The following is a 57671-nucleotide window of genomic DNA, read 5'->3' as shown; positions in this document are numbered from 1 at the left end:
GGATGATCAACACCAGTTTCCTGATCAGTTATGCCATCATGTTTACGCTTGGCGGTTGGCTGATTGACCGGGTTGGTGGCAAAATCGGGCTGGCGCTTTCTGTTGGAGTATGGTCGGTAGCGAACAGCCTGCATGCAACAATGAGTTCGTTTACGCAACTACTGACCTACCGGTTCTTTCTGGGTATGGGCGAAGGAGGTTGTTTTCCCGGTGCGGCCTGGACAGTATATCGGTGGTTCGGTAAAGAGGAACGGGCCTTGGCCAATGGCATTGCCATTGGTGGATCGGCCATTGGCGCTGTAGTAGCACCCCCATTAACAATCTGGTTATCGGCACATTATGGCTGGAGAGGTGGTTTCCTGATACCCGGACTGATTGGCATTGCCTGGGTCGCAGTCTGGTTAATTATTCCCTGGAAAAACCAGCCGTTAAGCCAGGATGATACACCGGAAGTAACTCAATCGGTGAGTGTATCGTTTCTGGCGTTACTGCAAAACCGAACAACCTGGGTATTTATTGTTATCCGTTTTTTGCTCGACCCAGTGTTTTATTTCATGATGTTCTGGATTCCTAAATACCTTAGCTCGGTTCGGAACGTGCCGTTTGAAGCCATAGGACAGCTTTTCTGGATTCCGTTTCTGGCCTTGGGCGTTGCCAATATACTTGGAGGATGGTTTTCTGGTCAGTTGATGAGCCGTGGTTTTTCGGTTGATAAAGCCCGAAAAACTATAATGGGCATTGCCGCTTTTTTAACGTTGGCAGCACCTGCCATTGAATGGGTTTCGTCCGTCAATATAGCAGTTGCCCTGATGGCCGTATTCATGTTTGCGCATGGGTTCTGGATTACCAACTACATTACATCGATCTCAGATATGTTCGGAAAAAAAGCCACGTCTACAGTAGTAGGGTTATCGGGTACAGCAGGCGCCGTGTCGGGGTTACTCGTCAATCCGCTGATGGGTGTCGTGATTGCCCAGTATTCGTATCGACCACTCTGGATAGCCTCAGGACTCCTCTACCCATTCGCCTTTGGTTTACTCATCCTGCTGATTCCCAGAATAATGCCACTGAACCTGAATTCGTTAACAGAAGCTAAAACGGAACGCATAACCCACTGATTTACAGAATATATCTCAAAAAGTTGCTCAGTGCCAGCCATTGGATATTAGCCTTACAATGTCAGGCCGTTACCCATGCGCTAGTGATGACTAACGGCTAGTTTCTGACATCTTTGGCACTGGATGGTGTGCAGAAAAACGCTCTTTCATCACTAGTTTACTGATTATACACCGTGGTAGAAAAGTATCAGTTTCCGGATAATCCGTGCGCTGTCAGTATGTCGAAAGCAGCTTAGTGCACTAACTAGACTTAACAAAAGCTTAAACTATAATTATGGAAAACTATTCTCCGAACGGCATTTCGCTCTATGAAGCAGGCAGTGTAAAACGAAAAAAAACACGACCTCGAATTGGCGTCTTCGGTGTAGGCTATTTCAAGTATTGGGGCCAGTTCGATGGATTACTGGACGATATGATGAAAAAGAAGGCCGCCTTTATGCAGAAGATAGAAGCCCTCGATTCGGCCGAAATCATTGAATTCGGACTGGTCGACGATGCTACCAAAGCCTATGAACTGGTACCAAAACTTAACGCGGCCAATCTCGATCTGATTTTCTGCGATATGCTCACGTACGCAACATCGAGTACGTTCGGGATTATTATTAAAAGCATTGAAATACCTATTGTGCTGGTTGCGCTCCAGCCCGATAAGGCAATGGATTATAGTCGGGCATCGACCTACATGCAGTTGTATAACGACGACATCTGCTCGTTGCCCGAGTTTGCCGGGGTTGCGGTGCGAATGGGCAAAAAAGTTCCGAATCTGATCATTGGAACCCTGCACGACGATGCAGTAGCCGATGCCGAAATTGAGGAATATTGCCGGATTGCAGCCGTGCTCCACGACCTGAAAACCGCACGAATCGGTCATATAGGGCACCCTATTGAAGCCATGCTCGATATGCATTCCGACTCAACGATGCTGACGGCTCATTTCGGAGCGCATATTGTGCAGTGTGAGGCACACGAAATTGTCTCACACTATCAGAAAGCAACCGAGGCCGAAATTACGGCGGTTAAAGAGCGCATTCTTGCTTTTTTCGATACTCCAGACCCGGTTTCTGACCCAATCTCCGAAAAGCTAAGAGATGCCGACCTGCATACAGCAGCTCAGGCAACGGTTGCGCTCGAACGGTTTATCAAAACAAAAAAGCTGGATGGATTAGCCTACTACTACGACGGGCCCGATGGCAGCGACACGCGCATTGTGATGTCGAACCTGATTGTGGGAAATTCACTGCTTCAGGGGGCTGGTTTTCCCATGTGTGGCGAGTCAGATTTGAAAACCTGTATTGCCATGCTCATTATGGAGCGGCTGGGTATCGGAGGAAGTTTCGCCGAATTCCACCCTGTCGATTTCAAAGAGGGCTTTGTGCTGGTGGGGCATGATGGGCCACATAATATCGCTATTGCCGAAGGTCAGCCGGTGCTTCGGAGCCTGAAGAAATATCACGGCAAACCCGGTTTTGGCGCAGGTGTTGAGTTCAAAATAAAGGAAGGGCCAATCACTATGTTGAGTATCAGCTCGACCTATGAGGGTAAGATCAAATTCATCATCGCCGAGGGCGAATCCATTGCAGGGCCGATTCCTCCCACGGGCAACACCAACACCCGGGGTTTTTTCAAGCCAGACGTTCGAACCTTCCTCAAACGGTGGATCAGTGAGGGCCCAACTCACCACTTTGCGCTGGGTGTTGGGCATCATGCCCAAACAATCCAGAAAATCGCCAGCTACCTCAAAGTCGAATCGGTCATTATTTCCAATGGCTAGTGCAGAATGAAGCGTAAACACTGAAGCAAAAACAGAAAAACGCACTGTAAATCAATTACTTGAACACAAATACTAACTAGACCTGCTTTCCATTCTTCACGTTTCAGGCTTACCTATCAAAACGTCTTAAACCTTAATTCTCTTTACCCATGAACCATTTTTTATTTCATCACCTGAGACTGCTGGTGATTGGCAGTATGTTGAGCGTACTGGGTGTTGCGCATGGATTGATGGCGCAATCGCCCAGGCTGGTAGTGAGTGGTACGATTACCGCGGCCGAAGACAGCGAACCGCTCGTTGGCGCAACTGTAACCGAAAAAGGGACAACAAACGGGACAACCACAGATGCCAGTGGTAATTTCAAACTGAGCGTGTCGACGGGTGCAACCTTGGTCGTTAGCTTTATCGGCTACAGTACTCAGGAACTCGCCGTTGGCAATCGTTCCCGCATGAACGTAGCCCTCAAAACCGATCAGCAGCAATTGCAGGACGTGGTCGTAGTTGGTTACGGCACACAACGCAAAAAAGACCTGACGGGCTCCATCGTCAACTTAACCAGCAAGGATCTTGTGCCCGTTCCCTCTGCCACCAGTGTCGACCAGATGATGCAGGGTAAAGTAGCAGGCGTACAAATCACACAAACCTCAGGTGCGCCGGGAGGGAACGTGAACGTAGTGGTGCGGGGCATCAGTTCCATTACGGGTGGAAATTCTCCTTTGTATGTTGTGGACGGTTATGCCATTGGTACGGGCGGTGGCGGTTCGGACCTTAGCTCCTTTGCGTCGAGTTCCTATTCGGCCAGCGGCATTGCCAGTAGCAGTTCTACGAATCGGATTAATCCACTCAGCATCATCAATCCGGCTGATATTGAATCGATTCAGGTATTGAAAGATGCCTCGGCAACAGCCATTTACGGGTCGCGTGGTGCCAATGGCGTCGTTATCATTACAACCAAACGTGGTAAAATAGGCAAACCAACCATCAGTTTCGAACACTCGACGGGCGTGCAGGAACTGGCAAAAAAACTGAAGTTGCTATCGCCCCGTCAGTATGCCGAATTTGTGGCTGAAGGTCGCGATAATGCCTGGGTTCTGGCGGGCGGCAAAGCCACCGACCCGAACAGTGTGCGCAGTACGGCTACGCAGGTAAAACCCGAATTTCGAACCCCTGAGCAATTTGCCAATCAGGGCTACGGCACCGACTGGCAGGACGTTATTTTCCGAAAAGGCATGGTGCAGAACTACCAGCTTTCGGCCAACGGAACCAGCAAAGATGTCAGCTACTATATATCTGGTGGTTATTATACCAACAAAGGGATTATTATCGGCTCCGATTTCAACAAGTTCACCCTTAGAACCAACATTGATGCGCATCTGACCGAACGGCTCAAAATAGGTGCTTCGTTTTCGGGAGCGTATTCATACGGCAATTTCGCACGGGCCGAAGGGCATCTGCAATACCGGGGGCTGATTTCGGCAGCTCTAGCCAGTGACCCTACCATTCCGGTCTATAACCCCGACGGAACGCCTTATTCTGAATTTTCGAGCCCAACGGGAATTCCGGTCGAAAACCCGGTGGTTATTGCCGCTGAATTTTCTGACAAACGGAATAACTCCAACGTGTTTACCAACAATTATCTGCAATATGAACTGGCTCCCGGTCTGGTACTGAAAACCTCGGTTGGCGTCAATTATTCGAACAATGTAACCCGGCTCTGGAAATCGTCGAAGGTAGGGTTGGCAACCAGCCGGACCGGGCAGGCTACGGCTGGTTCTACTGAAATCAAAAGTCTGAACTGGCTAAACGAGAACACTATCAATTATCGGCATAAGTTTGGCCAGCATGATGTCGATGCGCTGGCAGGGTATACCATTCAGAAAAATTCCGACGAAATTCTCCAGGCAGGGGCAACGGGTTTTTCGACCGATTATGTGCCTTACCTGGCTGCCGGAACGGTGTCGAGCGGAACCAACTATATCAGCCAATGGGCTATGATGTCGTGGCTGGCCCGCGTCAACTACACATACGCGGGAAAATACCTGCTCACAGCTACCATTCGGCAGGATGGCAGTTCACGATTTGGGGCCAAAAATCGCTGGGGCACCTTCCCGTCGGTATCGCTGGCGTATCGCCTGTCGGACGAAGCCTTTCTTAAATCGGCAGGTTTTATCAGCGACCTGAAACTACGGGCCAGTTATGGGATTGCCGGCAATAACCTGATTCCCAACTACGCTACTCAGGGCTTGCTGAGTGTATCCCGTACGGTTGCCAATGGGCAAATTGTACCCGGTATTGTGCCCTCAAGTCTGGCAAACGATATGTTGACCTGGGAATTGTCGAAGCAGACTAACCTTGGATTAGATCTGTCTTTGTTTCAGAATCGGTTGTCGTTCACGTTCGATGCCTATCGGGCTCACAAAAAAGACCTGCTCTTAAACGTAACGCTGCCATCGGCATCGGGCTTTGGCAGTTCGGTTCAGAATATTGGTGAAGTCGAAAACAAAGGGCTTGAGTTAACCATAAACTCACAAAACCTAGTGAAAGGCCCTTTTCAGTGGAGCACCGATTTTAACATCAGCTGGAATCGCAATAAAGTGCTGGCACTCAACTCCGAAGCCGCCCGAATTGTTACCTCCGACTATCAGGTTGCCCAGGTTGGCTATCCAATTTCCAGTTTCCGGCTACTCAATATTCTGGGAATTTTCCAGACCCAGGAAGAAGTCAAAAGTAGCCCAAAGCAAAATCCAAACGTACAGCCCGGCGACTATCGCTTTCAGGATGTGGATGGAAATGGCACAATCAATACCTCCGACAAAACCATTGTTGGCAACCCCTGGCCCAAATTTACGTGGGGGTTGGGTAACCGATTCAGCTACCGAAATTTCAACCTGAGCATTAGTCTGAACGGTACATCCGGTAACCAGATCTACTTCCAGGGCGGAGAGGTATCACTGAACGATGCGGGTGTACAAAACCAACTGGCCCTAATTGCCGACCGCTGGCGTTCGGCCAGCAATCCGGGGGCCGGAGTATACACACGGGCCATTCGCAACGACTATGCCTATGGTTTCAGTGCCGGAACGACCAAATACCTGTTCGATGGCTCCTATACCCGCATTCGGGATGTAAATCTGTCCTACACATTTCCGGCAAAGACGATCGGTAAATTGAAACTACAGGCACTTTCGGTCTATGCCGACGTGACAAACCTATACACGTTCACTCACTATCCGGGCTATGACCCCGAGGGCAGTACTGGTGGCGATAATCTGGCTAAAAGTGGGGTCGATTTTTTCTCTTATCCCAATCCCCGCACCTTTACCCTTGGCCTTCGGATAACTCTATAATCAGTCATTTGTCATCCGTCATGAAAAAGAACCTACTGGCCTTACTTCTTTTTACGGCCACTCTCACATCCTGTCAGGATTTTTTAAACCTGAAGCCCGAATACCAGATTAGCGATCAGAGTTTTTACCAGAATCAGAATGATTTTGAAACAGCTCTGGTGGGTGTATACAGCACATTACGTGGTCTGTATAGCACAAGCAACATTCTGTATCTGACCGAACTCACAACCGATAATACCGAAATACAGTGGTCGTCACCTTCGGCCGATGAAATGCAAATGGACCAGAATGCCATCACTGCAACGAACGCTTATGTTCGGTCGGTCTGGAGCGTGTGCCTGTACACCATTTCGCAGAGTACGACTATTCTGAACAGGATCGATGCGGTGAACTTCGACCAGGCCTCCAAAGACCGAATTAAAGGCGAAGCGCAGTTTCTGCGAGCATTCAGCTATTTTTATCTGGTGCGACTATTCGGAAATGTCCCGATTGCCAACCAGACATTTACCAGTCCGGCTCAGGTAGCGGCTGCCGATTTAACGCTCAAATCCAGTGAAGAGGCTTATCAACTCATTCTGTCGGATCTGACCAGTGCCGAAACCCTGCTCCCTACCGCACTCAACACAACCAAAACGCGGGTTTCGCAGATGACCGCCAAAACCCTGTTAGGAAAGGTTTATCTGACCCGGAAAAACTACGATCTGGCGGCCGCCAAGCTGAAAGAAGTGATCGACTCAAAACAGTATTCGCTCCTTGCCGATTACAAAACTCTGGTAACAAACGGGAATATCAATCTGACCGAAACGGTTCTGGAAGTAGATTATCTGTCGGGGCAATCGCTGGGAAACAATTATTCGGCGTTGTTTACCCCAGCCATTACGAGTATGGCCATCTTTCCGAACAATTTGCAGGGAGCAGGGCGCATTGTTCCAACCCTGGACTTAATCAACTCCTATGAACCGGGGGATGCCCGAAAAGCCATATCGGTCAATGATTCTGTTACGCTGATTGGTGGAAAAAAATCGTATAGTCGCTACGGTCTGAAATTTGTCGATTTCAAAGCGACAGATTTGAGCGATGGTTCCGTAACGTTCACCATTCTTCGCTTTGCCGATGTTTTATTAATGTATGCCGAAGTTTTGAACGAACAGGGTAAAACCAGCGAGGCCTTGCCTTATTTGAATCAAATTCGTCAACGGGCCAAGCTGGCGGCATTATCAGCACTCTCGCAGACCGATATGCGGCTGGCACTGGAACGCGAACGACGAATCGAGTTTCTGTATGAAGGCCATCGCTGGTTCGATCTGGTGCGTACCGGGCGGGCACAAACGGTATTGAACGCTCATTTTGCCAGTCAGAAGCTTAACTTTTCGGTACAGGAATTCGAATTACTTTTCCCGATTCCACAAACGGAAATCGATCTGAATCCGGCATTGAAGCAGAATCCAGGCTATTAGCTATGTATAAACGAGCACCGCACAGCAACCCCAACGGATTTTTATGATCTGTCGGCCTATTCGCCAGCCGTTACGTATGCTGTGGCAATGGCTAACGGCTGGCATCTGAAGTCTTTTGCCCAGTACTGAGTAAAATCAGCATTCCATATAAGCCAGTTTCCCATGCGAAGACCGATCTTATTTGTTGCCCTTATACTTATTCTAAGTGCTTTCTGTGGACTGGTTTCGGCGCAGCAAGCAACCGACGCGTTTGAATTGAAATTGGGCGACCGGGTAGTCTTTCTGGGAAATTCGCTGTTTGAAGATGATGTACAATTCGGTTATCTGGAATTGGCCCTAACCACCCGCTGGCCCGACCGGAAGGTGACGTATCGAAACATTGGCTGGTCGGGCGACAATGTTTTTGGCGATGCACGAAGCTACGTAACAACGCCACCAACACCCTATGAACTGCTCATTCAGCAACTCACCAATGCCAAACCAACGGTGGTGTTTGTGGCCTATGGAGGCATTGAGGCTCAGGAAGGAGAATCGGGGCTGGCACATTTCAAACAGGGATTAAATCAGTTACTGGATACGATAGATCGGCTTGGCGCAAAAACGATTCTGGTATCGCCAATTCCGGTTCTGTTGGCTCCATCGGATAAAACAACACAATGGAATACTGCACTGGATAGCTATGCCTCAACTATTGCCCAGACCGCAACGGCCCGAAAAATACGATACATCGATGTATTGAGGCCAATTCAGGAGAAAAGTAAGCAGGCTGTACTGACTGAAGACGGTATCCATCTGAACGAAACGGGCTACTATTTTCTGGCAACTGTTTTTGAAAAAGCGTTGGGACTGCCCTCCCGCAAGGGCGATATTACTATTGACGTGGCCAAACAATCCGTGGCGTCGGCTTTGCCAGCCAAATGGCTTTCTGGCGACAAATCGGCTCTACGTTTTGTGGTCAATGACCCCTATTTGCCTTTGCCGTCGCCAGAACAGGACGGAAAAATGATAGCTGTCGATAACGGACAAATGCTCACAATAACCGGTTTGAAAAAAGGATTCTACACCCTGACTGTCGATAACGATAATGTCGTCACGGCTTCGTCGAAACAGTGGGCCGACGGAGTCCTGATTCGGCAGGGCCCGGCATTTACCCGATCGGCAGCATTGCGACAGATGATTCAGAAGAAGAACGAACTGTTTTTCTTTCAATATCGGCCCATGAACCAAACCTATATTATTGGGTTCCGGTCCTACGAACAGGGGCGCCATAAGAAAGGGCTGGAGGAGCAAAGTTTTATTATTACGTGGCTCGAAGGGCAAATAGCCGTGAATAGCCAGCCCAAATCGGCAACCTATCAACTCACACCACTTAACGAAAAGAGCGAACGGGCAAACGAATGAAGGGTTAGCCCCTGACTCAATTCGGCTTTCACTCTTTTCATTCTTACGCTTTTTCACATCGTATCGAACAGTATGCAATCCTTAACGTTTCTGCGTAAAAGCCTGATTATCCCCGTTATTTTGCTGACAACGGCTCTCGTACGGCAGGATAACCCTGCCGACGTACCTGATCCTGACGTAAAACGGGAACTCGAATCGTTTAAGGTTGCCGATGGGTTTGAGGTGACGTTGTTTGCCGCTGAACCGATGGTCGTTAAACCGATTCAGATGAACTGGGATACCGAAGGGCGGCTATGGGTAGTGAGCAGTACGGCCTATCCGCACCTTAAAACCGGCGAACAGGCTAACGACAAGATTTACGTGCTGGAAGATACCAATGGCGATGGTAAGGCCGACAAATCGACCGTTTTTGCCGAGGGTCTGCTGACACCAACAGGAATTCTGCCCGGTGATGGCGGTGTTTATGTCGCTAATTCAACAGAAATCCTGCACTTTGCCGATACCGATGGCGACGGAAAAGCAGATAAAAAACGCCGGATATTGAGTGGATTCGGAACGGCCGATGCCCACCATCTGATTCACACATTTCGCTGGGGGCCAGAAGGAAATCTGTATTTTAACCAGTCGATCTACATCTACAGCCACGTTGAAACACCATCAGGCATCAAACGACTGGAAGGGGGCGGGGTCTGGCAACTACGGCCACAGCAACTGGAACTCGATGTATATGCCAAAGGACTGGTCAATCCGTGGGGATTGCAATTCTCGCGCTGGGGAACAACATTCATGACTGATGGTGCTGGTTTCGAAGGCATTAACTACGCCTTTCCGGGTGCCACCTTCCTGACTGCCCCCGGTGCCGAGCGAATTATGCGTGGGCTGAATCCTGGTCAGCCGAAACACAGTGGGCTGGATATTATTTCAGGACGACACCTCCCCGACTCCTGGCAAGGTAGTTTAATTACCAACGATTTCCGCGCTAACCGGATCAATCGCTTTAAGCTGGAAGAGCAGGGAAGTGGTTTTGCATCGAAGCAGATGGAGGATGTACTCTGGACCGATCATGTTGCCTTTCGCCCGGTTGATATTTCGGTTGGTCCCGATGGAGCCATCTACGTTGCCGACTGGTATAATCCAATCATTCAGCATGGCGAAGTGGATTTTCACGATCCGCGCCGAGACCAGCAGCACGGACGAATCTGGCGAATTGTGGCCAAAAACCGACCACTGGTAACGAAACCACAACTCGAAAATGCAACCGTCCCGCAATTACTCAACGCATTGCGACAGCCTGAAGACTGGACTCGTTTGCAGGCTAAACAAGTTCTAAAAAAACAGGGCGCCAAGGTAGTTATTCCGGCACTGGAAAAATGGGTTAGTGGTCTGGACAAGACCGATGCAGATTACGAACACCTGCTGTTAGAAGCACTCTGGACCTACCAGACGCTCGATGTTGTGAATGGCCCGTTGCTGGAAACTTTGCTGAAAGCGAAGAACCCCAATGCTCGCGCAGCGGCCTTGAGAGCCTTTCAATTGTGGCATGGGCAGCTAAAAGAAGAAGCTGCGCTACTGTCGAAAGCCGTAGAGGACTCTCACCCTCGGGTACGGCTGGAAGCGGTAATTGCTCTACGAAAGCTCCATTCGGCAGAAGCAGCCCGAACCGCATTGACTGCGCTCGATCGCCCAATGGATGAATTTCTGGATTTTGCGCTATGGCAAACAGTTCGCGAACTGGAACCCCAGTGGGCAGGCCGCCTGAAAGCTGACCCCACTTTTCTGGGCGATACCCGAAAAACGGTTTTTGCCCTGAAATCGGTGAGCGATTCGGAAGCTGCCGCCCAACTGACACGGCTTTATCAGCAAGGGCAGGTGCCTGACGAATACCAGAAAGATGTGCTGACTTCGATTGCCAAATGGGGTAAGTCGGCAGAAATGAATGCACTATTCAATATGGCGATTGCGGGCTATGCGGCACACGATAAACAAACATCAGCACGACTGGCAACCCTGGCCGAAGCAGCCCTGCAACGTACCATTAAACCTTCGAATGGCCTTGACCGCATTGCCGATTTTATTGGCAGCAACGACGCAGCCGTTGCCACAAATGCAATCCAACTGGTTGGTTTGTGGCACATGGATCAACTAACCGACCGACTCGCAAGCCTGGCTCGACAGGGTGATAAACCAATAAAAAAGGCAGCCTTAAACGCGCTGGCGATCATGGGAAGCGACAAATCCCGGCAGGCGTTGGTGGTCATGAGCGGCTCTAAAAATACCCCGGAATTACGAGTGATGGCTACGGCGCAACTCGTATCGCTGGATGCACCGGAGGCTGCCCAGATTGGCACTGATCTCTTGCGATCTGCCCCCGAACAAACGGATGCAACCGAACTGTTTCGGGCTTTTTTTGCAACGAAGACCGGCACCCAGGCGTTAGCCGATGCTATAGCAGCCAAAAAAATACCGGAATCGTTTGCTAAAGCGGGTCGACAGCTAATGCCGCGAAACATTCCGTGGAATCGACAGAAAGCCGATGAAGTAATTCAGTTACAGAAAGCTCTGGAAGCTTCGGGCGGTACTTTGCCGGTCGAACGAATGCCCCAGCAACTTAGCAGCAACGAAATCAGTGCATTAGCTAAAACCATTGGTCAGTCGGCCAATCCAATGCTGGGAGAAAAAATATTCCGTAGAACTGAACTGCTCTGTCAAACATGCCATGCAATTGGCGGAGCGGGTGGTCGCATCGGACCCGATTTGAGCAGCCTGGGCACAAGTTCTCCCGTGGAAACCATCATCCGATCAGTACTGTATCCGACCTTATCGATTAAGGAAGGCTACGAGCTACAGCGGATTCTCAAAAAAGATGGTAGCGAATTGATGGCCTATCTGGTCAGCAACGGAACCTCGGAAGTGGTCATACGCGATGTGGCAGGAACGGAAATTGCCATTCCCAAAAACCAGATTAAAACCATCGAAAAAACACCGGGCTCACTCATGCCGGCTGGATTAACCGCTGGTCTGGAGAAAGATGAGTTCATAAATCTGATTGGATTTCTGTCGAAAATTGGCGAATCGGGGCAGTTTCGTGTCCCCACCGACCGGCTGGTTCGACGTTGGGCCGTTGTGTCGGGCGGCAACGAATTGACTCGAAAAATTACTGAAGATGGGCTGGTTTATGTCGCAAAAGCCAACGATAAACTAGTAACCCTTCCTATTTACAGCACTGTTTCGGGCGTGCTCCCCGTTGATGAGCTACCGATTGTGGACGTGAATTCGGGGAAACGATACAGTTTTGTTCGATTCGAACTGGAGGTGGTCAGCAAAGGGAATGTTGACCTGGCTTTTAACTCGACCGCAGGCATAACGGCCTGGGTAGGCCAGAAGCCCCTTAACCTAACGGCAAAAGGCATAATGACCAATCTTCCACAAGGCATTCAGACCATTACGCTGGCCATCGACCGGTTGCAGTTTAAAGCAGAAAACCTAAGCATTCAACTTCAGGATACTCAGCAGTCATCCGCACAAATCCGGCTCATAATGGGACGCTAGCAGTCATCTTTCTATAACTCTATTTACTCAAAAAAAACATCTCTCCAGGCAACTCGTATTGGGGAGGCAGGTTTCGTATTGTCTAAACTTTTCAACGTATGCGTACGCAAATCATCTGTTTTATCTGCGTGCTGAGTATCGCCATCGTTGGCTTTACCACCAGTACCGACTCCCCCGTCCTCGATAATTCGACGTTACGGGGCAAACCGTTCAACAACATTACCCTGGAACTGTCGCTGAAGCCGTTCAGGAAAAATGAGAAAGCTTACATCAATCAGGTATCGACTGAGTTGTTTACGCAGTGGGCATCGTTGCTGCGCCATACGGATACGGTATCGGTCATGCTCTGGACATCCGACGGTTCCGAAATTCTGGATTATACAGGCAAGCTGGATCAGCCATTGGAATGGGCACGTTACATGGGCAATCCGAATACCGATCATGAAGTGGGCTCAGGCCCAGCCGATCTCTCGCTCCACCAGCGCGCACTCCTGTATATCAATAACCCACCATCATTTACCTACGGCGATCTGAAATACATCATCGAGTCGCTGAAAGAATCGGGGCGACGGGTAACGGGAAAACCCATCCGCATTGGAGCGACCTTCGATCCGGGGCCGGAGTTTGCCCATTCGGAATTTAAGTACAAAAAGCATCCCGAAATTCTGGGTGGTAATGCCATGGGGCACAAAACGATGGTTAGCTGTTACTCAACCCTGAATGCCGATACGGAGTCTTATGCTGGTTTTCCGAAAGGCATACCGGCCAATACGCCCTTTGGGACGTTTCTGGGGCGGCAAAGCCAGCATTTTCTGACTGATCTGGGATATGATTTCATCTGGCTTAGCAATGGATTTGGTTTTGGCGTAGAAGGCTGGTCATCCACGGGTGCTATTTTCGACGGGAAAGCCTTTGCTGCCGAAAAACTAGCCAATACCCGCGAACTGATTGCCAATTTCTGGAACCTGTTCCGAAAGGAATGCCCCAAAGTTCAGATCCAGACACGCGGCACAAACCTTTCCACAGGAGCCGACCTCGCCCGCGATGGTGTTGATCTGAAGCAAATTTACGGTGGCCATTACAACATGCTACCGCCCCCCAATTCGCCCTGGGCCGCACTGGATGGCGATTTTGGGCTCGAAATGGCCGGCTATATGTCGCGCATGGCCGAACTGCCCGACGAGCGGTACCTATTCCGCTACTACACCCACGATCCGTGGTGGGTCAATAGCCCCTGGCTCGATCGGTATGGTCAGGAGCCGCACGACATTTACCTGCCAATGGCCGTGGCCCGTATCAATGCCAAAGGCGAAGTGCGGCTGCCAACGCATCTGAACTTCCTGACCGCCGACAATACGTATGGCGAAATGCCCGCACAAGTACCGGATGAAGTCACACCACACATTCTGAAAGCCCGCTATGATTCGCCGACAGCACCGGGCCCCTTGGTCTGGGTATATCCGTTCGACGAATACCACTCCTGGGCCTACAGACAACCCGACCGATTACCCGAAATTTATTATGGCGACTGGCTCATTCGCCAGGCCATTAACAATGGCTTTCCGCTGAACACTGTTATTTCGACCAACTCATTTCAAAAAGTCATTACCGACAAACCAGCCTACTTCAGTGAGTCGATTCTGGTATCGATTGTGCCAGAGAGTGGTTCGTCGCTCGAAAAATCGCTGATTAACTTTGTGCAGAATGGCGGAAAGCTGCTGATATATGGCCCTGCCGATCAGGCTGGAGCTGCTTTCTTAAATCTCCTGAATTTGCAAAACACATCGGCCCTGGAAGGCGATTTTCAGGTATATTCAACGATAAACATCGATAAGCTTGATAAACCCTCTCCCGAAAAAATTACGCACCGCGCCTTGTTTTCGGGTGGAGGGCTGGCAACACAGGTGAAAAACAACACCGATGTGGGTACCCATGTGCTGACCAGAATGACCCAGGGCAACAATAGCCGCGATGTGGTTTGGGTGCGGGAGAAACCAGACTGGAAGGGCGGAAAAGTGGCCTATGTGCGCGGAACAAATTCCAGCAGATTTACCGGTGGCAAACTCCTGACTCCCGACAATCCCGAACAACTGTTTACGGGGCCTTTATTGATGCGCTATGTTCTGAACGAATTTGGTATAGACTACCGGATCGATAAGCGGAACCCCTCGGTCAAAAACCCGGTGCTGGCTATTTCTCGTGGCAACAATGGCTTTTTCTTCTCGGGCTATTGTCCAAATACAACCGTAACGCACCGGTTTAAACTACCGCAGGGCGCACCGCTGCTTACGGGTTATGAAACCGAACTAACGAATGGGTATTCGGTCTACCAGTTACCCAAGGCATGGCACAGGGAAAGCCGTTTTTTTGTAACACAACCCGACGGGATTGTGTCATGCCAGGAAATGACATCAGGCGTTCAGCACATGAAACGGTGCGTGCGCCTATCGGGCCTAAAAAATGCCACGGTTCGCATTTACCCCGACGAAGGTGTCTCAGCCGAGGCACTTCATGTATATGCCAACACGGGCTATCCGTGGGGAACCAAGCCGCAAGTCCAGTTCAAATTGGGCGATAAAAAGTATGGCAATCATTATGTCGTTGACAAGGCAACCGGCGATTTAGTGGTGTTCTGGTAATACTAAAATCCTGTGTTCTATTGTAAGATGAGAAACCTGTTTTTTCTGATACATCTGCTGGCAGTCTCGCTGGCCAGCATCGCCCAACCTGCCGATTCGGCAACGTATCTGACCGACGTTAAAAACGAACTAATCACGGTCTGGCCGAAGAATCGGACTATCAATCTGGTTTTTCATGGGCATTCGGTTCCGGCTGGCTACTGGCATAACCACGAAGTGCATACACTGGAGTCGTATCCCAATCTGCTATTGGCGACATTGAAAGAGCGCTATCCATATGCGGTCATCAACGTAATTGTTACGGCTATCGGTGGCGAAAATTCGATCAAAGGCCAGACTCGATTTGAGTCGGATGTGCTGGTTCATAAACCCGATGTGCTCTTCATCGACTACGCCCTGAACGACCGTTTCGCTGACATTGGCAAGGTTCGGGAAGCCTGGGAGAAAATGATCAAGGCGGCACAGGCAAAAAAGATACCCGTTATTCTGCTCACGCCCTCGCCCGATCAGCGGCTGAATATATTGGATAACAAAAATCCGCTGGAGCCTTATGCTGAACAGATCAGAACATTATCCGGGCAGTATCATACGGGTCTGGCTGATCCCTATGAGCAGTTTAAAGTAGTAGCCAAACGAGGCAATTTAACGAACTATATGTCGCACGTGAACCACCCCAACCGGGCCGGTCATGCGCTAATCGTCGATGAGTTGTTGAAGTGGTTCAGGAAGTAATTGAACTGGAGGAGCGCTGAGCCAGATCGGGGTTGGCAATGACAGCGAATTTATACTTGTCGCCGTGATAATACGACTGCTCAATCTCAACGACTTTGTCGCCCGTACAAACAACGGCACTGTCGAGCACAAAGGCAGGGGTTGGTTTGCTTAATTCAAAATTAGTTGTGTTGGGTTCCAGAATCGTAACCCCAAGCGTCTGCTGTACCTCGCTGATTTTCAATCGGTAATTAACTTCATAAACTTTAAAATACGAAATTTCGGTAGGTAGTCGATTAATTTTAGGGCAAAGTGTGAGGGAGATGTATTTCACTTCATCTTTAATGAGCAGTTCATCGGCATAACGCAGCTGATGCAGTTTCATTACGGGGCCATCAATGATAAAATGGCGGCCGTTGATTTCTGAGGAAATACCATCCTGAAGAATGGTTTTTTCCAGAACGATATTCCTGGGTGTAAATCCTTCGGCAATGAGACTGTCGTGAAAACCGCGCCGTGTGGCGTAGATGGAGCCAAGCGTACGAAGCAGATGATGGTCTTCCGTACGGTTCAGGACATACGTGCCTTTGCCTTTGATGCGCCGGGCCCAGCCTTTCGACTCTATTTCGAGCAGCGTTTTTCGGGCCGTTGTGTTACTAATATTGAACGTTTTGATGAGCTCATTTTCCGACGGAATCTGATCGCCCGGCTGTAGCTCACCGGTTTTTATTTTTTCAATAATTAGCTCACTGAGGGCAATAAATTTTGCCTTGTCGGTAGCTAATGGTTCAATGGCTCCTTTCTTTTCCATTCAGTTCTGTTGACCAATGAGCGAAGGACGGGTGTCGATACCTGCTAATCGTTTTGTTAATGCGTTTGCAAGATAGGTAAATATACAGGTTCTCCAGCAGGATGAACACTAATCCTCAAAGATGGCGACTACGCGGGCCGGGGCGGCCGAGGCTCCTACAACTTTCAGCGGAAATACACAGACTTTAAAGCCCACCGGAGGCAATGCACCGAGATTAACCAGTTGCTCCATATGGCAGTATTCCAACTCCCGGCCAACCAGATGTGCCTGCCAGAATAATTCAGGGTTCTGGCTGAGTTTTGCCTGTTTGATCATGTAGGGTAGCGGTAAATCCCAACCCCATTGATCGATGCCCATCACTTTTATTCCCTGCCCGATGAGCCATCGGGTGGCTTCGGGACTCATACCGGTGCCTTTTTCCGCAAATTCTTTCGTCCCGTTGAGCGTATCGCGCCCCGTTCGGATCAGCACAATCATTGTTGGTTTCAGCACCGTTCCGGTTTTGTGCAGGCTTTCCTGCAAATCGGCAATTGTAATGGGATCGAAATCGGCTTTGTGGCTCATGTCGATCATAGCTCCCTCGCCATAACACCAGTCGAGCGGAATCTGATCGATTGTTTTGGCGGGTTGCCCGGCTACCGTTGGCGAATAATGCCAGGGCGCGTCGATATGAGTGGTCGAGTGAACCCCCATCGACTGGATGGTGTCGTCGGCCCAGCCCGTAAACCCTTCCGGAAATAGCCGGAAGGGCAAGCCCAGCAATCGAATGAGCCATTTGGCTTTTTCATGAGGTTTATGCTTGATTCTGACCCGCATAAACCACGGATCATTGGTGTTGTAGCGAATCGGTTTGGAAAGATCAACAATACGAGGCATAATTTGTTGTTACGGCTGTAAAACAGCAATTCCCGGTACATAAAAGTACAAACCAGCCAAATGTCGGGGCAACTCTACGTCGAATCTTTTAAAAAATCTTAAACCTTCGGGCAAAGTAATCACTAACAAACTAAATCGGGTTGTCTGAAGTAGAAGCACAGCGCAAACTGAGAAGCGATCAGATTTGGCAACAATCTCTGTTCCCGATGCCTCCGCAAACAATTAGAGTTGCATGGCATTGATCTGTTCGTTTGGCTCGCTGGCTGTGCCGATAATCAGAAAAATTCAGCTCAGGAATTTCCACTATTTTTGCCCGGTCCCGAACAATTCCGGCCTTTCGGCCTATATATAGTACAAGCCCGTATGATTTCAAACAAAAGCCCATACGAGTCGCAACGAAACATCTCTGGTCGCTATGCCCAATCAGCTCATATACGAAACGAGTCCTTATTTACTTCAACATGCCCATAACCCCGTCGACTGGTACCCGTGGGGAGAGGAGGCACTCACCAAAGCTACTACCGAAAACAAGCCTATTCTGGTGAGTATTGGTTACTCGGCCTGCCATTGGTGTCATGTGATGGAGCGCGAATCGTTCGAACACGAGGAGATTGCCCAACTGATGAATGAGCGATTCGTTTGTATAAAAGTCGATCGGGAAGAGCGCCCTGACGTCGATGCCATTTATATGGATGCTGTGCAGGCAATGGGTGTACAGGGTGGCTGGCCGTTGAATGTGTTTCTGATGCCCGATGCAAAACCGTTCTATGGTGTTACCTATCTGCCACCACGCAACTGGGTGAATCTGCTGAACAGTATTGGCGATGCCTACGTAGAGCACCGCGATGATCTGCAAAAATCAGCAGAAGGGTTTGCCAATGAACTAAACCTTACTGATGCCGACCGATATGGACTAACTCAAAGCGATCCGCTGTTTTCGCCCGAAACACTGGAGGTGCTTTATCGGAAGGTAATCGTTAAAGCCGACGATGAAAAAGGCGGAATGCGTCGCGCACCCAAGTTTCCGATGCCCAGCATCTGGCGGTTTTTGCTGCGGTATTACGATGCCAGCGTCTCTATAGCCGACGGCAACGATGCCGCTTTGCATCAGGTTCGGCTAACCCTCGACCGGATGGCGCTCGGTGGAATCTATGACCAGTTGGGTGGCGGTTTTGCCCGCTATTCGACCGATGCCGACTGGTTTGCTCCCCATTTTGAGAAAATGCTCTATGACAATGGACAACTCCTGGCCGTATATGCCGAAGCATATAGCCTGACCAAAAGTCCATTGTATCGTCGTGTTGTTTATCAAACGATTGGGTTTGCCCAGCGCGAATTGCTCAGTCCGGAGGGCGGCTTCTATTCGGCCCTGGATGCCGATAGTGAAGGCGTAGAAGGCAAGTTTTACACCTTTACAACGCCTGAGTTGCAGAACGCACTCGGTGCCGATTACGATTGGTTTGCCGATCTCTACAACCTCACTAACGAAGGGAATTGGGAGCACGGAAGAAATATTCTGCACCGTACTGAATCCGACGAAGCTTTTGCCGAACGGATGAGCTGGCCACTCGCCGAGTTGAATGTGCGGCTCGATGCCACCCATACGCGCCTGCTGCGCATACGCGACGAACGCATACGGCCTGGTCTGGACGATAAAATCCTCTGTTCGTGGAATGGATTGATGCTCAAAGGCCTAACCACCGCTTACCGTGTTTTTGGCGAACCCGATTTTCTGGCCCTGGCGCTTCGGCTTGGGTATTTTCTGTTGAAAAAAATGCGGGATAGCCGGAATGGTCGGCTCTGGCATACCTACAAAAATGGCCGTGCACGTCAGGCTGGTTTTCTAGACGATTATGCAGCAGTGATCGATGGCCTGCTGGGGCTTTATCAGGCTACTTTTGCAGAAAGCTGGCTAACAGAAGCCGATCAGTTGATGCAGTATGTGCTGAAAAACTTTACGGACCCAGACCCTGAGTCCGACGATCTGTTATTCTTTACCGACAAAAACAGCGAAGAACTAATTGCCCGCCGTAAAGAGCTGTTCGACAATGTAATACCGGCTTCCAATTCGATGATGGCCGAAAATTTATACCTGTTAAGTCTGTTGCTCGAACGCCCGGATTATGCCGACCGGGCCGATCGGATGCTGGGTCGGGTACAACCACTGGTACAGCAAAACGCCGACTACCTCACCAACTGGGCTGCTCAGTTTGCTATGCGGCTTCGTCCAACGGCCGAAATTGCCATTACTGGCCCCGATGCAGATCAGTATCGGGCCGAACTGGATGCCGAGTTTTATCCGAATAAAGTACTTTGTGGCACCACCGGGCAGGGAAATCTACCGCTTCTGGAACAGCGAGGCCCTATCGATGGTAAAACAGCTATTTATGTGTGCTACAACCGGGCCTGCCAGCTTCCGGTCACGAGCGTTGAAGCCGTCTGGAGGTTGTTGCGGTAATCGAAACCGGTCGGGTTGGGGGCCTACCCCACCCGCTTACTCGTTACCCCAGGCGGTTAGCACCAACGTACGGCGACCGCCCTGGTTGCGGTGTTCACCCAGGTAAATGCCCTGCCAGGTGCCCAGGTTGAGCTGCCCATTGGTGATAGGAATCGTAACCGAACTACCCAGCATGGCCGCTTTCAGGTGAGCAGGCATATCGTCGGAGCCTTCGTAGTCATGCTGATAATAAGGAGCGTTTTCGGGAACAGCCCGGTTGAAATACCGTTCAAAATCTCCCCTTACGGTTGGATCGGCATTTTCGTTTATAGTCAGGCTGGCCGATGTATGCTGGATGAACACGTGCAGAATGCCAATCCTGATTTTTTGCAAATCCGGAAATTCACGTTCAACAATACGGGTAATCAGATGAAAGCCACGAGGATATGCGGGGAGGTTGATCGTTTTCTGAAATGTAGGCATGTGGTTAGAAGGTTGTCATTGGTTTCAATAAGAAACGAACGACCAATTAGCCAATGACCCATGGCCGAAAGCCTTACATGATTCGATTGGAATTTTCACTGACAAAGGCACCCCATGCGCCTTTTTTTGTTTTTTTGTTGGATACGGTCGGCAGGGCATTTTCGTGGAAATGATGGCAAACAGCAATAGCCAGTGCATCGGTGGCATCGAAAAACTGAGGATTGAGTTTTTCGCCCAGCAAATGGCTGACCATTTGCGAGACCTGTTCTTTAGTTGCATTTCCGTTACCGGTTACCGATTGTTTGATTCGGCGGGGTGCATACTCTACAATTGGAATATTGCGCGAGAGCGCAGCCGCCATCACTACCCCCTGAGCCCGACCCAATTTCAGCATAGCCTGAACATTTTTGCCAAAAAACGGGTCTTCAATGGCCATCTCATCGGGATGGTATTCATCGATCAGGCGCAGTATGGTTTCGTGAAGTTTCTGGAGCTTCAGTTGGTAGGTACTATATTTGCTCAACTGAACTACTCCATACTGCATCATGGTCATCACTCCTGCTTTTACCGAAATGATGCCATAACCGGCAACCTGGGTGCCTGGGTCTACTCCCAGAATGATTTTTTCCGGAGTTGGGTTATCTGGCAATGTCGTAGCGGTTTGTGGAGTAAGTGTCATGAACGTAGTGTTGTACTCTTTACAAAGTAACGTGTTCTTATACGTTTTGTCGCTGAAACCAACGAAAAAAATCATTTTATTGGGCAAAATCATCGTTTTTGCCGGTCTGCTTTATTATATAAACCATACCTTACGCCAACAGCCATTGGATTGGGCTATCCTAAAGACCCAGCTCAGCACCGTAAGCAAACCCGAATACTGGGCTATTGCGCTGCTGTTCCTAATCCCCATCAACTGGGGCTTCGAAGCGCTGAAATGGCAGATTCTGCTCCAGCGCATTGAGAAAAAAACGTTTTGGCAAGCCTATCAGGGCGTTTTAGCCGGGGTATCATTGGGTTTTGCCTTACCTGCCCAGTTGGGCGATACGGCGGGCCGGGTGCTGTCGTTGCGAAACAAGCGGGTTGAAGCCATCGGGGCTTCGCTGATTTCGGGGGGAATGCAATTCTATGTCGCCATTGTATTCGGAACAATTGCCTGGGCTTCTTATGTCCATTTTGTGCCCGAACGCAACACCGCAGCCGGGCAATGGCTACTGGGGTTGCTGGCTGTTCTGGTAAGTCTGGGCATACTTTTAGGAATTGTGCGCAGACCGCTCTTAAAATGGGCCGAAAGCCGAGTATCATTTCGCTGGTTAATACAATTCTGGAACGTTGCCGGGCAATACACCAACCGTGAAATTTACCTGGCTCTGCTTGCTGCTACCCTTAGGTATCTGGTATTTTCTGTACAGTTTTACCTGGCCTTACGCTTACTTGGCATTGACTTGCCGGTGCTCATTTCAGCCTCAGCAATCGGGCTGGTCTTTCTGGCGAAAACCATAACCCCCGCGTTTAATCTGCTTAGTGATCTGGGCGTTCGGGAAGCAGCTTCGCTGTGGGTCTTTGCACCATTAAATCTGCCGGTCCCTGTGCTACTGACGGCAACATTAACGCTTTGGCTTGCCAATGTATTAACACCTGTTCTGGTGGGATTGATCTGGGTTTGGAAACTAAAAATAACCGCCGAATGACACTGTTTCTAATAGCGGTGAGCCTACTCTATGCGCTGTTTACGCTCATATTATGGATTACCTGGGTTCGAATCCCCTTCTTTAAGCCTTTAGCTGCTGTTCCGCATCAGCCTTATATCTCTGTGGTAATACCGGTTCGAAACGAAGCCAATACCATTGGAAAGTTGTTAGCGGATCTTAACCAGCAATCATACCCACAGTTTGAAGTGATAGTGGCCGACGATTCATCGAGCGATCATACGGTATCGATTGTTCGGTCCTGTGTTCAGTCAGTGTCTTTTAATTTACAGTTGCTGGCTTTAACCGATGAACCAACGTCATCACCCAAGAAGCGGGCCATCAGCCAAAGCATTGCACAGGCCAAAGGCGACCTGATCGTTACAACAGACGGCGATTGCCGTGTGGGGCCAGCATGGCTGGCAACTATTGCGTCGTTTTACCAGTCTACAGGAGCAAAACTTATTTCGGGGCCGGTAACCTTCACGGCAGAACATACAGTTTCCGATTCCCTACAGACCGTTGAGTTTGCCAGTTTAATAGGGTCTGGAGCCTGTACAATGGCGCTGGGCATGCCAACTATGTGCAATGGCGCTAATCTATGCTATGAAAAACAGGCCTTTAGCGAAGTAGGCGGCTTTTCAGGAATCGACCATATAGCCTCCGGCGACGACGAATTTCTGATGCACAAAATTGCCAATCGTTACCCGAAGGCTATTCGGTTCCTGAAAAGCCCCGAAGCCATTGTCAGTACCAGTCCACATCAGTCGTGGAAAGCGTTCTATAACCAGCGTAAGCGCTGGGCCAGTAAGTGGCGAATGTATCAGAGTTGGGGGCCTTCTCTGTTGGCGGTTTTTATATTCCTGAGCAATGCGGCCCCCGTTTTAGCGGTAGTAGCCTGGCTCTTCAACACCATTAGCAGTAGTACGGCACTGCTTGTTATCGGGCTGAAAGCCTTACCTGAGTTTTTATTCCTGCGGCAGGTTCTCCTTTTTTTGCAAAAAAATAAGCAGGTACCAACCATTCCTCTTACGCAACTAATCTATCCCGTATATGTTGTGTTTTTTGGCCTGGTGGCCCAGCAAACAGGATACTACTGGAAGGACAGAAAACTAAAATAAACCGATATTTTCCCGTCCCTCCAGTGCCATTGACTGACAGGAATCAGATTCAGCAAAAGCTATTCGCTTGGTTCCAGTAAAAGAGCTATACGATTATACTCAGCAACAAATGTATGGCACTGCTGATGCAAATGGGCCAGATAGTGTTTCTGATTAACCAGTAGCCCATCGGGCGGGTTAGTGGGAATAAGCTTTTTTACAGCTACTTCCATGAAGTTTACCGAAAAAAGCCGACTGTTTACCAGCGAATCGTAATATCGCTTTTGTAAGCGTAGTTTGTCAAATTGTTTTTGGCTCACAGTTGATTGAATGGATTTGGTAGTGACTATTATAAAAAAAGAGTTGCTATAGTTTGTCTAATATAGTAAATTATTTAATTCAAAATATACTTCCAGTCAAGTATATTAATTTTTAAAAAAAACTCATCAGTGCGAATAGAGAGAAAAACATGCCAACGGCCGAATACTTCCTGCAAAGTAAGTAGATTGCTCATTTTATCCCAATCTATCCAGTATTTTTAACCATAAAATTAATTGTTGGTAATTGACCGTCTCTTCTACACGGCAACTTATTGTTTAACCAGATCGGGGTTCATCATCTCTTCTTAACCGCTTTCATTCTTCTATTAATCCAAAAATCAGGACTGCAACCGACCGTTATGAAACAAATCTTCGATTTTAGCGTATAGGTAATTAGTTGACTCGTATTTTTGAGCAAAACTGAAATCCAACTCGTAAACGATTTCAGTAAACTGTACTTTAATGAGAGCTAACTAGCTTACGGTTAAGTACTTATTCGAAACAGTATGCTTTTCCTGCATAAATCCAACTTTCTGCTTCGGACGGTCTACCCTGAGTTCTGGTGGAAGATCGAAGATGAGGCTACTCCTACTATTTATCTGACATTTGATGATGGGCCAATTCCGATAGTAACGGAGTTTGTGCTCGAACAGCTCGATAAATATGCGGCCCAGGCAACTTTTTTCTGTATTGGCGATAATGTTCGAAAGCATCGGGATGTGCTCTACCAGGTACTGGAAGCAGGCCATATGGTTGGTAATCATACATTTAACCATTTAAATGGATGGAAAACCGACGATGCTGTCTATCTGGAGAACATAAAAAAATGTCAGGAGCAACTCGGGGTTGATACCGCCCTGTTTCGCCCCCCTTATGGCCGGATAAAAAAAACGCAGGTGGCCGAAGTGATGGAAAATTATTCGGTAGTCATGTGGGATGTGCTCACCGGCGATTTCGACCGGCGGTTACCGGCTGATGTATGCCTTCGAAAAACCATTCAGTACACGCATTCGGGCTCAATTGTCGTGTTTCACGATAGCCTGAAAGCCTGGCCAACCATGCGGTATGTATTGCCCCGAATGCTGGCTCACTTTTCAGAGCGGGGTTTTGCATTTCGGGCCGTACCACAGCCTGTCTATGCCGGTTATTGATCCTTTGCCAGCACCAATACAACCCTCTGTCAGTATTCTTATTGCTGCCCGCAACGAAGAAACAACCATTTTAGCCTGCCTGGAAGCTATAGCCCGGCTCCAGTTTCCGGCTGAGGAACTGGAGGTGCTGATTGGAAATGATCAATCGACAGATCGAACTCGGGCTGTCGTAGCTGACTACATTGCCGATAAACCCTCATTTCGGTTAATTGACATTTCGGCAGTATGGCTGGATCTGCCCGGTAAAGCCAATGTGTTAGCGCAGTTAAACACGTTGGCCAGGGGCGAATACCGCTTCTTTACGGATGCCGATACGGTGGTAGCTCCCGACTGGATTGCGGTTATGCAAACCTACATGACCGAATCGACTGGTATCGTAACTGGTATAACCTTACCCGAAGGCCCACGTCTGTTTCATAAACTGCAAACCATCGACTGGCTCTATAACCTGACGCTGGTACATCTGGCAAGCGAGGTTGGCTGGCCCGTTACGGCAATGGGCAATAATATGGCGGTCAGGCGCGAAGCCTATGATGCAGTTGGGGGCTATGAAGCGTTACCCGTTTCGGTAGTTGAAGATTATACGCTCTTTCGGGCCATAGTCAGTAAAGGGTTTGGCTTTCGCAATGTCCTCAACGAGCAGCTACTGGCCAGAACGAAGCCCGTCGATACAGCAAAGCAGTTTTTTCAACAGCGAAAACGCTGGATGCGGGGAGCGATGGACTTACCCATCTGGATGCGGGTATTGCTCTTTGGGCAATACCTGACGCTACCGATTCTAGTAGCCGTTGGCTATTTGCTGCCAACCTTAGCAAGTAGCCTCTATGTGATCGTCGTATTTTTTCAGGCCCTGACAATTTCCTTCGGATTAAGTCGCATCAGGCAAACCAAGTTGTGGCCCTATGCGTTGCTTTTTGGAATATATCAACTCATGATTGGTCCAGCGTCGGTGTTATATTATTTCCTGACGCCCCGGATTGAATGGAAAGGACGAAGTTACACGTAGTAACCGATGAGGAGAGGAATCCATTTTTAACCATCGTTCACTACCCCTCAATGCTGGTATGATACTTATTGATACCCACGCCCATATTTATGATCCGCAGTTCGACGACCAGGCTACGGGTGGTTATGATGCGATGCTGAAACGGGCCGAAGCACAACAAATCCATCAGATATGGATGCCCAACTGCGCTCAGGAAACAGTGGCCAGCATGATGGCCCTGGCCGAACACTACCCCGATCGCTGTTTGCCCATGATGGGGCTGCATCCTGCCTATGTCAACGATACGTTTGAACGTGAACTGGCAGCAGCTCAGGATCAGCTCAATCGCCATGCGTTTATGGCTGTTGGCGAAATAGGTCTTGATTTTTATTGGGATATGACATTTGTCGACCAGCAGTTTGAGGCATTTGAGATTCAACTGCGGTGGGCGGCTGAACAGAAACTCCCGGTTTCGATGCATACCCGATCCGGACACGATCGAAATGCTTTTTCGGAAGCCGCCGACCTGATCGAAAAGCTGGCCTTTCCGGGCCTGACCGGCATTTTTCATTGTTTTGTCGGCACTCTTGATGAAGCGAAGCGAGCCATTGACATGGGCTTCAAATTAGGCATCGGCGGAGTCAGTACGTTCAAAAATGGTGGTCTCAACAACGTTCTTCCCTATGTAGAACTTGATCATTTAGTACTCGAAACCGATGCGCCTTATCTGGCACCGGTACCATACCGGGGTAAACGAAACGAACCCGCTTACCTACGGCTCATTGCCCAGCGTATTGCCGATCTGAAACAGGTCAGTATCGACGATGTTGCGCGACATACGACCGCTGCTGCCTTATCGCTTTTACCTGCCTTATACGCAAACCTGCTCCCCGAATAACCGTTTGGCAGTTATGGCCTATCTCATTTCATCGCTTTCATTTCATCGGGAATGACTTATAGAACAGTTCGCCTGAATCCAGGTTCGACCAAAGAACCACGGTCATCGGTATTGGTAATTTATACGGGAGGCACATTTGGTATGGTATACGACCCCAAAGCCAATCAATTAATTCCATTCGATTTTGAACAGGTACTCGACCGGGTTCCTGAACTGAATCGGCTCGATTTTGCCATAACCATACTGACGCTTCATGAGATTATCGACTCGTCGAACATGAAACCCGCTGTTTGGGTTGAGCTGGCCCAGTTAATCGAAAGCAATTACCCACTATACGACAGCTTTGTGATTCTGCACGGTACGGATACCATGTCGTACACGGCCTCGGCACTCAGTTTTATGCTTGACGGACTGAATAAACCCGTATTGCTCACCGGTGCCCAATTGCCCATTGGCATCGCCCGTACCGATGCGCGGGAAAATTTCATTACGGCCCTGGAGATTGCTGCCGCTCAGGAAGATGGCAAACCGATTGTATCTGAAGTCTGCGTTTATTTCAATTCGTTACTGCTGCGGGGCAACCGCTCAACCAAACACGAAAGTGTACAGTTCAACGCCTTTGCCTCCGAAAACTACCCGCCCCTGGCTACGGCTGGTGTCAGTATCGATTACAACCGCCCCTATATCCGCCCCTACCAGCCCAACTCAATCTTACACATTCGCACATCCCTGGACTCACGGGTAACGATTTTGAAATTATTTCCGGGCATTACTCAATCCGTTGTGGAATCGATAATTTCTATTCCCAATTTACGGGGTGTTGTTATGGAAACATTTGGAGCCGGAAATGCACCGACCGACCGTTGGTTTCTGTATACACTAAAAGCAGCTATCGACCGGGGAGTACTTATCATCAATGTGTCGCAGTGCGAAGGCGGCCGGGTTACCCAGGGACGGTATCAGACCAGTAAAATGCTTCAGCAGATTGGCGTCATTAGCGGTGCAGACATCACAACCGAAGCGGCCATTACGAAACTTATGTTTTTGTTGGGTCAGGAAACTAACCTGGCCAACATTCGACAACTTCTGGCTCAACCACTTAGCGGAGAGATGAGCGAATAAACTTTTTTTTGTTGAACACTTATTGCGTAATTGTTCGTAATCCTGCATATTTGCAGTCCGAAAACGAAACAGAGAGCTGCCGGAGTGGTCGAACGGGTCTGATTCGAAATCAGAAGTACTCGCAAGGGTACCGGGGGTTCGAATCCCTCGCTCTCTGCAAATAAGGTTATAACACCCTGTAAATCAGCATTTTATAGGGACTTATAATCGACAGTTGCCAAATAGCTGTTATGACCTTAAAGCCAGACTTACTTTAGTCTGGCTTTTTGCTTTATCCTTATTTATTTTCCTTAAATTGTTTGTTTGCTAACAAATAAATTACTACCTTTACAATGTCATCCACAGGGGATGGGCGTTAAATAGATCGTAAATGGCAAGTAAATTTATCGAAGGCCACATCAAGTTTCAGGAGTCAATTTTAGACGATGTTCGGCACCTGATTAACGAGAAAGGCGAAACCTCAGATCAGGTACAAAAAACCATCGATGATGCTCTGGAGGAACTCAGTGGATGGTACGAAATGAGAGACATGTTTGAGTGAGGGTACCGGGGCGAAAGCCCCGCCCTTTACAGCCTATTTATAGATTGAGTACCTATATATTTTAAAAACAGAGGTTATGGAAACGACAGAACTTATTCTGCTTATTAAGGATATTTCCAGTCCTGAGGATATGCAACGAGTGCGGGATACCATCATGCAAATGCCTGGCCAAATGGCTCCCGAAGTGCAGCAGGCGTTACTTGATAAAGTTGCTCAAGTAACTGCCCAAAGTAAAGCCAAACGTGAAGACGCGATTGCCGTCTTAAAAGTACATGGTGTTGAATACCCGTTGACCGATTGGCTGACCCCGAAAAACTATGCCACTAAGTTTGGCATCAAAAACACCGAAACGGTAATCAACTGGATTAACAGAGGGGTCATTGACAGTGAAAATGTTAAAGAAATTCCGGAACTTGGTTTACGCCTGGTAAGAGCGATTGAATACTCACCTCGTAAATATTCAGGCCAGCCAGTCAAAGCTTAATTAAATAGTGCCATTTAACGATATAATCAAACAGCCCAACGGTCTTGCCATTGGGCTGTTTTTATGATAGGGGTTCATTCAACTATCGGTTGCGAACAATATCTCTGGCCAGCCGCAACGCGTCAAGCTGAACCTTCGCGTACTCAATGGCTTTCCCGGCGATGTTGGTCATTACCTGAGCCTGGTCTTTAAAATCTGGACTGGCTTCAACCTGCTCCATCGCCCGGGTGAGTGAATCCATAAAGTTATCACACACCTCCAGCGATTTTAACTTTGGCACAGCGACCAATTGATCAACCGATGGGACTCGTTCAGAGGGTAAATCATCTTCCTCTTCAGTTTCTAAAAATTCCTGACTCGTTAGTCGACTGTATATTTCGGGTAACGTGCCCCCAATCATTCGGCGGCTCGTTTCAACATAAACCCGATCATCTTCGTATTTCCAGCTTAATACCCGCTCCAGGTACGTATTACACAGAAAGCTTTTATTGTGCATCGCTTTCAGTTGCTCTTCAAGCCGGTCGTGAATGGAACGATTGCTCATAGTTGTTTGATTTTACGATTTAAATGAATCTGGAGTCGTTTCAGTTTAATTAGGTTCGGTGTGTTCAGCACTTCCTGCAGCAGGTCAGGATCTCGGGTAATCGCACGGGCAATAAAGGAATCCGGGTAAAAATCCGGGTGTGCCCGTTTCGCATCAAGCGCTTCTTGGGTCAACGTCAACCCAAGGGCATTGGCCTTATCCCGAACGGATCGAATGGGTCTACAGATCGCTTTGGCAATAGATCGTATGGGTAGTGTCGTAAAGTGCTCCCGGATATACGTAATTTCTTCATCACTGAATATGTCATCACGTTTTAACGACCCTTTCTGCAGGATGCTTTTCCGTTCGGTCTGAGAAAGGGTTAGTCCTAACTTATGGCCTCGACTCATCACGATTTCACGCCGGTTGCGGCCAATCGCTTTGGCAATATCGGCCTTGGACATGCTGGTCCAATGAGCAGTAATGAACTGGTCTTCTTCCGGCGTAAAAGAAGAAGAGGCAACGAATCGATTTTCCAGGAATAGGGCCCGGGCCTGCTCCTTTGATTTGGTAAGCCCTAATCGAAAGACCTGGTAAGAGACACTGCCCTGGCTCCGGCCAAGGTGTTTACCGATCTGGCTTTTCGACATCAATGCATAGTTGGTACGTAAAAACGTCAATTCGTCATCCGACCATCGATCCTCTTTATGCTGGCTTAGGCTCAGGATATGGTTACGCTTCGCTTCGGGTGATTTCTTCAGGCCCAAAGCAAGAATTCGCTTACGAACCGCTCCAAATTTTAGCCCAAGCCTGATCGCCAACTCACGGGCTGAATAGTGCTCGTAGTGATCGCGAAGAAACTGATCCTGCTGAGGTGTCCATATGAGCTTTGTCGAAATCATCGTCGATTTTATTGAAAGCGACTACGCCGTTTGCCGCCTGCTGATTTGATCGAAGGTCTGCCCGATCCGACGCGTGCGCCACATTGAGAAGAGGCTGCCATTTTGGATAGCTTCAGAGCATAGGTATCGGCATAACCTTTATGAAGCCGGGATATTTCTTTCCGTTGCTGATCGGTCAGGGGCTCACTGCCGTCACTGTAGACCGTAACGGGACCATTCACCGTAACCGTTACATTCGAGGTTAAAATATACTCACTCCAAATGGCATGAGCCAAAAAGGGTTCAATGTTCTGCATCCATTTTTGGGTATCTTCTGGCCAGCCCTGGGGACTGGCATTCGGTAAGCTCTTCAGGACCTGGTTAATAATCGTGACATTGTTCAGACCAATCAGCTCGGTAAGCCAGGTATCGACAATACGGGTGAATATCGAGTTAAGCTTATTGTCGACCCGAAAGGAATCTGGTAGTGTCCCGATGTTGTTTTTGAATGTATCAGGACTCAACCAACTGAGTAGCGGTATGGGTGGTTGATAGGCTTCCATTGGGTTTACTGGTTAATAGTTGCTGTATTACCGTCGGGCTGTGCCACCTGGTCAGTGAAGTAATTCAGGTTCTGGATTTCAAATTTTGGTTCGGCAACCGGTAACGGTTCATGCCAATACTGCATAACCATAGTAAGCACTTGGTCAATTTGACGCTGCTCTTTATTGACGGCCTGCATCATCATTTGACTGGCAACTTTCATTTCTTCACCCGTTGGTGCAATGCCGCCTTGCTTGCGGATGTTGATAATCTCGTTGGGTACTCGGGACCGGCGCGCGATCCGCTGAGCAACCCGCTCGTTAGTTGCGTTGTAGCGATCGGCCAACCCAGCGCCTGTTGTTGGCACAAAATTGGCTGCCTCCAGCTCTTCGGCATTGTCCGCTTCAAATACCAATATCTTACCACCATTTACACCGCCCTGGTGCTCTTCGAGTCGTGAGGTTGTGTCGTCTTCGTCTTCCTCTTCATCAGACGGTGAGCTTCGCTTTTTAAGCTGTTTCCAGATTCCTGAAATATTGAAACCATTGACAGAGACAGAGAAGTCGTAGTCCGACAGTTCCTTTTCAGTCTCCAGATTCTTGACAGTACCGAAGAGTCGAGGCCGTGAATAATAATCGGAAGACGGTTTACCCGTTTTGAAATACAATAGCTGACCATAGTAATTCCAGATACCCCCAACGGCTTCGATTTGCGAAAGCACTACCTCAGGATCTGGATTGAAGAGCGGCAAAAGGGTATGTTCCTTCTTTTTGTCCTTCTTGAAGCTGTTATCGAGAAATGGAAAGATACCGGCATGAGTCAACTTGCCGTTTTCGTCGGGTTCTAGCAATCGTACCATTTCCCAGGGTACCGCCCGGATGCTATTGATCTGACCAAGCCCATTATAACCGAAATGCAGCGTAATGACTTCGCCTTCTGAGATATTCCACCCGGTTTTATCGACGATACTATCTAAGGTTTCGCCGTCCTTATTGACGATCATGTCGGCAAGCTCTTCGACATCTAAACCATTACCGACAATAAAGTCGTGTCGGGCTTCAACGGCGGCCGACGCTGTATCAGAATCGTCTATGGCGTCTTTGAAGTCCTGAGGGAACATATCACCCCGCCCATAAGGAAGAAAGCCCGACACCGTTGGCTTGGTGTCGAGCCTCTTCTTAGCTTGCGGCCGTCTTTGAATTTTAGCCATAAGGCTGATTAAGCGTTAGGGTCAGTACCTTGATTTTGCGTGTCTTCCGACTTCTGTTCGTCGGCTCCTTCTGAGGGATCGCCCGTGTCGCTATCGTCCGAACTCTGGGTTTCGGTTGAATCGTCACCGACTTCGCCCTGGCCAGTCTCTTCGCCGGTCGGTTCGGCTGGGTCTTCAGGCGGGCTATCCGTTGCGCCTTCGGTCGGTGCTCCAGTTTCGCCCGAATCCTTTTGATCACTGGCTGGGGTACCAGTTTCTTTGGAGGCTTTCGCTGTTGCCTTGCCCTTGCCACCCGTTGCATTGGCAGGTTTAGCAGGTTTGGGGGCCGGTGCTTCGTAGTCAGGATTTTTAACGATAACCTCTACCAGGTCCGGGCGATCTTTTAAAAGCTGCTTAGCCACAGTATCAGTCAGGAACTTTGCCGAAGGGCCTTCACGACCCGAGCCTTTATTGATGTAGACATACGGCAAACCGTGAATCTGAAGAAAACCCGCCTTCTTCGGGTCAATCATGTACTCTTGTGTCTTTTCCATTGATTTAAAACCAAGTGAAGCCAGGTGAACCCTTAGGAAGTGCAGCACGTCAAACCAATAACTCGGGCATCTACGGCAGCGCTCCCCAGTATCACCTGAAAGTTTAGTATACACCTGCTGAACGGCAGGCTTTAATGATTCAGGTAGCGAACCCGTATGATACCACGGGTCCACTACGGCAAACAGTTCTTCGTCAGTCATCGACGTACTACGAAATAGCCAGCGCCAAACCCTCTAAGTAGGTATCCGTGTCATCGACGGCAGGGGCACCGTTCGTGTGCTGGAACGTGTAATAAGTCGTCGTTTCGTCGGGTGCGCTCATTTCGATGGTATAGGCACCTTTTAGGGCATCGTCGTTCGAATCAGACGTTAGGTTTGTAACCCGAAGTCCGGTCTTCCAGCCGATAATTTTGTATGAGCCAGGGTTGCCGTTCTTTTTGACGATTGCGAACACGTCGTTCTTATTAAGCAGGGCATCAAGTTCGGCTTCGTCGTCTGCATTGTTTGAAAACAGGATGTAGCGTAAACCCTGTGGAACCAGATTGCCGTACTCATTGGCCGTAAAGCCGCTGGTAATCTGGTTGGAGTACCCTTGCCCGATGTACCGCAATAGCTTTTTACCCGCCTTCAGCGTCAGCGTGGTAATAATCTTCTTATTGGTACCGCTAGCCGTAGATGTATCGAGCCAGGCAAACCGACCAATGAAAATTGTTTCGTCAACACCTTTGGCTAAGGGCTCATCACAGATGGTAAGCCCCAAATTCGCCTTTAAATCATCCGTTGCGCAAGACATAGTATATAAGATGGAAAGAAGCTGAGTCCGGTATTAGCGGACTCAGCTCGGTTGATTTATCGATTAATAGCCAAGCGAAACGTACTGATCAAGGGCAACCTGCGTATCGAGCATGTACATCATACGCGCATACCAGGCCTTATCTTTCGGCTCATCCCAACTCTTGAAGGCAACCGGGTTTTTAGTTGCTGTATCGAGTGACACCTGCAAATTGTCTTTAACCGACAACACGACGCGGTGCGGGTTGGTAATCGTGGTGTTCGCACCAGCGCCAAACTTAAAGTCGGCAGCCAGGTACTGATCAACCACGTCAACGATTTTCAGAGGGATACCCCGGTACGACAACGTTTTAGTACCGTTCAACAGCATGACCCGTGCGCTTTCGAGTGCATTGTTTGACTCCAGCGTCGAATAGTAGTTGTTGTAGATCGCCCGTGTTACCTCAAACATTTTCAGGCTGTCGTCAACCTGCATCATCGTAATGTCCTGATTGTCGTAGACATTGCGAAGAATCTCTTGCCCACGACCGGCGGCAAGTCTTTGGTCGGCAGTCGTAGCGCCCGTATTTTCGGCAATAATATACCGAGGTGTCAAACCGGCGGCTACGGCAGCAATGAAGTGTACCCAAAAGCCGTCTACCTGGTTGTAGTTCTTCACTTCAGTAGCGCCACCGGTTAATTCACCGGCCGTAATGCCATACTTAGCCAACTGCACCATACGAACCAGGTCGCGGGCTGCGGCTGGTACGGATGCATCAAGAATAAACTTCTCAATATCGGTATCTTTGATTTCGGGCCGATCCGTGCCAGCGCCTAATTTGCGCTCGAACATAGATCCGTACAGGTCCGTATAGCACTGCTTCAAGACGGCTTCGACCGGCCGGGGATTCCAGAACTTTTCTGTACGAACGATTGGCTTACTGTCGTAAACCGGATCACAACCAGAATCCCGGTAAGTGATTTTGTCAAGCGTCTGAGCGTAGACAACCTGTGTACTCGAATTGACATCCGTGAGTACCTTATAGTGATCGTCAAGACCGCTAACGTTCAGCGCGGGTACCCAGATATACTCTTCGGCTTCCTTCGCTGAAAAGGTTATGCCGTGCGGTGAGGTGATATTCGAAGCCATAATAAAATTTTGCTGTCGTTCAGTTAGTTGTAATTGCCTTGCTGCCGATTAGGTGGGTTATTGCTGAGCGGGCTTCTTAGCGTACTTCGCTACGTGCTCAGCAAGCATCTGTTCACGCTCCGAAAGCTGCGGGTTGCGGTTACCGTCTGGTTGGCGATTGGCCTGCATGTTGGGTTCTTTGCTGGACATAGCCGCCAAAACCGGCGTAACCCGGCGTTCCAATTCGTCGTACTTATCGCTTGTCGCTTTCGACTGCGCTGACAGTTCGCGGTACGCTTTCCGTAGGGCTTTGACTGCGGGGGTGTCGTCGGGTTGATCAACGGTTAGCTCATCAACTTCGACAGATGCTTCGGCGCTGGTATCGGTTTCGCCAGCAGCTTTTACATCCGATACGGCCCCATCTTTCACGGAAACAACGGTACCATCTTCGAGGGTATAGTCACCGTCCGGTGCTGGTTGTCCATCGATTGTGGCTTTGTCTCCGATTACCGGCGTATCGCCCGTTGAGTCAGTGACCAACGTGCGACCGTCGTTTAACTTGTTGTCCAAGTTTTTAACCTCTGAACCGGACAGAAACGCCAGTACAGAATTAGCCGCTGATACAAGCGACTGCCTCATTTTTGCCATATTATTTTGAGTTGATTGTAAATCCGTCGGGGCGTTGGGGTTCCGCTTTTTGTCTTTCAGACTTAAGTGATAAGTCGGTTTTTTCTTCCGGGCATCCAAAGCGGATAACTTTAACGAAGCGGCTGCGCTGGGTTGCCAAATACCGGTTGAGAAACCTTGCGCTACTGTTTCCTGCGGAGTAAGTTTTAGGTCCTCTTTCTGAATTAAGGCGCTAAGGTCATCAACTGTCTTACCCAGATGGTCAGCGTAAAAGGTGAAGAGCTTAGCGGTTTCTTTTTTCAGATAGGCGCTGAACTCTTCGTTTTGAAGGTCGTTGCCTATGAAGATGTCCCAGGGGCGGTGCAATACATAGTCGCAATGCTGGGAGATCTCCCGAGTTTCACCCATCGAATGAAAGACGGTGCCAAATGAAGCACATTGCCCATAGGCAAGGGTATCGATAGGAAAACCCAGACTAAGCAGGTAATCGACGATTGCCCACCCTTCGACGCAATAGCCGCCCGGTGAAAAGATGTTCAGCTTGATTCTAGCGAAGGTGCCAGCGGCTTCGATTTGCTGTCTTACGCGATAAAGTGAGGTTGCGTGATCGCCTTCCCAGATATACTCTTCCGGCCATATCTCGCCGTCTATGAAGATGTTGGCAACTTTGTCGGCCACAGCTTATGTACGTTATTAGTGCAGCCGTGAATATAAGTCGAGCCGAAAAGTTGTATCTTGGTGATAGTGTTTTCCGTATGCGTTAAAATCGCTAACATGACCACCGAAGAGCGTTTTCAAGTCGCCATTACCCGCGTGAAAGGCGGTGAAAGTATCCCATCTGTAGTTGCTGCACTTTACCGAAATTGGCGTCAGTTCAAAAAGGATTGCACAGATGCCCAACGCAAGAAGATCCGGGCGGCCCGGCTTGAATACAAGGCAACCCGCAAAGACCTGCCGACCGCCAATAAACGTTACCCGCGCTTCATTGCCAACACGACACCCGAGCTTCATCGGGCCGTGTCGGAGTATTGCGAAACCAATGGTATCGATCTATCACGCTTTATTAACTCATCGCTTCGGACTGCATTGAATAAAAGTAGGTCCAATTAAAACGAAGGTGGGCTATGAGCAATAAAGGTTAGACAAGCCTAACTGTGTATGGAGTCGAAATAGAAGCTAAAGGATTCTGGGACAATCGCTATGTTACCAGTTACACCTTTCACACAATTTCGAAATCTGTTTCAAGTCGACCTTGTTTCTTTGTACTACGATCCTTTATTAGGATGATTAAACGCTAGTCTCATTTTGACTAGGTTTATGGTGTGGATAGAAGCGGAAAGCCAGACTTGATCTTTAGTCTGGCTTTTTTGTTTGAAGAAGATTATAGCTTATGTTCTTATTACTCGGTGTATCAATAGTTCGATGCCTCTACAGCCTTCACTTTATTACCCTTCACCCGATCGATTTCCTCAACGGACACTACGGGCTCAATATCTCGTATAGCATCAACGATCCGGTCTAAGTCGGTTGTCGGTCGGGCAACACCACCTAACGAAAAATTGGTAATCTGGGGCATCTCCACATCACTGGCACCGGGGAACGGCCGACCACCCCCCTTGACATTAATAGCTGATAGTTCGTCGTAGTACATGGATGTACTCACGGCGTTTATGACGGATTCGCCATTACTCAACCGTGAATTAATGCTATCGGATTTACCGGTACCTGGGCCTCTTAAGAAGGCTCCGTAACCGTCCGACTCGTAAATACCACCAAAGGCGAATTGCTGGGCGTCGATTAACTTTTGGTTAGCCGCTGCCTTCGCTAATATCAATAGTTCGGTCAGCGCTCCTAGTACTGGGTTTTTTGCAACCAGCTCCAGGGAGGCAGTACCGGCAGATGCCGTATCAATAATGTTCTGAATCGAAGCGATACGCTTTTTCTTCCGGGCCGCTTCCTTATTGATTTCGTCAAGTTTGTTTTGATACTTCTCTTCGATCCGGGCGCGTAGATCGGCATTGGTACCAGCCGACTTTAGGGCTGCTTCCTGTTGTTTATTCAGGGCGTTAGTTGCAGCCTGGGCCTGTGCTTCGTACCAGGTCGACAAACCATCAGCGGCAATACCAGCCGTTTGAACGATCTGTTGAGCGAGTTCTTTGCCAAAGTCCTCATCAAGTTTCTTTTCCTGTTGCCGGTATTTGGCCCGAATCGCTTCCTTCTGCTTTTCGGTCAGTTCAGTGTTGGCTAACTCCTCCTCCATCTGAACTTTCATCAGTTGCTTTTTGAGTCGGAGTTCCTGAAGACTGCCTTCGTTGACGCCAGCCAGTTGAATCTCAATGATTGCCTTTCGGTTCGCTCGTTCGTCGGCCTGAATCTGCCGGTACACCTCTTTCCGCTTTACCTCAGCTTCGGACTGTATGGCATTGAGTCGAACGAGCCGTTCTTCTTCGGAAACATCCTGAAGGTTCAACAGGTCGATTTGCTGCTTCTCTTCAATATCAATTACGCTAACAGCCTCATTGCGACGAATGGCCAATACGTCCTTACTGAGGTTAAGTTCAGTTTGAATCCGTAACTTACTCAGTTCAGCCTGTCGGTTGATTTCGTTTTGCTCGAACTGATTCCGGGCATCATCAATGGCGCGTTGGCCCGTGGTTACGATATTGGCTTCCTGTTCCTGATACTGAAGTTCAGTAATAAGCTGCTGGTCCTTCTGCTTTTTGTTTTCGATCTGCCTTGCCCGAACTTCAGCCCGAATTGCTTCAATCTGCAAGTCAAGTTCCTGCTTACTACCACGGCGGGTAAGGGTGAGCGCTGCGGAGATCTCAGCTTGTTTGGCAGAAACTTCTTTTGATTGCAGATCGGCTAGGTGCGTAACCCGTAAAGCGGCAATTTCGGCGTTCGTCTTCGCTTCAATCAACTTGCGCTGCTGGGCAACCTGTGCGGCCGTTGCGTTCTGGGTAACCAAACTATCTTTGTCGGCTTTGGCCCGACGACGGATAATTTCTTCTTCAAACGCAAGGGTATCCATGCCCCGTTTTTTGGCCATAATGAGCGCCCGTTCCGCTTCGGCGATGGCTTCTTCATTGGCCAGGGCGCGCGCTTCTCGGGCCTTCGTGATACCCTCCTGATCAATCGAGTTTAGCTGGTTTTGAAGTTCGGTTTGCCTACCAAGACTTTCTTCGCGCAACTCTTCGTATTTAATCTGTTCTTCAGCCAGCTTACGGGCATCTTCACGGGTCCGATTACCAACCGACTGTTCACGTTTCAGGTTATCAATGCGTTGCTTTTGTAATTTAAGCGACTGATCCAACGTTGAGTTCTCCAGCTCATAGGCTTTCTTCGCTGCGGCCGATCGCGCTAACGTTGATTTGGTGGTATCTTCCGAAATCTTCTTATACTTTTCGATTTCAGCCCGGTTTTTCGCGCGCACGACGCTAAGTTTTATCTCCGAGTCTTCAATTTGCTGGTTTGTTTTAGCCACTTCAAGACCGATACGGGCCGCGTTTGCCATAGCTTCGCCGGTTTCGTCGGCCGTCTTACGAAGGTCGCCCCATAAGTTTTTGAATTTCTCCCAGGAAGTGAAGGCTTCGAGAATGATCCGGGTGTTTTTAATAATACCATCGGTCAGCGCACTAAGCGCCAGTTCTGCGGCCTTGGTGTACTGAGCGAGTTTATCCATACCGGCTTGCGATTTGGTCAAAATCAAATACAATCCGGTCAGTATGGCTACGATCGGAACGGCAGTAAGGGCAATCAGTGCGCCACGGCCCGTAAAAAGCGCCTTTGTGAAGACCTGCACACCTTCGACGCCACCTTTTACCGCTTCCTGGAACTCGCCAACACTGGTACCGCCTACTCGAACCAACTTCAGATAGTCCCCAACAGAGCGATAACTACGGCCGGTTGCCTCTTCCTCTTCCTTCAGAGCGTCCGACAGCTCCTTAATTTGCTTCTTCAACTTGCCGCCTACCTCTTCGTTCTTGCGCTCGGCTTCTGACAATGCATCATACGATTCAACGGCCAACGAGAGATTGGCCCTCATCTGATTCAATGAGCCGTTGGCTTCTTCACGGACTTTGGCCACATTCCGAAGTGTCTTTTGTTCGTCGGCTATGGCGCTGTTTACCGCCTTTTCCTGGAGCACTAACTTACTAAGCGAATCAGCATACTGTTGTTCCGTAATTTTAGCCTCCTTATACGACTTGGTAAGGTCGTCCCGAGCGTCCTTTAACTGCTTTTTCTGTAAGGTCAGTTCGGCAAGCTTTTTTTCACTGTTAGCCTCATCAACTCGTACCTTTAAGAGCACTTCGTCTTCTTGTTCTGCTGCCATATCAATAAGCAATAAGGACCAGTGAACACGGAACACCAGCCTGATAGTTGGAAACCTTGTTTAAGTAAAAATAGCTGTCGGTTATCTCCATCGAACCGGCCTTTACGTTACGAAGTCGTACCGGGGCAAATAAATTGATAGACGATAACGTTGACGGTTGAAGGTAAGCCGCTATAGTCAATTGGCGCGGCCGACGTAATACCCGCTTAAGTCCGCCGAAGTACCGCTCAATGAGCGTCTGCTCACGGCCGTTACTGATGGATGGTCTATCGAAGGCCAGCGAAAAGCTGTTATTGCCAAACTGAATAGGCGTCGGCCGCTTATCCCACCAACAGGCCATGAGTTGAATGTTCCGCTTTACAACGGTCAGATCGGGCGTGACCTGGTTAACGGTAACCGTAACCATCTTGGACGGCTCCGCCAATAGTAGCCGGGGTGTTGTCGACTTCGCATTTACCTGTAGGTTCGTGCCCGATCCGGTCACGGTTCGGGTTTCTACCAATACGGGGTTGCCATAACCGCCAATGGTAACCGACGAATCCACAGTTGCCGAAAAGGGCATTTCAAACAGATCCACACTCAGCGGTATGTTCTGGGCATCGCACTTAATGACACCATCGCCATAGCCAGCGAAAGACTTATCTTCGAGTGCTTTCCATTTCAGCTTATTAGCCTGGGCGTACCCTTCCAGAATAACCGCGTTTTCGGGTTCGACAGATTCTTCGATGCAGTCGCTTAGGTCGGTGGCATTGGCATAATTATCGATAACGCCATCCAAGGTTTTTAACTCAATGGTTTTGGCGGTGTCGTCAATATCGAAGGTTGCCGAACACATGAGCGCTACCGATCGCAAGAAGTCGGCGCAAGTCATATCGGGCAAGTTGGGTGCAATAGGAAACAGGTCACCTTCGTGTATCGATGCATCCGGTTCGAAAGATGCGAACATTTCGCCTTGTGACCGACTGAAGTAAAAAGCATAACTTGAAATCGACGTTCTCGAATTACCTTTCAGCCGGATACGCAATTCGTCACCGGCCCGACAGTCGACTGACGTATCGAGGGTAAGCACATCTGGGTAGTCGAGGTGATCATAATAACCAGCTTCCGACCAATATACCTCACCGGCATTTTGCCCGTTACGCTCCACAATAAGCCGTATTTCGGCCGCTCCGTACCGGGTGATACTGACAAATGAAACGCTGGCAACAACCTTCATGCGAGTTGCTTCTTTCGCTACATAGGTTGCCCGGTCCGCTTTATAGCAGTCGAGCGCGCCATCCTGGAACCCATTTAGTGGCTGGTTATCAACGGTGAGCGGCAGCAGAATATCAATTGGGTGCCCGCTCTTAAGTACGATTGGCTGCGGGTCGTCCGGTACGCCTACACGGGCCTGCCGATCGGCAACCCAATCAGCGTCGTGGTTGGCTGGCTTGTCATTGACAAAGGGCAAGAAGATTCGTTTTGTAAGCTCATCATACAGCCAATCACCTTTAGGCCGGTAGCCGCACGTTTTGAGCATGACACGAATCAACGTAGTGGCATACATAGCCGGGGTAATCGTATCCTGAGCAAAGACGCCATTATCAATAGAACCATAGTCTATGAGCGGATAAAGAACGCCTTCGGTTGCACCAGCGTAGTTAGCGACCGTATCGAGGTTCCAAATGTGGTTATAATCGTTGAGGTCAAGGTCGGTTAGCTTCAGGTCTGCGAGCTGGTCGAATAACTTACGGGCTGGTCCTACTAAAAGGATCTGCCAACCGGCCTGAAACTTTTGCAGCGAAGCGTTACCATTGAACGTTATTTCGCCTTCTTCAATCAATCGGGCCGGAACCAGCCGGTAAGGATTTCGACCGCCTGCATTGATCTGTTCGGCGTTCTGCAATAACTGCCTGATCGCTGTGGTGTCCGGCAGCGTGAACATATTACTATAGCTAGTTTGCAGGGTGTCCGGTGTAGTCAAGTCGTTGGCCTGTTTGTTAAGAACGGCGTCAACTTCAGCAACCCACTGACCATCTAAATACAGTCCATCAAGCATACTTTATTTGTCGTTAGCCCATATGAGCATAAGCACAATAACCGCAATAGCTACATAAATTATTGGCCCAAATATCGACCAGAACATTGCCGTACCTAAATCGTCAATTGGGCGAGGGGTTGAAGTGAAAAGGCTACGAAAGAGCGACTTAATTTTATCCATGATCAATTGGCCAACGGCCCTTTATACTGCCTGTGCCTTTTTCGTGGTGGTAGTGGTGGTGAATTTTTCATTTTGGGCATTTGGCCAGGCGTTATCTTTTGCGGCTCCAGTAGACGAATTAACCCATAAACCAAAATACCAACAATCAAGTAAGAGAAGATTAGTCCGTCCATGTCAAATCCGTTGTGAAGTTTTGTAAGGCAGTGTTATCGTTGTTGAAAAATTATTCGTGTACTTCTGACTATCCCAGAACTCAGCTTCGCCATCTGGAATAGTCGCCGGCACTCTAACGACTGTATTGTCATCCTTATGAATCAACCAGAAGATGCTAACGCTTTCGCGTATGGTTCCGACCGCTTCGGCTTCGTCACGAGTCAGGTTCTGGGTATGAATGACCATTGAGCGCGAAGTGAGTTTTTGGGTTGGCCTATTTAGTCGGCCCTGTACAGCCTGCCCACGTACCGCCGTCGATTGACTGATCTGATAGGAGCCTTCGAAAAGCCAGTATTGCCAACCGCCCTGAAGCGTTAGCCAGGTTAGGTAAACACCTTCTTTCCGGCAACCTAATTGTGCCGGTGGTCCATCTGGGTAGTCGTCCTGAAAGGTATTATCAAAGGTTGAGTCGAACGTAAGCATAGCCCTGTTGATTGGTTTTAAATTTCCCCGCCATCGTTACCCGACTGGCTGGTAAAAATTTGAACGTCTGATTCTGATTGTGGATCACTTGCCCCCGGGTCCGTTGGATTCGTACCACCCGATCGGTCGATATTGTCGGCTACGGCAATGACTTCTTCCTCGACAGCTCCGCAGTCACGAATAACCCACTGGTAACCTGCCTGAGCAGCAGGAGCGGCCGCTAAGGTGATACTAATGATCGCATTCATTTTCTGGGCATAGTCCCCCCCTACCGTTGCTTCGATTGCGGCAACGGCTGCATTAAAAGCGGCATCGTCATCGTCGCACGTACCTCCGTTGGGTCGTAGGTAATAGCGGAGAGTGTTCGTGGCCCAGCCCGTAACCGAGTCTCCTGAGTTGTTAATGGTCAGGTAAGTTCTCATGTCGTTACGGAGCGGTATAGATGGTTAAGATGTCACCGACTGCCATGCCATCAGGATCAAAGGTCAGGTCGAGCAAAAGATCTGTTTCGCCCGTTTTACGCATTCTGATGTGATGAGGAGCTGCAATCGTATTGGTAGCATTTGTGCCCGGATAGGCCATATACACATTGTAATCCTGGTAGCCTTCCGGTAAGCCTATTGTGTTGGGATTACTAGTGCCCGGAGTAAATTCAGGGGTTTCGCTATTTTCTAAGTAATACTCGTCCCACTGGTCCTCGAAGGTGGTTCCTTCCGGGAACGTACCTCGATAGAGGAAAACAAAATCAGTCAAAGCGGCATTATTGCTATTTACCTCTTTTGCCCATAGCACCAGGCTATCAATGACTACTGGTGTTGAAACAGGTGTAACATGCACCACGAAATCAATCAGATTGGAGAGTACGCCATCAAAGGCCATTAGCCGGAAGACGATGTCTCTGGCCTCACCCGCAACGGGAGCCGTACCACTGAATACCCCACTGAGCGAATAATTTGCCCAGGATGGTAATGCATCCTGATAGATATTCGTATAGTAGCCCATGTGATAGGTCAACATATCGCCATCAGGATCGGAAAAATGGCTACCCGGCTCAAGATCGAAGCTGAAGGCTTCGCCCTCGACAACCGTTTTATCGGCTATAATCGAGAGGATGGTTGGTGGATGATTCTGCTGGGATGTGCTATAGGTAGAATCTTTTACGGCTACAATCACACCATTGGCTACCTGAATGGCTTTCAGCACGGTATTCCCACCCGTGTTATCGAGCACGTAGTAAATGTTATCTCCAGCTTTCTCACAACTGGTTCCCGTTCCCAGGAATACCTCCGTGCCAATATTGAGGTTTGCGGCCTGCACGGTGAAGGGATCAAGGTTGCCCAGTTCGGTACCATCGAAGCGTTTCCCTGCTGTCGTACACGCATCATCAAGGGTGGTGTACAGCCGGGCGTAGCCCCCATCCGGGACAAAATGCCAGCTCAGTTGATAGGTGTTCAGGCCTGAAGGAGGTCGGGTACAGCCGACTGATAGTACCTGAATCGTTTGCGGAAGCGTCAGCGAGCATTGCAGTTTGAAGCTGTCTACCTCAGCGGCTGACGTAGCCGATATGTCCACGGATTTTGTCGAGGCATTCGGCGTAAAAACAATACCCGCCGGACTATCTGCCAGGCTCCAGGAGGGTATTTCTGTACCTGAATAAGGCCGTTCGGAATTATCACTGAGCACCTCAATCAGCGTAACCGTTTTAATAGCCCCGCCTTTTTCAATGCTGTTGACAGTCGACTGCTTATAGTAGGTAACATAAGGGTCTGGCGTTGACGGCTCACCGCAGGTTTTTTGCTGAGGTACATTGTAATCGGTAGCCTCTACTTCGCTGTCTCCAACAAATAACTGCCAGGTGTGCTCTTGGCCATCCATAAACGTGGCTGGCTTAATCCAGTTAAAACCAAAAATGGTTTTAGTGGTGTTCGCTCCCAGCTCGTTCAGTGCGTCACGCACATCGGGACGTTCCAGGGTCGCGGTTGCATAGCCAACAGCCAAACCATCACAGACGATACGTACAACGCCTGGGTAATCAGGACCACTAACCCAACCGCTAATATTGGTACATTGGTTGGAGTCCATAGCCGCTTTTGAAGGTAAGGAGACGGCCGCCAGTTGTTCTTCGTAGTGATTGACGATGACCAGATTAAGCGTTGGTTCCTGAGGGTTCGCCCCATTGCAGCCAATACTAGCAAGACGATTGCATAGTAATTGTAGAGTCTGAACGGATAGGCTTCCAATGATCGCTGCCATGAATGCATCCAATGTTTCATCAGTCGCATCCTCCGCAAATTTGTCAATGGCTGCATCGGCATAGGTGCTATAAAAGTTGGCGAGTCGGTCGTTTAGCTGCTTTGGTGTGGTGTACGAATCGTTATTGGCTCCGAGTGCAGCTTCCTGATCGGTCGCTTGTCGAGCGGCCCCGCGTTGAGTCGTCGAAGCATTCGGGATTCCACCATTGGATTGGATCTGATCAACCAGTGTTTTTAGGGCCGAAGCTGCAACCGGAAGTTTATTGCCTGCGGTGACCTGTATTGGATCGATAACCAGCTTTAACGACCACTTAGCCGGTGCTGAATCAGGGCTTTCGCCGGGGTTGGTTGGCGTTAATACTTCAGCCAGTATGCCATTATAGATAGCATACTGGCCAGTATCATAGACTGCTACTGCATCGAACTTACTGGCTCCAATTCTGGAAAGGTCTTCGAGTATCGAGCCAATTCGAGCTGCTGAGTTAGCACCAGTTATCGATTCAGTTTTAACGATACCGGCCCGTTGGAGTAGGTTAGACAGTAATTTAATCACGATACAGGACAGTTAATTGTTTGGTAATCGGAGATTCGCCCGAAAGAATGACTAAAACAGCCTTTACCACAGTATCGGCCGGGTTCGTATCAATCTGGTAGCGCTGTACATAGTCACTTTCGACTAAATCAGTCGTTGTTGTGTTGACCACCTGGCCATCAGCATCATAAAAGGTAGCTGCCAGGATGTAGCCGCTTAAGCTTGGAGCGGTAAGCCAGAACATGACATCGCGGTAGTAGCCTCGAAAAGCAATCACCGGTTCGGCGGGAACGATCCAACGTTGGTTTGATAGACTAGCGTAACTCGAAAGGTCGGTTTCACCTTCGGGCGATTCGGTATGAGCAACCAGTCGACTGAATGAGCCAGGTATCGGGGTTTCAGCCTCGGGACTGATTGACGAAAACGTTACATCAACTTTTGTTGAAAACTCGGTATCTTCTCGGGTGTGAGCTGGAGCCGAAACCAGTAACGGACGAACGCCCAGGGTAACCCGGTTACGTATATCGATCGTCGCGGTTAATTCGGCTTTATCAACGATACCCTGCGAGATCGATACCTTGCCGTCCGGGTGTTCGACTATAGCATTGATGTATTCGAAGTCAAAGTCATTTGGCGAAGTGACCAGGCAAATAATCGGCTCCATCGATGACAAGGGGCCGTCAGCCGGTTCGGTAATCGTATAATCAGTACTGGCAGGTAGTGGTATCAGGTTAGCCGTGAATTGGCCATTACCGTTGAAGGCTGTTGAGGTTTCCGTTTCCCACAATTCGAAACCATGGGCAATAACCTGAATGGTATACGTTTGCCCAAATTCCAAATGATCGGTCGAAGTCAGCCACTTGGTTACGTTGCCGGACGAATCAGTACGGCCGGACGCAACACCAAATAGAACAGATGTTACATCAACGAGGCTTGCATTCAATATGCGTACCTGAGCATCATAGACACCGGTACCATTGGGTCGCAAGGCGTTGAGGGTGAAGGTTCCGTAATCTGCCATTACTTAAAAAATGTACTTTTAGCCCCTTCAATCAGAATAGGGCGTATGGCTACTTTCAACGAACTGCGTACTTTATCTGGGTTCAGCGGTTCGCTGAGTACACCGCCCGGGTTGAATGGATTGGGAACTTTGATGCCATCGCGTTGAATCTTCATAGCGATAGCGTAGGCTGGAATGTTGATGCCCCGTATTTTAGTCCACTCTTTAATGGATTCGACCATAGCGCGCGAAGGTCGCTTACTACTCGGACGCCTGCCGTTCTGCTGCTGGTAGAAGTAAGCTGCTCCAAGAATTTCGAGTGTTAAGACGGTACCGGATCGGGTAACCCGCTTATGCAGTGAAGCCGCTGACCGACCACTTGCCCGAAGCTTCTTTTGCCGCTGCGAAACCACGACCGCTTCAATAAAGTCACCACCCTTTTTAGTAAGGGCTTCTTCGATACCTACAAACGACATAGCGAAACGGCCGGGGTTTTAATGGTGAGCGTCAACTTGATTACATCAAGATTCCGGGCCGTGACGTTGAGGCCCATAAGTACCGAAGCGCTTTTGATTTCACCGCGCTTGGTAAGCTGTTTGTAAACCTTGTGAAGCTGAGGTTTGAGGCCGTCCAGGTATTGCTTGCGTTTGTCGGGTAGGTCGGCAAAGTCAGAAGGGGTGCAAATATCAAGCACCATCGAATGAGTGTACTCTAACGCGCCCTGCCCATCCTGAGCAAGGGTCGCGTTAAAGTAGCCTTCGTGAAATAAAATGTACGGTGGGTCGAAACCGGTTATATCCTGAGCAATAGCAAGTAGGTCTTCGGGTTGACCGTACCCGAAGACCATACCCAAACAGTCCGCAACGCCCTGTAACTCGTCTAGCATACAGGGCAATTTACTAGCGTCGTGTTGCCTTTGGTGGGGTCTTTAGTGCCTGTAAGTGTTTTTGGTATGCGTAAAATTTACTCTCACCTAATAGCATGTGCATAGCCTGCACATAGTTCAGAGATCGAACTTGTAAGAAGGGAATACCGAAAAGAGTGGCTAGGTACTTTGTGGTGTAGTGGGTTTCGAAGTTCGCGAAGCCCGGAACCCGAGCCGCTGCCATACGCTCGAAAGGGTCGGACGGTTCGGTATCTCGCTGACTTTTCCAGAAGGTGAAGGACTCAGCGAATTGCGCAAAAAAAAAGCCGACAGCCTCAACCCATCAATGCAGTTCATTTTACTGACGGTATCCCATAGCTCACCGGCTTCGTGCCAATCGGTGTAGGGTTCGTTGCGAAGGTATGGCCATAAGAATACGGTCAGTAAAACCGGTGCCATGACTGCTGAGTTGACCGGCTCTTTGTCGGATTGCCGCTTTTGAATGACAAACTTAATGTCGGTCATCTGGCCTAACGTGGCATCCTTATCGATTGAAGACGGTATAACGATCGTTTTGCCATCAATCGTTATCGATGTTGGGGCACCGGGTTGCAGATCTGGAGATGAATCATAGATGAATTGAATGTGCTCCAGTATAACACTGTCGAGGTCATAGGCTTTGCTTTTCCTCAACTGATCCGGTGTCAGGCTGGCCAGTGTACTGATTACATAGATCGAATCGGTTGGAGCATCTTCTTTGGTTAGCTCGTAGAATTGGTGAAGGGTTACTTCGTTCCATGAAGTTGGAATATCGAGTACCAGGTCGTCAGCTTTAAAGCGTTTCATTCGGAAAACTAAGCTTTATTGGCTATTATTTGACTATCATAAATTTCAGCTTTCTTTCCAAAATATCGTGAAAGCCAAAACTTTTCATTTTTTGTACGCCCATCATACATATTATTATAACCACGAACACATAGATATAATGCAGTCATCAATTTTAAAAAAGTCGATGTACCCGCTTGGTATTCAAGCGTAAATACGATGCAGGCAACTACGGCAATAACTGATTCTACAAATCCATACCAGAACTGTTGCTTTAATTTAAACCACAAAAGAAATAGCCCCAAAGTTGGAAGAAGTATTCCGCCAAGCCATGGGCCGACAGGAGACATGAAAAGCTTAATAATAGCTACCTTAGATGAATGAAGCCAGACAGGAGGGTTTCTATAAGTTTGTACAAGGAAAGTTACAACGCCCAAAAACAACATGCTCAACCTTAAGGCTATTAGTACGGGGTCATTTAGCCTTGAAAAAGCTCTTTTAGCACCAGGTGTTAATTCTCCTCTCATATCAATTGCGCTTGACAGTATCTAATGTTTGAAGATTTATTGATTTAGTTTACCAGGCCCGGCCGGTTTGCGCTTTATAGGTCTTCATCTTGCCGGTGCCGCCTTTGGGTTTTGTCTTCAGTGTAAACACGGCTGATCGAATACCGTCAAGGGCATGGTTATAATCGTCGATTGGGTCGTTCGTGATCTTACCAGCAAATACTTTCCAGGCATATTTACCTACTTCGTTTTTCAGGTTGACACTACGACTCGTGTAGTAAACTGTGTAGGTCTTCAGCTTGGATATACCGGCCCGTATCGATCCGTCGCCTTTTATGCAGGCTATTGCATTGACACCGGGCACGAACTCTTTACCCTCTTTCCAGTAACCCCGAATCAGTTCTTCGATTGATTTCGGTTCAGCATGGTCGCAAACCACCTGTAAATGGGTTGGCAGGCCGGTTGCCTGGTAATGGTCCAATATGTCCTGATTGGTCAAATGCGTTTCATAGAACAACTCGTCAAGATAAATCGAATTGCCCTCTATGCCAATATGTGTAGCGGCTGTCGGGTCGTTGGTATAACCAAAGTCGAGGCCGACGAACTCGTCATCGAACTGGCTCGGAAACTCATCAATTTCAATCCAGTCGCTAAAGATAATTATTTCACTGTCGGGCTTTGGATCACCTTGATACAGGGCGTTGAAGGTATTCTTGCTATCCTTCTTTATCTTTTCTAACCGGTGCTTACTATGCCGCTTCGGCCAAAGAGCCTCACCCTCTGAGCGGGGATCATACGACAATACGGCATTGGTCCGAAGAGCCGCGAAATTAAGCAGTACCCAACCGTCAGGATTGCGCTTTGCGTCGTATATGCCGTCACGTTTGAGGAATCGACCGGCCGGGTCGTCTTCGTCCCATCGGGTCGTGACATACAAAATCTGACTATCATTGTGGAACCGGGTTTCGACAACATCAACAATCCATGCCCACGTACTCTCTCGGACTGTGGGTGACTTGGCTTCGTCGGAGTCTTTGAACAGGTCGTCAAGAATGGCAATATCGATCGGGTCACCCGTAAGCGGTCCTTTTCGTCCGACGGCTTTAACACTACCACCCGTGCCGACGATATCGAACTCTTGTTCGGTGCGTTTGGCGCCATAGTCTTTAGAACCGGCAAGCCGGGACTTTGGGAATACGGCCGAATACCGGCCGCCGTCAAACACCTGTTGGATTTCGCGGGAGAACTTATGAGCCTTTGACGCGGAGAAGGAAAGAACACCAATTCGGCGATCGGGCTTTTTGCCAAGTAAGTAGGGTGGAAAGTTACGGGTAGACAGTTCGGACTTACCATGTTGGGGTGGCATGGTAATCATAAGCTTTTTAATCGTACCCTCTTCGAATTGTTGCAGGTGCTCAGCAGTAGTCCGATGAAAAAATTCAGCCTGGTACTTCGGCTTGACGTACTCAACAAAGTCGAGGTAATTACGCCGTGCCAGTTCACGGGCCCGAAGTTCGATCTCAATGTCGAGTTCTTCGTCTTCCAACTCGTCAATATCGATCATGGATTGTCACAAATAAAATGTAAGTATACAAGTTGAGTTTTAGCGTTTTCTGCCCTTTTAATGAGGTTCGTCACAAAAAAAATGCATAATTACATCACGCTTTTACGCGAACCTTCAATTGGAATTCAGTCACTTAGCTGTATTTGTACAAAAAAAATGTATAATTACACCATTGATTGATTTGAATCATTTGTACAGTCGCTTGTATCCATTTGCGTTAAGTAATCGGTCTATATGCTTAACAATCCACTTACTTTCTTCGTCCGCTTCTTCATCTCCACAGCCAATGTATGAACTAATATTATCAGCCGCCGTACATATTGCCCGTAATTGAGTTGGAGTAACTTTTATATAGCCTTTGGGTGGTTTAAGTTCTTTCATTTCCCCTTACGCTTTTTCAGTTTAGCCAGTTCAGCCCGAAGTTCGTCGTCGCTCTTATCTGAGTAGTTACCGCCGACATTGCCTTTGTGCTCAATCTCCGATTTATCAACCCAACCCAGATTTTTAAGTGCGAAGATGACACCAGCCGGTGACGAACTCCAAAGCCCATCTTCGTACAAACTTTCAATAACAAGTAAGGCCCTTTTTATCGGGTAAGAAAATGCTTCCTTCTTGGCGTAATCGGTCAATGATTGTCGTGACTCGAAACCCAAATACAAAGCAAGTTTAGTCCAGGTCGGCCGCTCGGGTTGTCTGATCCATACGGTCACCTCTTCTTCAACCTCGACCATTTTCGTTTTACCGTCTTCGCCTTTACGCCTACGCCTGACGGTCTTTTTTTCAACGGTCGATTCGCCCTCACAATAAGTGAAGTACTCTAGGATCTTATTTGTGAAAGCTTCCGGGTCTTCGTAAAGCGGGGGCCTGCCAGCATTATGGTTACCAAGACCGTACTTGTTATTAATTGGTGCTGCCATGCTTCTAATATACTTAATTTATTGCGGTGAGTGTTTCGGTTAGCTGCTAAGTTCATTGTTCAGCCATAAAGGAGGATGAACACTTGAGGTGTCGTATCTGATAGTGGCAAAAATTGATGTCGGCCGATGGAGCTGAAGACTCCTTAAGGTTTGATAAGAGTTTCTGCCACTGCGCTAATTGCTCCCCAAGCAACTGGGTGATCGTATAAAGTTCTTCAGGATCGTTAGGCGTAGCTGGGATAGAGGCAGGTTGCTCTGTGACAGCCAGCGGGCAAAAGACATCTTCATAACGGGCATCCAATGCTTTTAGAATTACCTGAAGGTTCTTTCTGGAGAAAGTTTTCACCTTCATGTAGGCGGATACGGTTGATTTCGCCTTGCCCATTCGGGCAGCAAACGAGGTATGGCTTATGGCGCGCTGAAGCAGATAAGCTTGTAAGCGCTGTCCATAGTGAATGTTAGATCGTTGATAGTTCTCCAGTATCCGTCCATCGTTAATACCCAGGCCTGAATAAATTGACTGGCGAACGTGAGACGAAAAACGGGCGATGACAAAATAACCATAGACCGATCGAAGCGATCGATTGATTCGGACGGCCAAGACCTCGGGTGAAATATTTTTGACAAGAAGGTATTCTTTCAGCCTCTGGCCTTCATGAATAGCCATTGGCATTGATGGGTCTTGGTTTGTTGGGTATTCAATCATGAAGGGATACGGTTAAAACTGAGGGTCTACATCGTCCAATTCGGACAGGGGTGTTAAGCGACCATACTTTAAGGAGCCAAACCGAGCTACACGATTACAGGCACCATCATAGTCGAGTAGCCAGGGCTCGTGCCGGTCGGTAGGCTGGGCCCCTCGGAACTTCAGACCGTGAAGCTCCATGGTGTGGACATCGGCCGAACCGTCTTCATACTGCAAGCCATACTTGAAGGGCCGGAACAAAAACAGAACCGCTGTAGCATCCTGTTCAAGCTGGCTACTTTCTTTCAAATCCGACAGCATAGGCCGTTTGTCGAAGTCTTTACGCTTTTCAAAATCCCGGTTTAGCTGTGAAATGGCAACGATGACAATGCCTAATTCACCAGCCAGGGCCTTTAGATCCATGCTGAGGTTGGAAACCCGGTCGATACGTGCTGGATAGCGTGAGTCCTTCACCAATTGAAGGTAATCGAGTACCACCATCTTCACTTTCTTCCGGCGTACCCATTCCCGGATAATGTACTGCAACTCGACTGACTCAAGGGGTTTGTCGTGAATGTGCAGCGGCATATTAACCAGACGTTGCGTTCGCTGGTAAAGCGTATCGATATCGACATTGGCCCGGTTCAGTTGCGAGTTGGAGTAATCAGACTCTGCGGCTACGAGTCGGGCCATATACTCGGCCCCAGTCATCTCCAGGGTGACAACACCGATCGGGTTTTGTTCAACCAGGCACTGATGACGGATCACATGCACCATAAAACCGGTTTTACCCATACCTGTACCAGCGGCTAAAACGACGTAATTGCCCGGTGCAAATCCACCGACGCGATCGTCAAGATCGGTAACACCGAACGTTAAGCCCCGTTTGCGACCAGCCTGTTTATCTTCCAGATCGTTGAAAACCTCTTTTAGGAAATCCTTCGCCGACTTTTCCTGCATGGAGCTAATGGCTCCCAGAATCGTATCGACATCAGCAGTAAGCAAATTGATCAGCTCAAGCGGATCGGTATGCGGCTCCATGGCTTTACGCCGTAGTTCACCACCATATTGACCCAGGTAACGTTTGATGGCCAGCTTGAAAAGTTGCAGGCAATGCCGATCGATTCCCGTCAAATGGCCTTGATTGACCAAGTCAGACAGGTAGTACGCATCGATGCTATTATCGGCCTGGTTCGATTGTAGCCAGCGATTGACTAAGACCAGGTCAATCGGATCGCCTTGCTGATACAATGTGGACAGCGCTTTATACACGGCCTGGTGACGTGGGTTATAGAATACACTCGGTTTTTTGATGTACTTGAGCAGGTTACCTGTCAAGTGCGGGGCATTGAGCACAGAGCCAAGAAGCATAGCTTCGAGCTGCTCATCCACGTTGATCAGGTAATTCGGCATAAGTTCGGTGTTCATCGGAGTTGGCCCGGAGCCGTCGGGCGTTTAGCGGTGGTTGTTGGGTTTTGGGGCGTAGGGATGTGGGTAGTGGGTTTGTCTTTGTTTTCGCGGACCCATCGCCGGGCTGCGGCATTCCAGTCTTTCATGGTTTCCCTGCCAACTTTCCAGCCTTTCGAGGTGTAAAAGTCAAACATGGTTTCCGCCATCGGTATGGTGCCTCCAGCCTGGGTAAGCACATAGGCCGTCAGTTCTTCGAGAGTAGGCTTGATCATCCGACCGGCCGTGTTGTGTTTGACGGCCGTGTCAATGGGTGTCGGTGTCGGTACGGGTTGAGTCGGAAGGGCTGTTGGTGATGAAGCGTCTTGAGGGTCGATAGGAGGATCGACTTCATTTTTTTTTGACACACCCCCTAATATATATCTATTCTGTTTTATATTGTTTTTGTTGTTCGCACTTAAATCGCAAATATGCGACAGTTCAGGATCGTCATTTTTGCCGACTGTCGCACCTAAATCGCATATTTGCGACAGTTGGAAAGGGCTAATTTGATCAACTGTCGCACCTAAATCGCAAATATGCGACAGTTGGGCGGGTTCGGTCGGCTGAACTGTCGCACTTAAATCGCATATCTGCGACGGTTCAGCCGACAATTCGGAGTCGCCTTCTGTCGACTGTCGCACTTGAATCGCATTTTTGCGACAGTCATTTTCCAGGTCTTCGCCACTTTCGTCACTGTCGCATAATTGCGACGGTTCATTATCCTCTAGCAGGCTGTGTCTGTTGAGGTATTCAGCCGCCAATTTTACTTTCGTTACCTTACCGCCTTCCTTGGAAACGATCTCAATGATGCCCCATTCTGCCAGGTGGTTGATACACTTCTTGAGCGTATGGTCGGAGCCGATAAAGGCCATGGCCATCGTGTACCGGGTTGGTAAGTCCATGACTTCACGGCCCGGATTACGGGTTTGTATCTGGTTCCGCAATTCACAAATCCAGGTGTATAGAGAATGGTGATTCCCTGTACACCCAATCTGCATCGCTTCATTGGTGCTATGTTCTGCGTAGAACGCTTTGGTTAACTGATAGCCCTTCATAAGGGGGAATGAATACGGTTAAAACTGATAGCCCATAGCCAGGGGTTGGTATCATAAACGGCCTGGCCATAAACCGATATGAACCACTGTTTAAAGGCAACACGGGCCCCTAAGCAATACGAATTGCCTTCCCCTGCATAATTCACATAGGCCGGTGCAAAGCCAGGTATGTTGTATTCGGCTAAGGGCGTGAACCCTTCGCACAATGCTCCCGCCTTGCCAATCGCATGAGCCCGCTCAATGGTCACATGGGCGACCTTCAGCCATAGCCGTGCCACCCGTTTCGGCATCGTCGTTGCGGGTTGCCAGGGTTGGGTTCGGCTCCGATCGGTGATCGAACCACTAGGCGTAGTGGCCTTTAAAATGTAGTCCCGGCTCCTCACACCAATAGTGCTCCACTCTTCCTGAACATACAGGTAATCACCCCGTTTGCCATACGGGCAATGGATTTCGGGGTATTTCCGTAGTGCTGACTCCTCTAACGAAGTAGTATATACGTAAAACTCGAATCCTTTCCGAAATGGACTGGGTGGGTAAAAGGCGTTGAGGGGTGGGGCCGGTTGTGGGACCAGCGGAATGCGTACCTGTGTTGCCCGATCGGCAAGAACTGCTTCGAGTTTATGGGGGGGCAACACAATGGGAATGTGCTTCATGATGGCGCATTGGCTTCGTTGTCGACAGGATGGTACAGGCTAAGGATATAGGCTGCACATCCCTTGTAATCATTAGTTTCCTTGCTGAGATCGATAGCGGCCTGGGCCCGCAGGTAGAAGGTATCATAGCCGTCCAAACAATACCCGACTTCGATGAGCTTGATCTGTCGATTGATCTCGATTAGGTTCCGAACCTCTTCGGGGAGCTGCGACTGGGCTATAAAAACAGGGTTGCCAGCCTGATCGGTGCCCTGGTAATGCAAATCAACGTCACCAAAAAACTGTTGGAAGCCGGCATCGTGGGTTTCCCGAATATGCTGATAGTTGGCTGCCAACATGCATAATTCCTTATACTGTGCTATCGTTGGGGGTAAGTCCCGAATCGTATCGGAAAAGAAATGGTAGATTATTTCCTCGAAAGGATCGAAAGGCGGGGTTTCCTCATCGGCATGTTGTTCGTAGTCTTCATAGTAAGCCTGGAGATTATCAGTTGCCAGATCCCTACAGACGGCATGGAGCTTGCGTAGCTTATCAAGCAGGTTTTCTGCCTGTTTGTAGGTCTTGTATAGCCGAACGAACAGCTCGGGCTTAATGTCCGAATCGTTATCCCAGTTGTAACACTGGCTGGTAGCCAGTTGCTTCGATGATCGTGCCTGGTCGTATAACAGACCGATCAGCTCTAAATTAATCAACGCCATAGTGTTGGGCTTTAAAGGTCTGGTTAGTTGGCTACTCCCAATGTGGTGATTTCCTGAGTCGTCTGGACTTTATAAGCGTAGGCATAGAACAGCTCGCTAATCGTTTGATAAGCCAGTGTATGGTCAGCTATCGACGAATAGCTCATACGGTTTTCCACGTCCTGAATGAAAGCCAGGAAAAAGCCACGGAAAATGTTCTTCTCGATAATTACTTCTTTGGAGAAGTACCCAAACATCTCTTCGATTGCCTGGTAAGCCAGCGTTTGGTCATCATCAGGCTTTAAGGCGTGCATGATCAGCGTATCAAACAGGTTGTCAAGCTGTTCGTATACGTCGGCATACAGCTTGATCTCCGACGGCTCCAGCTCTTCAAGCTGCCGATTTTCCAGCTTGACAAACGTCATAAACCAATCCCTCAGATAGGTTTGGAATTTACGTAACTCGTTCAGCTTCCGATCATCGATGAGATCGAAGAGGTAGAGGTTATTCCCTAGGAGCTGTACTTTAAGGGAGGAAATCGCTGCGATTGGAGGTTGGGGATAACTCATGACTAGATGGTGTTTTGGGATGGATTGGAAAGTTGTTGTATACGCGCATTTATGAGGTTACTCGCTTCGATAAGCGCTGAGGGCGTGCTGTAGCTTAGGATCGATCCGTTCGGCAGTAAGGTGTAGACGACTACAGATTGCTCAATGCCATGCCGTGCCATAAGTACCGATAAGTCCTTAGTGAAGGCGCTAATCTGCGGGTTTGGATCGGGCAAAGCATACCGCTGAGTGGGAGGTCCATCCGGTTTATTTATTTCAGAATTAAGCATAACTTCGTATGAATTGAAATTCATTGGAATTTGAACGGGCCCCGGCATTTTGCGCGGGGCTTTGTTTTTAGCGGAACTTGGGCATGTCGGGCATTATCCCGCCGGTTTGCTGGGCAATAACGCTGATGCCATCGCCAACCACTTCTAACTGCTGCACATCGATGTATTCACCATCGATCATTTTGCCATCCCTGGCCGCTGGCTTTACGCAGTACTGGACACATCCATTGAGGTATTCACATTTGACAATAGCGATACCTTCGAAGCCGGTGACCTTGCACCGTACTTTTTGACCGAGTTTAATCATGGGAACAGATTTATTGGGGTTGAAAAAACGGATTACTAATACCGCTAGCAGATCAATCGAGTTGTGAGAGCTGCTTTACTTTAATGGAATGGCGCTCAGCAAACCGGAGAATGGTCGATTTTTTAAATCGCTTGATCTGACGGCCGTGTACGAATAGTTTCTCATCGGCTAGCATGAGCATCGCCGTTGACTTACTGATGTCAAAGTATTGGCATATCCATTCCCAGGTGACGTATTGGTCATCTTTCAGGGCGGCCAATTCTTTTTGGCATTCCTGGAGCTCAGCCGCTACACGCTTGTAGTCTGCGATGAGCTGAGGAAGTTCGGCGAGGGCTTCGAAAGGTGTCATAAACTAGGGGAGAATAGAAGGATTAGGCGATAGCGAGTTGAACAGGAGTTGAAAGCGCGGGATTCAGTAGACTGTGAATGAACTGGCGGCCTACTTCAGTCCAGACCAGCAGGTGTTCAGTGCGAACGGAACCGTCGCTACCCAGGTGTGTATAAGTGCGCAGTTTGGCATAACCCTTGCCATTATAAGCCGCTCGTAAAATCCAGATGCCCGACTGTTTGTACTGGACTCCTTTCTGTTGCAGCAGCTTATTAAGCTTACGGGCTGACATGCCTAAATCAATTGCCACTTTTGTAGTGGTCAGCTCCGTTTCGCTGAGCAATACCTGTTCGGCATACTCAGCTTTAGGTTTTAGCTCCGCATTTTCAAACTGCAAGGCCCGGACCTGCTTTTGTTCTTCGATCCACCGTTTGGCCCGTTCGATTTCGTCAGCAATCTGGTATGAGGGAAAATTCGCTTCAGCCAGTTTTTTACGGGCTTCGGCAAAGGAGCGCACCAATACCGACTTAAATTCAACGACCCGTTCGGAATTACGGCTGAGTGAACCGATAAAGAGTGACTGATCTTCGGTGAGGTAAGCATATTTGAATTGATTCAGCGCGCCTACTGAGTTACGAACAGTCCCGATTTGAAATCCGACCTGTCCAAAATCTTTTTCAATAACTAACAGATAGGCCTGAATCGTCGCAATCAAGCTAGTGTGTTGAATGCCTAATCCTTCAGCGAAGTCAACCGTACTGACAACCGGCACCCCCTGTTCATTAGTAGTGATTGGAAGAAGGGACTCATTCATAGCTAGAAAGTAGTTATCGTGACTTCCTTGATTTCTACCTCAATTTGGGAAGCAGTATTCCTCGATATGCCCGTGTAGATTGGATCGTTTGAGTCCCAGGCACGGACAGCCAAGCCAGAATAATAAGCTAGG

At 48.8% G+C, this 57671-nt stretch carries 55 protein-coding genes and 1 tRNA gene (2 of these 56 only partly in view); 19 read left to right on the top strand and 37 right to left on the bottom strand.

Translation table 11 applies throughout. The features are described from left to right. From WBJ53_RS15145 to WBJ53_RS15110, 8 genes are all read left to right on the top strand, one after another. Window positions 1-1118, top strand: partial view of an MFS transporter gene (locus tag WBJ53_RS15145; RefSeq protein ID WP_338876991.1) — the 3' portion only. Its footprint begins 136 nt before the window's first position; 1118 of the gene's 1254 nt are visible here — the last part of the coding sequence; its start codon lies beyond the left edge, outside the window; its stop codon occupies window positions 1116-1118. Between the two features lie 274 nt (window positions 1119-1392). Continuing rightward, complete coding sequence (locus tag WBJ53_RS15140) at window positions 1393-2889, top strand: L-fucose/L-arabinose isomerase family protein (protein ID WP_338876990.1); 1497 nt, start codon at window positions 1393-1395, stop codon at window positions 2887-2889. Between the two features lie 149 nt (window positions 2890-3038). Beyond that, window positions 3039-6236, top strand: a complete 3198-nt coding sequence (locus WBJ53_RS15135) for a TonB-dependent receptor (protein WP_338876989.1) — start codon at window positions 3039-3041, stop codon at window positions 6234-6236. Between the two features lie 20 nt (window positions 6237-6256). Beyond that, a complete protein-coding gene (locus WBJ53_RS15130; protein ID WP_338876988.1) occupies window positions 6257-7693 on the top strand; it encodes a RagB/SusD family nutrient uptake outer membrane protein in 1437 nt (478 codons plus the stop codon). A gap of 162 nt (window positions 7694-7855) precedes the next feature. Continuing rightward, entirely contained in the window at window positions 7856-9094 is a 1239-nt protein-coding gene (locus WBJ53_RS15125; protein WP_338876987.1) for a GDSL-type esterase/lipase family protein, read from the top strand. A 72-nt stretch (window positions 9095-9166) separates the two neighbouring features. Beyond that, the gene (locus WBJ53_RS15120) at window positions 9167-12643 is read left to right on the top strand and encodes a PVC-type heme-binding CxxCH protein (protein ID WP_338876986.1); all 3477 of its coding nucleotides are present in this window, start codon (window positions 9167-9169) and stop codon (window positions 12641-12643) included. Window positions 12644-12741: 98 nt separating this feature from the next. Next, complete coding sequence (locus WBJ53_RS15115; protein ID WP_338876985.1) at window positions 12742-15282, top strand: hypothetical protein; 2541 nt, start codon at window positions 12742-12744, stop codon at window positions 15280-15282. 27 nt (window positions 15283-15309) lie between these two features. After that, the gene (locus WBJ53_RS15110) at window positions 15310-16014 is read left to right on the top strand and encodes an SGNH/GDSL hydrolase family protein (protein ID WP_338876984.1); all 705 of its coding nucleotides are present in this window, start codon (window positions 15310-15312) and stop codon (window positions 16012-16014) included. Here WBJ53_RS15110 and WBJ53_RS15105 read toward each other — a convergent pair. Beyond that, window positions 16004-16804 carry a GntR family transcriptional regulator gene (locus WBJ53_RS15105; protein WP_338876983.1) on the bottom strand — a complete coding sequence of 267 codons (801 nt, stop codon included), beginning with the start codon at window positions 16802-16804 and terminating at the stop codon, window positions 16004-16006. The genes WBJ53_RS15110 and WBJ53_RS15105 overlap by 11 nt on opposite strands. Before the next feature lie 108 nt (window positions 16805-16912). Further along, complete coding sequence (locus WBJ53_RS15100) at window positions 16913-17680, bottom strand: cyclase family protein (protein ID WP_338876982.1); 768 nt, start codon at window positions 17678-17680, stop codon at window positions 16913-16915. A gap of 415 nt (window positions 17681-18095) precedes the next feature. On the opposite strand from WBJ53_RS15100, the gene WBJ53_RS15095 reads away from it, so the two are divergent. Then, on the top strand, window positions 18096-20138 hold the full coding sequence (locus WBJ53_RS15095) for a thioredoxin domain-containing protein (RefSeq protein ID WP_338876981.1): 2043 nt from the start codon (window positions 18096-18098) through the stop codon (window positions 20136-20138). 36 nt (window positions 20139-20174) lie between these two features. On the opposite strand, the gene WBJ53_RS15090 is transcribed toward WBJ53_RS15095, so the two are convergent. Beyond that, window positions 20175-20600 (bottom strand): secondary thiamine-phosphate synthase enzyme YjbQ, encoded by a 426-nt coding sequence (locus WBJ53_RS15090; protein ID WP_338876980.1) that lies wholly within the window; start codon window positions 20598-20600, stop codon window positions 20175-20177. Window positions 20601-20673: 73 nt separating this feature from the next. Then, window positions 20674-21279, bottom strand: coding sequence for a crossover junction endodeoxyribonuclease RuvC (gene ruvC, locus WBJ53_RS15085; RefSeq protein WP_338876979.1), 606 nt, complete (start codon window positions 21277-21279; stop codon window positions 20674-20676). 46 nt (window positions 21280-21325) lie between these two features. Here ruvC and WBJ53_RS15080 point away from each other — a divergent pair, with 46 nt between their 5' ends. Next, on the top strand, window positions 21326-22288 hold the full coding sequence (locus WBJ53_RS15080) for a lysylphosphatidylglycerol synthase domain-containing protein (RefSeq protein ID WP_338876978.1): 963 nt from the start codon (window positions 21326-21328) through the stop codon (window positions 22286-22288). Then, window positions 22285-23406 carry a glycosyltransferase gene (locus WBJ53_RS15075; RefSeq protein WP_338876977.1) on the top strand — a complete coding sequence of 374 codons (1122 nt, stop codon included), beginning with the start codon at window positions 22285-22287 and terminating at the stop codon, window positions 23404-23406. Before WBJ53_RS15080 ends, WBJ53_RS15075 begins: the two co-directional genes overlap by 4 nt. Window positions 23407-23465: 59 nt before the next feature. Here the strand turns inward: WBJ53_RS15075 and WBJ53_RS15070 are convergent, their stop codons facing one another. Continuing rightward, on the bottom strand, window positions 23466-23705 hold the full coding sequence (locus tag WBJ53_RS15070) for a hypothetical protein (protein WP_338876976.1): 240 nt from the start codon (window positions 23703-23705) through the stop codon (window positions 23466-23468). A gap of 506 nt (window positions 23706-24211) precedes the next feature. Here WBJ53_RS15070 and WBJ53_RS15065 point away from each other — a divergent pair. From WBJ53_RS15065 to WBJ53_RS15035, 7 genes are all read left to right on the top strand, one after another. Next, window positions 24212-24856, top strand: coding sequence for a polysaccharide deacetylase family protein (locus WBJ53_RS15065; protein ID WP_338876975.1), 645 nt, complete (start codon window positions 24212-24214; stop codon window positions 24854-24856). Further along, window positions 24843-25862 (top strand): glycosyltransferase, encoded by a 1020-nt coding sequence (locus tag WBJ53_RS15060; RefSeq protein WP_338876974.1) that lies wholly within the window; start codon window positions 24843-24845, stop codon window positions 25860-25862. Before WBJ53_RS15065 ends, WBJ53_RS15060 begins: the two co-directional genes overlap by 14 nt. Window positions 25863-25920: 58 nt before the next feature. Beyond that, window positions 25921-26739, top strand: a complete 819-nt coding sequence (locus WBJ53_RS15055) for a TatD family hydrolase (protein WP_338876973.1) — start codon at window positions 25921-25923, stop codon at window positions 26737-26739. A 51-nt stretch (window positions 26740-26790) separates the two neighbouring features. Next, the gene (locus WBJ53_RS15050) at window positions 26791-27861 is read left to right on the top strand and encodes an asparaginase (RefSeq protein ID WP_338876972.1); all 1071 of its coding nucleotides are present in this window, start codon (window positions 26791-26793) and stop codon (window positions 27859-27861) included. A gap of 70 nt (window positions 27862-27931) precedes the next feature. Then, window positions 27932-28018: transfer RNA gene (locus WBJ53_RS15045), tRNA-Ser, on the top strand. 213 nt (window positions 28019-28231) lie between these two features. Further along, the gene (locus WBJ53_RS15040; RefSeq protein ID WP_338876971.1) at window positions 28232-28402 is read left to right on the top strand and encodes a hypothetical protein; all 171 of its coding nucleotides are present in this window, start codon (window positions 28232-28234) and stop codon (window positions 28400-28402) included. A gap of 76 nt (window positions 28403-28478) precedes the next feature. Then, window positions 28479-28886 carry a hypothetical protein gene (locus tag WBJ53_RS15035; protein ID WP_338876970.1) on the top strand — a complete coding sequence of 136 codons (408 nt, stop codon included), beginning with the start codon at window positions 28479-28481 and terminating at the stop codon, window positions 28884-28886. Window positions 28887-28968: 82 nt separating this feature from the next. Here WBJ53_RS15035 and WBJ53_RS15030 read toward each other — a convergent pair whose 3' ends face one another. From WBJ53_RS15030 to WBJ53_RS14995, 8 genes are all read right to left on the bottom strand, one after another. Continuing rightward, on the bottom strand, window positions 28969-29430 hold the full coding sequence (locus tag WBJ53_RS15030; RefSeq protein WP_338876969.1) for a hypothetical protein: 462 nt from the start codon (window positions 29428-29430) through the stop codon (window positions 28969-28971). After that, window positions 29427-30311: a hypothetical protein gene (locus tag WBJ53_RS15025; RefSeq protein ID WP_338876968.1), complete on the bottom strand. Its 885-nt coding sequence runs from the start codon at window positions 30309-30311 to the stop codon at window positions 29427-29429. Before WBJ53_RS15025 ends, WBJ53_RS15030 begins: the two co-directional genes overlap by 4 nt. Window positions 30312-30319: 8 nt before the next feature. Further along, window positions 30320-30853: a hypothetical protein gene (locus WBJ53_RS15020; RefSeq protein WP_338876967.1), complete on the bottom strand. Its 534-nt coding sequence runs from the start codon at window positions 30851-30853 to the stop codon at window positions 30320-30322. Window positions 30854-30858: 5 nt separating this feature from the next. Next, a complete protein-coding gene (locus WBJ53_RS15015) occupies window positions 30859-32043 on the bottom strand; it encodes a hypothetical protein (RefSeq protein WP_338876966.1) in 1185 nt (394 codons plus the stop codon). Window positions 32044-32051: 8 nt separating this feature from the next. Beyond that, on the bottom strand, window positions 32052-32576 hold the full coding sequence (locus WBJ53_RS15010; protein WP_338876965.1) for a hypothetical protein: 525 nt from the start codon (window positions 32574-32576) through the stop codon (window positions 32052-32054). 208 nt (window positions 32577-32784) lie between these two features. Beyond that, complete coding sequence (locus WBJ53_RS15005) at window positions 32785-33369, bottom strand: hypothetical protein (protein WP_338876964.1); 585 nt, start codon at window positions 33367-33369, stop codon at window positions 32785-32787. Window positions 33370-33432: 63 nt separating this feature from the next. Next, complete coding sequence (locus WBJ53_RS15000; protein WP_338876963.1) at window positions 33433-34497, bottom strand: hypothetical protein; 1065 nt, start codon at window positions 34495-34497, stop codon at window positions 33433-33435. A gap of 57 nt (window positions 34498-34554) precedes the next feature. Then, on the bottom strand, window positions 34555-35781 hold the full coding sequence (locus tag WBJ53_RS14995) for an ATP-dependent Clp protease proteolytic subunit (protein WP_338876962.1): 1227 nt from the start codon (window positions 35779-35781) through the stop codon (window positions 34555-34557). A gap of 96 nt (window positions 35782-35877) precedes the next feature. Here WBJ53_RS14995 and WBJ53_RS14990 point away from each other — a divergent pair, with 96 nt between their 5' ends. Further along, the gene (locus WBJ53_RS14990; protein ID WP_338876961.1) at window positions 35878-36213 is read left to right on the top strand and encodes a hypothetical protein; all 336 of its coding nucleotides are present in this window, start codon (window positions 35878-35880) and stop codon (window positions 36211-36213) included. A 301-nt stretch (window positions 36214-36514) separates the two neighbouring features. Here the strand turns inward: WBJ53_RS14990 and WBJ53_RS14985 are convergent, their stop codons facing one another. The 24 genes from WBJ53_RS14985 to WBJ53_RS14870 form a co-directional block, all read right to left on the bottom strand. After that, entirely contained in the window at window positions 36515-39436 is a 2922-nt protein-coding gene (locus WBJ53_RS14985) for a hypothetical protein (protein WP_338876960.1), read from the bottom strand. Window position 39437: 1 nt separating this feature from the next. Beyond that, a complete protein-coding gene (locus tag WBJ53_RS14980) occupies window positions 39438-41474 on the bottom strand; it encodes a hypothetical protein (RefSeq protein ID WP_338876959.1) in 2037 nt (678 codons plus the stop codon). Window positions 41475-41810: 336 nt separating this feature from the next. Beyond that, the gene (locus WBJ53_RS14975) at window positions 41811-42272 is read right to left on the bottom strand and encodes a hypothetical protein (protein ID WP_338876958.1); all 462 of its coding nucleotides are present in this window, start codon (window positions 42270-42272) and stop codon (window positions 41811-41813) included. 17 nt (window positions 42273-42289) lie between these two features. Continuing rightward, window positions 42290-42694 carry a hypothetical protein gene (locus tag WBJ53_RS14970; protein ID WP_338876957.1) on the bottom strand — a complete coding sequence of 135 codons (405 nt, stop codon included), beginning with the start codon at window positions 42692-42694 and terminating at the stop codon, window positions 42290-42292. 4 nt (window positions 42695-42698) lie between these two features. After that, window positions 42699-45077 (bottom strand): putative Ig domain-containing protein, encoded by a 2379-nt coding sequence (locus WBJ53_RS14965; RefSeq protein WP_338876956.1) that lies wholly within the window; start codon window positions 45075-45077, stop codon window positions 42699-42701. After that, window positions 45070-46077, bottom strand: a complete 1008-nt coding sequence (locus WBJ53_RS14960) for a hypothetical protein (protein WP_338876955.1) — start codon at window positions 46075-46077, stop codon at window positions 45070-45072. The genes WBJ53_RS14965 and WBJ53_RS14960 overlap by 8 nt, the downstream gene beginning before the upstream one ends. Continuing rightward, complete coding sequence (locus tag WBJ53_RS14955) at window positions 46077-46532, bottom strand: hypothetical protein (RefSeq protein WP_338876954.1); 456 nt, start codon at window positions 46530-46532, stop codon at window positions 46077-46079. Before WBJ53_RS14955 ends, WBJ53_RS14960 begins: the two co-directional genes overlap by 1 nt. Continuing rightward, complete coding sequence (locus WBJ53_RS14950) at window positions 46520-46942, bottom strand: hypothetical protein (RefSeq protein WP_338876953.1); 423 nt, start codon at window positions 46940-46942, stop codon at window positions 46520-46522. The genes WBJ53_RS14955 and WBJ53_RS14950 overlap by 13 nt, the downstream gene beginning before the upstream one ends. 159 nt (window positions 46943-47101) lie before the next feature. Next, window positions 47102-47767 (bottom strand): hypothetical protein, encoded by a 666-nt coding sequence (locus WBJ53_RS14945; protein WP_338876952.1) that lies wholly within the window; start codon window positions 47765-47767, stop codon window positions 47102-47104. 8 nt (window positions 47768-47775) lie between these two features. Then, window positions 47776-48273: a hypothetical protein gene (locus WBJ53_RS14940; RefSeq protein WP_338876951.1), complete on the bottom strand. Its 498-nt coding sequence runs from the start codon at window positions 48271-48273 to the stop codon at window positions 47776-47778. A gap of 49 nt (window positions 48274-48322) precedes the next feature. Continuing rightward, the gene (locus tag WBJ53_RS14935; RefSeq protein WP_338876950.1) at window positions 48323-49816 is read right to left on the bottom strand and encodes a terminase large subunit; all 1494 of its coding nucleotides are present in this window, start codon (window positions 49814-49816) and stop codon (window positions 48323-48325) included. Window positions 49817-50002: 186 nt separating this feature from the next. Continuing rightward, window positions 50003-50197: a hypothetical protein gene (locus WBJ53_RS14930; protein WP_338876949.1), complete on the bottom strand. Its 195-nt coding sequence runs from the start codon at window positions 50195-50197 to the stop codon at window positions 50003-50005. Further along, complete coding sequence (locus WBJ53_RS14925) at window positions 50194-50733, bottom strand: terminase small subunit (RefSeq protein ID WP_338876948.1); 540 nt, start codon at window positions 50731-50733, stop codon at window positions 50194-50196. The genes WBJ53_RS14930 and WBJ53_RS14925 overlap by 4 nt, the downstream gene beginning before the upstream one ends. Before the next feature lie 52 nt (window positions 50734-50785). Further along, a complete protein-coding gene (locus WBJ53_RS14920) occupies window positions 50786-51439 on the bottom strand; it encodes a helix-turn-helix transcriptional regulator (RefSeq protein ID WP_338876947.1) in 654 nt (217 codons plus the stop codon). Between the two features lie 12 nt (window positions 51440-51451). Beyond that, window positions 51452-52846, bottom strand: a complete 1395-nt coding sequence (locus WBJ53_RS14915; RefSeq protein ID WP_338876946.1) for a DnaB-like helicase C-terminal domain-containing protein — start codon at window positions 52844-52846, stop codon at window positions 51452-51454. Continuing rightward, on the bottom strand, window positions 52843-53922 hold the full coding sequence (locus WBJ53_RS14910; protein WP_338876945.1) for a hypothetical protein: 1080 nt from the start codon (window positions 53920-53922) through the stop codon (window positions 52843-52845). The genes WBJ53_RS14915 and WBJ53_RS14910 overlap by 4 nt, the downstream gene beginning before the upstream one ends. Continuing rightward, window positions 53919-54575, bottom strand: coding sequence for a hypothetical protein (locus WBJ53_RS14905; protein WP_338876944.1), 657 nt, complete (start codon window positions 54573-54575; stop codon window positions 53919-53921). The genes WBJ53_RS14910 and WBJ53_RS14905 overlap by 4 nt, the downstream gene beginning before the upstream one ends. Continuing rightward, complete coding sequence (locus tag WBJ53_RS14900; protein ID WP_338876943.1) at window positions 54572-55273, bottom strand: hypothetical protein; 702 nt, start codon at window positions 55271-55273, stop codon at window positions 54572-54574. The genes WBJ53_RS14905 and WBJ53_RS14900 overlap by 4 nt, the downstream gene beginning before the upstream one ends. Before the next feature lie 23 nt (window positions 55274-55296). After that, window positions 55297-55821, bottom strand: coding sequence for a hypothetical protein (locus WBJ53_RS14895; protein ID WP_338876941.1), 525 nt, complete (start codon window positions 55819-55821; stop codon window positions 55297-55299). Between the two features lie 2 nt (window positions 55822-55823). After that, window positions 55824-56090, bottom strand: a complete 267-nt coding sequence (locus WBJ53_RS14890) for a hypothetical protein (protein WP_338876940.1) — start codon at window positions 56088-56090, stop codon at window positions 55824-55826. 67 nt (window positions 56091-56157) lie between these two features. Further along, window positions 56158-56397, bottom strand: coding sequence for a hypothetical protein (locus tag WBJ53_RS14885; protein ID WP_338876939.1), 240 nt, complete (start codon window positions 56395-56397; stop codon window positions 56158-56160). A 52-nt stretch (window positions 56398-56449) separates the two neighbouring features. Then, entirely contained in the window at window positions 56450-56746 is a 297-nt protein-coding gene (locus WBJ53_RS14880) for a hypothetical protein (protein ID WP_338876938.1), read from the bottom strand. A 22-nt stretch (window positions 56747-56768) separates the two neighbouring features. Next, complete coding sequence (locus tag WBJ53_RS14875; protein WP_338876937.1) at window positions 56769-57539, bottom strand: phage antirepressor KilAC domain-containing protein; 771 nt, start codon at window positions 57537-57539, stop codon at window positions 56769-56771. 2 nt (window positions 57540-57541) lie between these two features. After that, window positions 57542-57671 carry the 3' portion of a hypothetical protein gene (locus tag WBJ53_RS14870; protein WP_338876936.1) on the bottom strand. Its footprint extends 74 nt past the window's final position, so 130 of the gene's 204 nt are visible here — the last part of the coding sequence; its start codon lies beyond the right edge, outside the window — the gene reads right to left on this strand; its stop codon occupies window positions 57542-57544.

The organism is Spirosoma sp. SC4-14 (assembly GCF_037201965.1).
Classification (GTDB): Bacteria; Bacteroidota; Bacteroidia; order Cytophagales; family Spirosomataceae; genus Spirosoma.
The sequence above is the reverse complement of the archived record's forward strand: the minus strand, read 5'-3'. Positions and strand labels throughout refer to the sequence as shown.

Bases quoted from the DNA above. Each gene is read 5' to 3' on its own strand.
- WBJ53_RS14930 (WP_338876949.1), bottom strand. From the start codon at position 50,197: ATGAAAGAACTTAAACCACCCAAAGGCTATATAAAAGTTACTCCAACT.
- WBJ53_RS15030 (WP_338876969.1), bottom strand. From the start codon at position 29,430: ATGAGCAATCGTTCCATTCACGACCGGCTTGAAGAGCAACTGAAAGCG.
- WBJ53_RS14920 (WP_338876947.1), bottom strand. From the start codon at position 51,439: ATGATTGAATACCCAACAAACCAAGACCCATCAATGCCAATGGCTATT.
- WBJ53_RS15005 (WP_338876964.1), bottom strand. From the start codon at position 33,369: ATGTCTTGCGCAACGGATGATTTAAAGGCGAATTTGGGGCTTACCATC.
- WBJ53_RS14885 (WP_338876939.1), bottom strand. From the start codon at position 56,397: ATGATTAAACTCGGTCAAAAAGTACGGTGCAAGGTCACCGGCTTCGAA.
- WBJ53_RS15065 (WP_338876975.1), top strand. From the start codon at position 24,212: ATGCTTTTCCTGCATAAATCCAACTTTCTGCTTCGGACGGTCTACCCT.
- WBJ53_RS15135 (WP_338876989.1), top strand. From the start codon at position 3,039: ATGAACCATTTTTTATTTCATCACCTGAGACTGCTGGTGATTGGCAGT.
- WBJ53_RS15095 (WP_338876981.1), top strand. From the start codon at position 18,096: ATGCCCAATCAGCTCATATACGAAACGAGTCCTTATTTACTTCAACAT.
- WBJ53_RS14985 (WP_338876960.1), bottom strand. From the start codon at position 39,436: ATGGCAGCAGAACAAGAAGACGAAGTGCTCTTAAAGGTACGAGTTGAT.
- WBJ53_RS14875 (WP_338876937.1), bottom strand. From the start codon at position 57,539: ATGAATGAGTCCCTTCTTCCAATCACTACTAATGAACAGGGGGTGCCG.
- WBJ53_RS15125 (WP_338876987.1), top strand. From the start codon at position 7,856: ATGCGAAGACCGATCTTATTTGTTGCCCTTATACTTATTCTAAGTGCT.
- ruvC (WP_338876979.1), bottom strand. From the start codon at position 21,279: ATGACACTTACTCCACAAACCGCTACGACATTGCCAGATAACCCAACT.
- WBJ53_RS14910 (WP_338876945.1), bottom strand. From the start codon at position 53,922: ATGAAGGGCTATCAGTTAACCAAAGCGTTCTACGCAGAACATAGCACC.
- WBJ53_RS14975 (WP_338876958.1), bottom strand. From the start codon at position 42,272: ATGCTTACGTTCGACTCAACCTTTGATAATACCTTTCAGGACGACTAC.
- WBJ53_RS15050 (WP_338876972.1), top strand. From the start codon at position 26,791: ATGACTTATAGAACAGTTCGCCTGAATCCAGGTTCGACCAAAGAACCA.
- WBJ53_RS14970 (WP_338876957.1), bottom strand. From the start codon at position 42,694: ATGAGAACTTACCTGACCATTAACAACTCAGGAGACTCGGTTACGGGC.
- WBJ53_RS14895 (WP_338876941.1), bottom strand. From the start codon at position 55,821: ATGAGTTATCCCCAACCTCCAATCGCAGCGATTTCCTCCCTTAAAGTA.
- WBJ53_RS14980 (WP_338876959.1), bottom strand. From the start codon at position 41,474: ATGCTTGATGGACTGTATTTAGATGGTCAGTGGGTTGCTGAAGTTGAC.
- WBJ53_RS14940 (WP_338876951.1), bottom strand. From the start codon at position 48,273: ATGAGAGGAGAATTAACACCTGGTGCTAAAAGAGCTTTTTCAAGGCTA.
- WBJ53_RS14945 (WP_338876952.1), bottom strand. From the start codon at position 47,767: ATGAAACGCTTTAAAGCTGACGACCTGGTACTCGATATTCCAACTTCA.
- WBJ53_RS14935 (WP_338876950.1), bottom strand. From the start codon at position 49,816: ATGATCGATATTGACGAGTTGGAAGACGAAGAACTCGACATTGAGATC.
- WBJ53_RS15105 (WP_338876983.1), bottom strand. From the start codon at position 16,804: ATGGAAAAGAAAGGAGCCATTGAACCATTAGCTACCGACAAGGCAAAA.
- WBJ53_RS15040 (WP_338876971.1), top strand. From the start codon at position 28,232: ATGGCAAGTAAATTTATCGAAGGCCACATCAAGTTTCAGGAGTCAATT.
- WBJ53_RS15020 (WP_338876967.1), bottom strand. From the start codon at position 30,853: ATGGAAGCCTATCAACCACCCATACCGCTACTCAGTTGGTTGAGTCCT.
- WBJ53_RS14900 (WP_338876943.1), bottom strand. From the start codon at position 55,273: ATGGCGTTGATTAATTTAGAGCTGATCGGTCTGTTATACGACCAGGCA.
- WBJ53_RS15100 (WP_338876982.1), bottom strand. From the start codon at position 17,680: ATGCCTCGTATTGTTGATCTTTCCAAACCGATTCGCTACAACACCAAT.
- WBJ53_RS14950 (WP_338876953.1), bottom strand. From the start codon at position 46,942: ATGCTAGACGAGTTACAGGGCGTTGCGGACTGTTTGGGTATGGTCTTC.
- WBJ53_RS14925 (WP_338876948.1), bottom strand. From the start codon at position 50,733: ATGGCAGCACCAATTAATAACAAGTACGGTCTTGGTAACCATAATGCT.
- WBJ53_RS15075 (WP_338876977.1), top strand. From the start codon at position 22,285: ATGACACTGTTTCTAATAGCGGTGAGCCTACTCTATGCGCTGTTTACG.
- WBJ53_RS15140 (WP_338876990.1), top strand. From the start codon at position 1,393: ATGGAAAACTATTCTCCGAACGGCATTTCGCTCTATGAAGCAGGCAGT.
- WBJ53_RS14915 (WP_338876946.1), bottom strand. From the start codon at position 52,846: ATGAACACCGAACTTATGCCGAATTACCTGATCAACGTGGATGAGCAG.
- WBJ53_RS14880 (WP_338876938.1), bottom strand. From the start codon at position 56,746: ATGACACCTTTCGAAGCCCTCGCCGAACTTCCTCAGCTCATCGCAGAC.
- WBJ53_RS15090 (WP_338876980.1), bottom strand. From the start codon at position 20,600: ATGCCTACATTTCAGAAAACGATCAACCTCCCCGCATATCCTCGTGGC.
- WBJ53_RS15025 (WP_338876968.1), bottom strand. From the start codon at position 30,311: ATGATTTCGACAAAGCTCATATGGACACCTCAGCAGGATCAGTTTCTT.
- WBJ53_RS14960 (WP_338876955.1), bottom strand. From the start codon at position 46,077: ATGGCAGATTACGGAACCTTCACCCTCAACGCCTTGCGACCCAATGGT.
- WBJ53_RS15015 (WP_338876966.1), bottom strand. From the start codon at position 32,043: ATGGCTAAAATTCAAAGACGGCCGCAAGCTAAGAAGAGGCTCGACACC.
- WBJ53_RS15055 (WP_338876973.1), top strand. From the start codon at position 25,921: ATGATACTTATTGATACCCACGCCCATATTTATGATCCGCAGTTCGAC.
- WBJ53_RS15035 (WP_338876970.1), top strand. From the start codon at position 28,479: ATGGAAACGACAGAACTTATTCTGCTTATTAAGGATATTTCCAGTCCT.
- WBJ53_RS15115 (WP_338876985.1), top strand. From the start codon at position 12,742: ATGCGTACGCAAATCATCTGTTTTATCTGCGTGCTGAGTATCGCCATC.
- WBJ53_RS14905 (WP_338876944.1), bottom strand. From the start codon at position 54,575: ATGAAGCACATTCCCATTGTGTTGCCCCCCCATAAACTCGAAGCAGTT.
- WBJ53_RS14890 (WP_338876940.1), bottom strand. From the start codon at position 56,090: ATGCTTAATTCTGAAATAAATAAACCGGATGGACCTCCCACTCAGCGG.
- WBJ53_RS14955 (WP_338876954.1), bottom strand. From the start codon at position 46,532: ATGTCGTTTGTAGGTATCGAAGAAGCCCTTACTAAAAAGGGTGGTGAC.
- WBJ53_RS14990 (WP_338876961.1), top strand. From the start codon at position 35,878: ATGACCACCGAAGAGCGTTTTCAAGTCGCCATTACCCGCGTGAAAGGC.
- WBJ53_RS15110 (WP_338876984.1), top strand. From the start codon at position 15,310: ATGAGAAACCTGTTTTTTCTGATACATCTGCTGGCAGTCTCGCTGGCC.
- WBJ53_RS15120 (WP_338876986.1), top strand. From the start codon at position 9,167: ATGCAATCCTTAACGTTTCTGCGTAAAAGCCTGATTATCCCCGTTATT.
- WBJ53_RS15010 (WP_338876965.1), bottom strand. From the start codon at position 32,576: ATGGAAAAGACACAAGAGTACATGATTGACCCGAAGAAGGCGGGTTTT.
- WBJ53_RS15060 (WP_338876974.1), top strand. From the start codon at position 24,843: ATGCCGGTTATTGATCCTTTGCCAGCACCAATACAACCCTCTGTCAGT.
- WBJ53_RS15130 (WP_338876988.1), top strand. From the start codon at position 6,257: ATGAAAAAGAACCTACTGGCCTTACTTCTTTTTACGGCCACTCTCACA.
- WBJ53_RS15000 (WP_338876963.1), bottom strand. From the start codon at position 34,497: ATGGCTTCGAATATCACCTCACCGCACGGCATAACCTTTTCAGCGAAG.